The following is a 57379-nucleotide window of genomic DNA, read 5'->3' as shown; positions in this document are numbered from 1 at the left end:
CCGTCGGCGGCGGGGTGCGCACCGAGCAGGACGTGGACCGCCTGCTGCGGGCGGGTGCGGACAAGGTCAGCGTCAACACCGCCGCGATCGCGCGCCCGGAGCTGCTGCGCGAGCTCAGCCAGCGGTTCGGGTCGCAGTGCATCGTGCTGTCGGTGGACGCGCGGACCGTGCCAGAGGGGCAGGAGCCGACGCCGTCCGGCTGGGAGGTCACCACACACGGTGGCAGGCGTGGCACCGGGATCGACGCGATCGAGTGGGCGCTGCGCGGCGCCGAGCTCGGGGTGGGGGAGATCCTGCTGAACTCGATGGACGCGGACGGCACCAAGGCCGGGTTCGACCTGCCGATGATCCGGGCCGCAAGGGCCGCGGTGCACGTGCCGGTCATCGCCAGCGGCGGCGCGGGCGCGGTGGACCACTTCGCCCCTGCCGTGCAGGCGGGCGCGGACGCGGTGCTCGCCGCCAGCGTCTTCCACTTCGGCGACCTGGAGATCCCGCAGGTGAAGGCCGCCATGCGGGCCGAAGGTATCGTGGTCCGATGAGTCTCGATCCCGCAATCGCCGCACGGCTGAAGCGAAACGATGCCGGACTGTTCAGTGCGGTCGCCCAGGAGCGGGCCACCGGCGCGGTGCTGATGGTCGCGTGGATGGACGACGAGGCGCTCGCACGCACTCTGGAAACCCGCAAGGGCACCTACTATTCGCGATCCCGCCAGCAGTATTGGGTCAAGGGCGAGACCTCCGGGCACACCCAGTATGTGCACGAGGTGCGGCTCGACTGCGACGGCGACAGCGTGCTGCTGATCGTCGACCAGGAGGGCGCGGCCTGCCACACCGGCACCCACACCTGCTTCGACGCGGACGTGCTGCTCGCCGACTCCTGACCCCGCCGAGTGTGCAGCTTCCGTCGCCCGACCTGGGGGTTTGCGTCGGCAGGTGCACACTCGGCGGTGGCGGCGGCGACCCCCCGCGGTCCGGGCCAGCGCCAGTAGAATGGGGCGAAACGGACACACGTCGGCGGTGACGCTGGTGAGAACAGGCCGGTAGGCCGCGACGCGCTCGGACCTGGAGCGTGGGAAGTGGGCAATCGGCCGGTCGAAGGTCTACCGCAGCTGTCCCGGCGCGGTCGGATCCTGCTGCTGTCGGCGGTTGCCCTGCTCGCGGCCCTGATCGTGCTCCCCGTGCTGGTGGGCATGTACACCAGCTGGCTGTGGTTCGGTGAGGTCGGATACCGGACCGTCTGGGTGACGATGCTGGTGACCAGGCTGCTGCTGTTCGCCGCGGTGGCCGTGCTCGTCGGCGGGGCCGTGTTCCTCGCGGTGCTGCTGGCGTACCGCGCCCGACCGGTGTTCCTGCCGGGGCGGGCCGAGGACGATCCGATCCGGATCTATCGCGATTTCGTGCGGCGCAGGCCACGCCTGTTCGGTCTGGGCATCCCCATCGTCCTCGGGCTGCTGTGCGGTCTGATCGGGCAGTCGAGCTGGGAGACGGTACAGCTGTTCCTGCACGGCGGCGCGTTCGGGGTCACGGATCCGCAGTTCGGTCTCGACGTCGGCTTCTACGTCTTCGACCTGCCCTTCTATCGGTCGGTCCTGAACTGGCTGTTCGTGGCGACCGTGTTCGCCTTCCTGGCGAGCCTGGCGACGCACTACCTGTTCGGCGGGGTGCGGATCTCCTGGAGCGAGGGCGGGGTCAGCCGGGCCGCCCGTGTCCAGCTCGCCGTGCTCGCGGGGACGTTCATCCTGCTCAAGGCGGTCGCGTACTGGTTCGACCGGTACGCGCTGCTCTCGAGCGGCCGCAAGGAGCCCACGTTCACCGGCGGTGGCTTCACCGACATCAACGCGGTGCTCCCGGCGCGACTGATCCTGCTCGCGATCGCCCTCATCTGCGCCGCCGCATTCTTCGCCGCGATCGTGCTGCGCGACCTCCGGGTGCCGGCATTGGCCGCGATCCTCCTGCTGTTGTCCTCGATCCTGGTCGGCGCGGTCTGGCCGCTGGCCGTTGAGCAGTTCTCGGTCCGTCCCAACGCCGCCGACCGGGAGAGCCCGTACATCGAGCGCAACATCGAGGCCACCCGCCAGGCGTACGGGGTCGGCGCGGACAAGGTCGAATTCCTGCCGTATCCGGGCATCGGCACCAAGTCGCCCCGGGACGTGCCCGCCGACGTGACGACGATCGCGAACGCCCGGCTGCTCGATCCGAACCTGCTCTCGCACACCTTCATCCAGCAGCAACAGCTCAAGAACTTCTACGCGTTCCCCTCGACGCTCGACCTCGATCGGTACGTGATCGAAGGCACGCTGCGCGACTACGTCGTCGCGGCCCGCGAGCTGACCCCGAGCAGCCTGAGCGGCAATCAGACCCAGTGGGTCAACCAGCACACGGTGTACACCCACGGCGACGGGTTCGTCGCGGCGCCTGCGAACCGGGTGAACGCCGCGGTGCGGGAGGCGGTGGGCGACACCTCGAGCAGCAACAGCGGGTATCCCGTGTACACGGTCAGCGACATCGCCAGCCAGGGCTCGGGCCACCAGGTCATCCGAGTGGACCAGCCGCGCATCTACTTCGGTGAACTGATCGCGAGGACCGACCCCGACTATGCGATCGTCGGTGGTCCGGAGGGTTCCGCGCCACGCGAGTACGACACCGACACGTCCACTTACACCTACGACGGGACCGGCGGTGTCTCGATCGGGAACTGGTTCAACCGGATGGCGTTCGCTGTCAAGTACTCCGAGCGCAACATCATCTTCTCCAAGGCGATCGGATCCGAATCGAGGATCATCTTCAATCGGTCCCCGGCCGAGCGCGTGCATCTGGTGGCCCCCTGGCTGACCACCGACCACGACCCCTATCCCGCCGTGGTGGGCGGGAAGATCGTGTGGATCGTGGACGCGTACACCACCGTGAACAACTACCCGTACGCGCAGCGCAGTTCGCTCGAGGACCTGGTGGTCGGCCCCGAGCCGACGCCTGTGCGGTCGGGCGGGGAGGTGTCCTACATCCGCAACTCGGTGAAGGCCACCGTCGACGCCTACGACGGCACGGTCACCCTGTACCAGGTCGACCAGCAGGACCCGGTGCTCGAGGCGTGGATGCGCGCGTTCCCCGGCACGGTGCAACCCGAGGGTTCCGTTCCCGCCGAGCTGCGGGCCCACTTCCGGTACCCGCAGGACCTGTTCAAGATCCAGCGCGAGATGCTCGCGAAGTATCACGTCGATGATCCGCGAGAGTTCTTCACCACCAACGCATTCTGGTCGGTGCCGAGCGACCCGACCGTCGAGTCCAACCCGTACCAGATGCCGTTCTACGTGCTGGTGGGGGACCAGGCGACCGCCGAGCCGTCGTTCCGGCTGGCCAGCACGATGGTCGGATTCCGGCGCGAGTTCCTCTCCGCCTACATCTCGGCTCACTCCGATCCCGAGGACTACGGCAAGCTGACCGTGCTCGAACTGCCGACCGACACCCTGACGCAGGGCCCGCAGCAGATCCAGAACTCGATGATCTCGGACACCCGGGTGGCGTCGGAGCGGACCCTGCTGGAGCGGTCCAACCGGATCCAGTACGGCAACCTGCTGACGTTGCCGATCGCCGACGGCGGGGTGCTCTACGTGGAGCCGCTGTACACCGAGCGGATCGCGTCGGAACAGAACACGTCGACCTTCCCCCAGCTCGCGCGCCTGCTGGTCAGCTACCGGGAGCCGGGGGCCACGGGCGGCGTCCGGGTGGGATACGCGCCCACCCTGGCGGAGGCGCTGGACCAGGTGTTCGGGGCGGGCACCGGCGGCGCGGCCACGGCGCCGGGATCGGGCGCGGGGCCGCCGCCAGCGCCGCCGCCTGCGGGGGAACCGGCGGGTCCGCCGCCGCCCGCGGTCGCGAATCCGGCGACCGCCGATGAACTGAACAGGGCCATCGCGGAGCTGCGTGAGGCGCTCGATCGGCTGCAACGGGCGGTGGACGCCTACCAGACCGAACCGCCCCGGTAGATACCTTCGCCGACAACCGATCCTGGGTACTAGCCGTTGTAGTAGTGCCTTGTATTCTTCGCGTGTGGGCTCACAGGGGACGACGATCGCGCGGATGCGCGGCGCCTTCGTGGGCTCGACCTCCGGCGCGGTGAGCGTCGCCGCTCACGCGCTGGGCGGGGGCACGGCTCCCGCGGAGAGTTCGGTGGTCCTGCTGATGCTGGGCTGCGCGGCCATCGGTGCGGTCATCGCATCCGTGCGGGTGGATCGACATCAGCTGCTGTTCGTGGCTGCCGCGCTGACCCTGGGCCAGGCGATCGGGCACATCGCGCTCGCGATGGGCGCCGTTCACGTGCACGGGCCGCAGCTCGGTCCGCAGATGGTGGCCGCGCACGCCGCCGCCGTCGCGGTGACCGCCGTATTGATCCGCGCCGGTGAACGCGGATGTGTCTCAGCGCTTTCGGCCCTGAGTCGGAGAGTTCCGGCGCCGTTGACCGAGGTGCCGGTCCTGGTACCTGTCGCAGTCTGCGTCCCGGCAGATTCGCCGCCGCTCGCCCGCTGGCTGCTGGTCGGCTCGGGCACCGGCACCCGTGGCCCGCCGCCGTCTGCCTAGTCGACGTCAACCGGCATCCCTGTCTGGGCGCCAGTCCGAGCAGGGTGATGTCGACGCGTACCTTCGCCGTTCCGTCGTCAGCGTGCTGCTCACCAGAGCCCGCGCGGTGGAGTGTGCCCAGGAGGCCGCGGACCCGGGCCGAAAGCCCTTCCTTGGGGGCGCATTTGACAGCGTCCGCCACCCTCCCTAGGTTACTGGAAACCATTTTCATTTAAGTTTGGTGCCGCGCGCCCATGAGCCGCGGCCTATGAAGGAGATCTTATGAGCAAGTTCCGTAGTGCCGGCGTCGGCGCTGCCGCCGCCGCCGTGGCGATCGGGCTGATGTCCACCGGCGCAGCGCACGCCGACACCTTCGTGCCGCTGCCGGACGGGCAGAAGGCCGGGCCGGGTGCGGTCGTCTCCCGCACCGGCGAGAGCGTCCTGATCTCCCCGTCGCTGGCCGCCAACGGCGCAGGCCGCACCGCCTGGGTCTCGGGCACCGTCACCGCGGACGTCACCGGCATCACCAAGGAAGGCGAGGTGGGGCCGTTCAACGGTGCCACCAACGACAAGGGCACCAACAACTCGTCCACGCACGGGGTCTCGCGGATCAGCACCGGCTACATCGTCGGCTGCCAGGTCGACATCACCGGCCTCGGCGGCTCCATCGGCGCAGGCATCGACCTCTCGGGACCGTCGGTCTCCGGTTCGCTGACCGTCCCGGTCTCCGCCGGCCAGGTCAAGTTCGTCGGTGTCGCGGGCAAGGACATCAAGAAGAACGGCAAGTACTCGGTCCAGTACCAGGACACCCAGCTCGAGATCCAGAACTGCGGGGGCTTCGCCCAGGCCCGCGCCTACACGGTGGTCGAGATCGTCGGCGACAACTACTCCAAGACCACCCTGTACGGCCAGCCCTTCAGCATCGGCTGACCCAGTCCACGCCCGAACTCGATACCTGAACCCTCAGAGGAAAACTCATGAACTCCAGCAAGAACAGCCTGCGTCGCGGGCTGCAGATCTCCGCCGTCGGCGCGGCCACGGCCGTTGCGGTCGGCTTCCTGTCCGCGGGTGCGGCCAACGCCGACACCTTCGTGCCGCTGCCCGGCGGGACCATCTCCAAGACTCTCGTCGACGGCACTGTCGTCACCGTCACCATGACCGGTGAGTCCGCGAACATCTCGCCGTCGATGGGTGCGACCCCGCTGCACCGCAATGTGTGGGTGTCGGGCTCGGCGAAGGTCGAGCTGTCCGGCGCCAACGCCGACGGCGGCAAGATCGAGCCCGGCTACGTGGTGGCCTGCCAGCTGACCCTCGGCGGCAAGGGCGGCGCCGACACCGGCATGTCCTCCAACTGGGAGGGCGAGAGCGTCAAGCAGACCGCCAAGAGCGCGGGCAACCTGTCCATCGCTCCCGGCCAGGCCAAGAACGTCAAGCTCCTCGACCTCGAGAAGGCCGACGATTTCGGTGGCGAGTCGCACTCGGGCGCCAACAGCTTCAAGGGCAAGAGCGGCAGCGTCACCTGGGCAGACTCCACCATCGGTGTGGAGGGCTGCGCCGGGTACGCGCAGGCGCGCTCGTACGTGAAGGTCACCGCCAGCACCAAGAACGTCAGCAGCACCGTCACGCTGTGGGGCCAGCCGTTCAGCATCGGCTGACCCGATGAGTCGAGGCGGCCCGCCAGTCCCTGGTGGGTCGCCTCACCGGTATCGATCCAAGGAGGACGTCGTGACCGACGATCTGTCCCACTACCGTGCCGACTTCCGCGAGATCGAGAATCGAGTCACCCGAGAGTTCGTGGCCGGGTGGCGCCGCCCGGCGATCACCGCGGTGGTCCTCGTTCTGACGGTTGGCCTCGCGCTTCCCCACGCGGGGTCGCTGCCGGCGTGGGCCGTACTCGCGGGAGGGCCCAACCCGGAACATGTCGCGACGCCCGCGCCACTGCGGCTGTTCATCGTGTTCGTCGTGATCTTCGGGGTCGCCGTCTCGATGCTGGGCACCTGGTCACGACGATGGGCCATCGCGCAGATAGCGGTGATGGGAACGGGTGTGGGGACGGTGATCGGACTGCTCGGCTACTGGTCGCAACAGAGCCTGCCGCCCGGAATCCGCCCAACCGGAATCGAATACGGGCTGATCCTCACGTGGGCGGGGATGGCCGCCCTCACCGCGCTGTGGGTCCCGGTAGTCCTCAGTCGCGCGAATATCATGCAGGCCGACGTCTCTGCGCCGCGGTGAACGCTTCGGTCGACGGTGATTCGCTGGTTCTGAGGTAGATCTGTGACACGCGACTGTGCGCGAGGTTTCGAGGAACCTCGCGCACAGTCGCGTTGTGGCCGGGTCGTGGTTCATGGGCCAGGGGCAGGCCAGGAGCCGCGGCGCCGTCGAGCTCGGCGCCACCCGGGTTCGGTCGTGTGAGGGGCGCGGCCGAGGGGTCCGGGTGCGTTCTTCGGTGGGGTCAGCCGATGCTGAACGGCTGTCCCCAGAGGGTGACGTTGCTGGTCACGTTTGCGGTGTTGACGGTGACCTTGACGTAGGAGCGGGCCTGGGCGTAGCCGGCGCAGCCGCTGACGCCGAGGGTGGAGTCGGCCCAGGTGACGCTGCCCTTGCCCTTGTAGGGGTTTGCGGCGCGGTGCTGTTCGGCGCCGAAGGCGTCGGCGAGTTCGAGGTCGAGGATCTTGTAGTCCACGGCCTGGCCGGGTCCGATGGACAGGTTGCCGGCGGCCTTTGCCGAGTCGGGCGCGGTCTTGATCGCCTCGCCCTCCCAGTCGCGCTTCATGCTGCCGTCGGTGCCGGTCTTGCCGCCGAGGGTGAGTTGGCAGGCGACTATGTAGCCGGGCTGGATGGTGCCGGCGCCGCCGCCGGAGACCTCGACCTTGGCGCTGCCGGAGACCCAGACGTTGCGGTGCAGCGGGGTCGCACCCATGGACGGGGAGATGTTGGCGGACTCGCCGGTGCGGGTGATGGTGACGACGGTGCCGTCGACGAGGGTCTCGGTGATCGTGCCGTCGGGTAGCGGGACGAGGGTGTCGGCGTTTGCCGCGCCCGCGGAGAAGAAGCCGAGGGCGATGGCGGCGGCGCTGCCTGCGCTCGCGATCTTGAGTCCGCGACGCAGGCCGTTCTTGCTGGTGTTCATGAATTCCCCTTTGAGGGTTCAGGTTTCAAGTTCGGGTGTGGACTGTGCTAGCCGATGCTGAAGGGCTGGCCGTACAGGGTGGTCTTGGAGTAGTCGTTGCCGACGATCTCGACCACTGTGTAGGAGCGGGCCTGGGCGAAGCCGCCGCAGTTCTGGATCTCGAGCTGGGTGTCCTGGTACTGGACGGAGTATTTGCCGTTCTTCTTGATGTCCTTGCCTGCGACGCTGACGAACTTGACCTGGCCGGCGGAGACCGGGACGGTCAGCGAACCCGACACCGACGGTCCCGAGAGGTCCATCGAGGCGCCGATCGAGCCGCCGAGGCCGGTGATGTCGACCTGGCAGCCGACGATGTAGCCGGTGCTGATCCGCGAGATGCCGTGTGTGGAGGAGTTGTTGGTGCCGGGGGTGTTCGCGGCGGCGTTGAACGGTCCTGCCTCGCCCTCCTTGGTGATGCCGGTGACGTCGGCGGTGACGGTGCCGGAGACCCAGGCGGTGCGGCCTGCGCCGTTGGCGGCGAGCGACGGGGAGATCAGGGCGCTCTCGCCGGTGCGGGAGACGACCGCTCCCGGTCCGGCCTTCTGCCCGTCGGGCAGCGGCACGAACGTGTCGGCCTGCGCCGCACCGGTCGACATCAGGCCGATCGCCAGTGTTGCGGCGGCGCTTGCGCCTGCACGGAGACACGTTGCGCGGGCGCGGTGGGCGCCACGGCGCCCACGGGAATAGTTCGAATTCATGGGTTCCTTCTCACTGTGGGTGGAGTTCTGGGCTTCGACAATGCAAAAGCGATCGCCGAAGAGACTTGGCCGCAGATGCGGCCAAGCATGGAAGAGTTGTGCGTTGCGATTGCTCCGTCGTCAGGTCGAACTGACGAGGGTTACCCCGAGGTGACTAGTCGTTCACTCCGTGGCGCTGAATGACGTGGCGATGAGCGTGGCCATCCGGGTGAGGGCGGTGACCTCGTCGGGATCGACCAGCCGCCTTTGTGCTTCTGCGCGGCAGGCGACGCCGAAGAATGCATCGAAAATGATCTCGGCCGCGGTCTGAGCGTTCTTCGGGTCGTCGTCACCGCGGAGGTCGGCTATTGCGTGAACCAGCGGCTGCAGGAGCTGCTCGCGCATCGCTGCGAGTTCGGTGGGAAACATCGTCTCCCACCGGTAGGTGTGGAGCAGGATTGCTCGATACCCCTGCAATACATCCTGGGTATAGGGGAGGACGACGGCTCGAACCCATGCATCGACACGTTCGAGCGGTGTGCTCGCCGACGACATACGTTCGATGACGTAGCTGGTTTTCGTGGTGGTGCCGTCTTGCAGGACGGCGATGATCAGCTCTTCCTTCGAGTTGAAGAGCCGGTAGAACGCGCGGGTTGCCAGGCCCGCCCGCTCGAGGATCGCGGCGACAGGGGGATCCACCTGACCGGTTTCGGCGATGAGGCTGCTGCAAGCGCGGATGAGGCGTTGCGCTTCCGTGAGGTATCCGTCGCGCTGCCGGTCGAACAGCCGATCGACGGCGGCGGTAGCGATGGGGTTCACAGCCTCTTGGTCTGCGGAAGTCACCTTGTGTGTCCTCATGGTTGTGGCGAGATTGCCGTTCTCGAAGTCGAGGATAGCCATAGCGTTCGGTCCCAGGAGCGGTGTCGAATTGCCGGTTGGCTCGTTCGCTCGACGCTGCTCAGTGCGTTACGGCACCTCCTGTGGCGGGGGCCCGGCCGTGTCGCATCTTCATAGCGACAGCGAGGCCAGCGAGGCCGACCACCGCTGCGAGGATGAAGGAATGCTGGAATGCCGTGTCCGTGTAGGTGATTCGTCCCGTTTTGGGGTTCTGGCTCGCGATGTTCTGTGCCATGACCACGCTGAGGACCGTCACCGCGATCGCATTGCCGAGCTGGGCGACCACCCCGAGCATGGCCGCGCCCACCGCACTCTGCTCGGCAGGCACGGCGTCCATCACCAGGTTCGGTCCGGACGCGTAGTACAGCCCCATTCCGATGCCGAAGACCGCGGAGATCACCATGATCTGCCAACGCTGTTCGGGCAGCGCCGCGGCGGCGACGAGGCCGGTGATCATGGCGCAGACGGCACCGATGAGAGTGAGCCGGGCGCCTCTCCTGCGCGCGACGGCGCCGCCGAGGGGTCCACAGACCATGGTGAGCAAGCCTGTGGGAAAGGTCCACAACGCGAGCGCTGTCGCCGTCAACCCCACGCCGTAGGTGATCCCGACCTGGGCCGGGGTCTGCAGCATCTGCGGCATGAGCAGCCCGTACCCGGCGATCATGAACCCGATGAACAGGTAGGCCACCAGTGTGGAACGCAGCGCACCGCTGGCCAGCAGCCGGAGGTCGACGGCGGGTGCGGTGACGCGTAGCTCCCAGACGACGAAGGCGATGAGCAGCCCGGCCCCGCCGATCAGTGTCCCGAGCGTCCCGCTGCTGACCCAACCCCATTTGGGTCCCTGACTGACACCGACCAGGATCAGCCCGACCCCCGATCCGAGCAGTGCGACGCCGAGTAGGTCCAGTCGCTGATGGAGTCGGAGCGAGGACTCGGGCACGAGCACCGCCACCACCGGGATCAGCAGCACGGCGTAGCCGAGCATGAACCAGAACAGCGATTGCCAGCCGTGGTTGTCGATGAACCAGCCGGCGACGAACGGCGATGCGAGCGCGCTGACGCCGATTCCGGCGGCCACGGTGCCGAGTGCGACCGGGACCCAGCGCCGCGGGAAGGTGTCGCGGACCAGCGCGTAGGACACCGCGACCATCCCGCCCGCAGTGCCCTGGAGGGCGCGGCCGGCCAGCAGCATAGGGAACGAATCCGCCGTCGCGCAGATCAGGGAGCCGACGGAGAAGAGCACGGCAAGGCTCAGCATCACCCGCTTCTTGCCGTAGGTGTCGGCGAGTTTGCCGACCAGCGGCAAGCTGACCACGGCGACCAAACTCACCATCGTCAGGACCCAGCCGAGGTGCAGGGTGCGGAAATCCTGCGTCATGTGTGGAATCGCCGGATACACCAAGGTGATCTCCATCGGCGCGAGCTCAGATATCAGCACGATGAGCGCGAGCGCCGCGGCGTATCGCCAGCGCTGCCGCCGACTGATCGGCGGATCGTCACCGGGTTGTGGGGGAGGTCTGTTGGTCGTGGTCTCAGTCATGTTGATCTCGATCCAGTAAAGCGGACCCGATAACCCGATCTGTCAGGGGCGTGTAGGTTCGCGCAGGTCTTCGGTGTGGGGGGATCCCGGAGGTGGTCGGTACTAGTGGCTGTTGCGGAGATGTGCGGACCGGCGGCGGAGCCGAATCTGCTCCGTGCGCTCGGCAGGGGTCACGGTCGGCGTCTCCGAGGGCAGGTACTTCCGGACGTCCTCGAGGGGCACGAGCCGCATGGTCGGATTCGGAACACTGTCGGTCAGCAGCAGGCGGCCGTTGATGGTGCCGTGGGTGTGCCCGCCGGTGTCCAGCCAGTTCGGCACGCCCGGATCCTGGTGGGAGATGACCGCACGGAAGACGCCGTCCGCATCGAGGCGGGCCTGGGCATGATTGAGAGAGGACTGGCGAGAGAACCAGTTGACGGTCTCCCAGTACCAGTTCCCGGTACCGAAGCTCCAGTAGTGGCACTGCGGAGGAGTGAACTCCAGAATCACCGCTTCGTCGGGCGCGCACCGGAAATTGCCCATGCCGTATGCCTGATTCTGGAAGCCACCCCACGCGCTGTCGCTGAGCGGAGTGAATTCCAGGGTGTTGGCGGGGGTTGTGAGGGACAGCTTGCACATGTTGTCCCAATAGGATCCGGCCTTGTCCAGCCAGCGAACAAGCCGCTCGGCGCGCGCCGCGACGTCGGCCTCCGACAGCGGGGCGGGCGGCGGGTAGACGGCATCCACGCTCTCGATCACGAGGTTGGCTGGGCGCTCCGTCGCCCAGTCACTGAACACCTGTCGAACGCACAGTGAGCCCGCCTCGGTGTCGATGGTCAACCAGTTTCCGGTGTAGCCGGCCGGACGCTCGGGACCGAGGAGTAGCTCGAACGCCTCGTCAGTTCCGGCCGTCAGGGTGCGGCTGTCGATATTGGAGTTGATCCGGTAGTCGGGTGCCTCGCAGAAGTGCGGCGAGTGGACCTGGATGTCGAAGTAGTGGGCAGTGCCCCGGTCGCCGTGGATCCGGTAGGTGCGGTCGCCGCTGACCGCGGCGAGGGTGTAGATCACATCGGGGTTGTCGATGCCCCAGCTGCAGGTGGTGTCTGCCCAGCGGCCGAACTCCGGATAGGCCGGATCGGCCAGTTCCATGCTCAGGAGGGCGCCTGCCGCCAGGTACCGGGTGGCGAAACGAAGACCCTCCGCCCGCAGCAGGGGCGTATCGGTATCCGGGTCATCGAAGACGATGGTGCGCCCGAACTGACGCCACGCCTCGCCCACCTGATCGAACAGGGCGCCCGAGCGAACCGATTCCACGCGTTCCGTCATGCTTCCTCCTCCAAGTTTTCTGTGATGCCTCTCACTCGGAAGCTCCGAGTGCAAATGACATACTCAAAGTTGAAAACGTCATTGTCAACCCCCTTGTCCGCCTCCGTGGACCGGCAGGGAGAGATTCCTGCTACCTGGCGAAGGTCCAGGTAGAGGGCCTTGCCGGGGGAGTGGAGAGAAGGAGGTCTCGGTGTCGCCGGATGAAGCGGGTGCCGAGGAACGCGAACCCGACTACCGATTCACGCTTGCCAACGAACGGACGTTCCTGGCGTGGATACGCACGTCGCTGGGGCTGCTCGCGGGCGGCGTGGCCGTCGATCAGCTCGCCGTCGCGTTCCACAACCCGGGCGCGCGCGTCGCCCTCGCCCTGAGCTGTATCGGCCTCTCCATCGCCCTCGCGGGCGGTGCGTTCTCGCACTGGCGGAAGGTTCAGAAGGCGATGCGGCGCGACGCGCCCCTGCCGGATTTCGGCCTCATCCGGGTCCTGGCCGCGGGGACATTCGCCGTCGCGGCGTTGGCGGGCGCGGCGGTTGTGTTCTCGTGAGTGCGCAGGCGCCGAGAGACGTTGGCCTGCAGGCGGAACGAACGGCGCTCGCCTGGCGCCGAACCGCGTTGTCCGCCACCGCCGTCACGGCGGTGGTCGTCGTGCACGGGGCGGCCGGCCGTGAGTGGGGTCTCACGGCGTTGCCGTATGTGGTCTCGGCCTGCGCTGCCTTCGTCGTCGTGGTTGTCAGCCTGGTGAAGGCGCGGCGCAGGCGCGACGATGTCAGCGTGAGCCCCCGCGCGGTCGCTGTGGTTTCGGCGGCGGTGTTGTGTTGCGCGCTGTGGGTGGGGGTCGTGGTTGCCTGCGTGTCGCGTTGAGACTCGCTCGGGAACCCAAGAGGTCCAGGGTCTTTGCGGGACGCGACGTCGAGCCGCGATTCCCGAATGGTGTCGTCCTGCAGACGATTGGTCTTTCGGTGGGCTGGCTGTAGTGGTGGCCGTGGATACGTGCCTCAGCCGTGCTCCGGATCGGCTGAGAGGAGATCGCCAGGTGTGCAGTTGAGGGTTTGGCAGATCGCGGTGGCGATCGGCGCCGGACTGGTCGCGGCGTCTTCACCCTCGTTAAAGCCACCGCCAGCACGCCCCGCTGAACCACCGAACCCGCACCCTGACCACCGGAACCTGCGTTCGATCCACCTGATTCGGCGGCAGATGCGTCGAATGCGCCGCTGGTTCGTCTGAGGAAGCGGACTCCTATCCACCACCGGGTGGGAGCACACCTTCCGAGAGGAACTTCCGATGACCACCCACCTGTCCGCCCGCCCCGCCGGAGACCACCGTGGGGGTGTGCGATGAGCGCCCCGGCCGTCGTGGTCGAGGATCTGCATGTCGCCTACGGCAAAACATGGGCCCTCGACGGCGTCGACCTGGAAGCTGCCATCGGGACGACACTCGGCGTGCTCGGCCACAACGGTGCCGGCAAGACGACCCTGATCCGTACGTTGACCACCCTGGTGCGGCCCACCATCGGCCGCGTACAGATCGAGGGCCTCGATGTGGTCGGTGACGCCACCGCGGTGCGCCGCCGGATCGGGGTCACCGGCCAATACGCCGGACTCGACGAATTCCTCAGCGCCCGGGAGAACCTGGAGCTGATCGGCCGCCTGGCCGGGCTGCGGCGCACCGCCCGCGCCCAGGCCGACGCGCTGATCGACCGGCTCGGGTTGCACGATTACGCGACCCGGCGGATCGGGGAACTCTCCGGAGGTTCGCGCCGTCGGATCGATCTTGCCGCCAGCCTCGTCGGGTCCCCGTCAGTGCTGTTCCTGGACGAGCCGACCACGGGCCTGGACCCCCTCGCACGCGCCGGACTATGGGACGTCGTGGACGAGCTGACAGACGCGGGCACCACGGTCGTGCTCACCACCCAGTACCTCGAGGAAGCCGACCGGCTCGCCGACCACATCGTGGTTCTGAGTCGGGGCAGGGTCGCCGCCCGCGGCACCCCCGCAGAGCTGAAACGGATTGTCGGCGGCAAGGTCCTCAGCGTCACCATCCCCGCCGGCCAGATCGCCGATCTGCCGTTCATCCCGGATACCGACCGGGTCGACGGCGACCGGGCTCGGGTGTCGGTCACCGTCGACGATGCCACCGCCGCGACCGCACTGGTCGCCGACCTGCACCGCGGCGGCATCGAACTCACCGACCTCGACGTGACATCCCCCAGCCTCGACGACGTCTTCACCCACCTCGCCCACACCCCCGGAGCGCACCGATGACCACCACCACGCCTTCGATCGAGCGTCCCCGGATCGGGGACCAGCTCGCCGCCCTCACCGTCCGGAACCTGCGCACCAGCGCCCGAGTCCCGCAGTTGCTGATGTTCTCGCTGACCATGCCGATGGCAATGCTGGTGCTGTTCAGCCAGGTATTCCGCAGCGTCGCCGCCGGACCGGGTTTCCCAGCCGGGACCAGCTACATCGTCTTCCTCACCCCGGCGATGCTCGCCGTCTCCACCGTGATGGCCGGCACCAACGCCGGAGTCTCCGCCGCGATCGATCACACCAACGGCCTCCACGACCGCTTCGCGGCCCTGCCCATGCGGGCGGCCCTGCCGGGGGTTGCTCGCACCATCAACGAGGCCGTATTCACCCTCGCCCGGGCTGCGCTGCTCGGAATCGCTGCCGTGGCATTGGGTTTCGAGTTCTACGGAACTTCGATGGATGCTGTCGCCGCGGTCGTGGTGCTCGTGACGCTGGCCGCGGCGATGAGCGCCCTGTTCGGCTTGATCGGGGACCGGCTGCGTCGTCCGGACGTGGTCCAGTTCGCCGGGATGATGGTGATGATGCCGCTGATGTTCATCTCGAGTGCGTTCGCGCCGCTCGAGACCATGCCCGGCTGGATGCAGGCCATGGCGACGGTGAATCCGGTCGCGCACGCCACCGACGCCCTGCGCGGACACGTGCTCGGCACCGCCACCGCCGGAGACACCGTCGCCGCCCTGGTCGCCGCGATCGGGTTGTGGGTCGCGGTCACCGCGGTCCCCGTCCTCATTCGACTGATTCGGTCCGCACGCGCCCGCTGAACCACGACACGCCCGCCCCGTCCTTCCACCTCCGCAGGGAAAGGACGGGGCGGGTTCTTCGTGTGCGCTGTCGGTCCGGACCCCGGCACTCTTGTGGCCCCTACCCGGTGGAGAGAGGTAGGGGCCAGGGGAGCGCTGTGGTCAGCGGATGCGCCCGATACGGGCGTCGGCGGCGCTCATGCGGCGGCGTCGAGCAGATGCAGTTCCTCCGCCACGATCAGATCGACCTCTTCGCTGGTCAGATCCGACAACAGATGTGTGGTCAGCATCGCTCACACCTCCTCATCACGCTTCTACTGGTACGTCGAACCGGAGAATCCGGAATCAACATCGACACCCATACAGACGAGGCACCCCCAATTTGGACGCAGGGTGCGTCCCATCGCGGTCACCGCCGTCGGTACCTCCGCGAGGACCCTGAATTCAGGGGTCGCGACCGCGCCGCCAGGCGGGGATGCTGGAGACGGAGAGGAACCAGGATCATGAGCGAGGACACGGCCACCACCACGACACCCCAACCGGAGTCAGCTGATCTCGACCAACTCTGGCGTCGCTTCTCCAGCGACTTGCGGGCCTTCATCGCCCGCCGGGTCTCGCGGCCCGAGGACGCCGACGACATTCTGTCGATCGTGTTCCTGCGGATGGCCAAGAGCCTCGACAACCTCCGCGAGCAGGACCGCGTCCTTGGCTGGATGTATGCGATCACCCGAAACGCGATCACCGACTACTACCGGTCCGCGCCCCGTCGCCGCGAGCTGACCGTCGACAGCGTTCCCGACAATCCTCCCGACGGCGAGCCGGACGCCGACGAGGCGGCCGAGAAAGAACTCGCCTCCTGTCTGGTGCCGATGCTGTCGGGGCTGCCCCCCGAGCAGGCCGCGGCGGTGAAGATGGTCGACCTCGACGCCCGAACCCACGCCGCGGCCGCCGACGAGGCGGGAATCTCGGTGTCCGGGATGAAATCCCGAGTCCAACGTGGCCGCGCCGCCCTCCAGGCCCAATTGCACGCCTGCTGTCAGATCAGCCAGGACCGGACCGGGCACGTGCACGATTACCAGCCCCGCAGCGGATCGTGCGCCTGCGGAGCCACCTCTCCCGCGGACCAGTAGACCGTCACGCCCACTCGATTGCGTGACCGGACGACCGCGAGGTCACCCGGCAAGACGACGGCGCGCTGCGAGCTCGTTTGCTCGCACCGCGCCGCGTTCTGCCCTGAGGGTTACTGGCAGCCGCATCCACCTCCGGCGGTCGCCGCCGGACCACAGCACGTCGACTTCTCGCTGTGGTCGCAGCAGGTGGCCTGTCGTTCGGTGTTGCAACACGTGGGCGCCGCAGCCTGGGATGTTGCGTCTGTTCGATCCGTCGCCGAGGACTCGAACTCGTTGGGGTTGGTCATGGTGGCTCCTTGATCCATGGGGATGGGCATCAGATCAGACGGAGGAGATTGCGAATGGACGCACCAGCGGAGACTCGGGCTGTTCTTCTCGGGTGGGTAGCCACCCTTGAATCATGGGTAGGTAGCGCTGAATAGGCCTGTGGCACAGTTCTTCCTATGCCACTCATTCAGATCAGCCAGACGCCCGGACTCACCACCGAACAGAAGAAGGCGACCATCGAGGCCGTCACCAAGGCGTACGCGGAGGCCACGGGGAAGAACCCGGCGCAGGTGTGGGTCACTCTCACCGACGTGCCGCGGGAGAACTGGGGCGTCGGCGGGGTCCCGCTGGGTTGATCGAGCGGCCCGCCGCAGGGTTGATCGAGCGGCCCGCCGCAGGGTTGATCGAGCGGCCCGCCGCTGGGCTGACCCCGCCCTCAGGCCTGGCCGTTGCCCGCGGCCAGGCCGCGGTCGAGCTGCGCGACCATTGCCATGCCGAGGGTGAGGAGCTCGCGGACCTGCCGCTCGTCCAGCCCGTCGAAGAGCAGCGCCTGCACCGTCTCGGCGTGGCCGGGCGCCGCCTCGACGACCTTCTGATAGCCGGTGTCGGTGAGCACGGCCAGCGATCCGCGGGCGCCGATGATGCTCTCGCGGCGTACCCAGCCGCCCTTCTCCAGCTTGGTCACCACGTGCGAGAGCCGGGAGAGCGAGGCGTTCGCCGCATTCGCCAGCGCGCTCAGCTGCAGCCGTCGGTTCGGTTCCTCGGAGAGCGCCGAGAGCACGAAGTACTCGAAGTGCGTCAGCCCGGAGTCGCGCTGCAGCTGGGTGTCCAGCGCCGCGGGCATGCGCGTCATCACGTTGACCAGCTCACGCCAGGCCTGCTGCTGCTCCGCGCTCAACCACCGCGTCATCGCGACCTCCATCGGAATATTCGTCGTGCTGCTACGTTGACTCCCAAAGATACTTGAAGCTTCAATATTAGGAGTCGTTATGAGCGATCACGCTATGCCAGCGCTCTACCTCAGCCACGGCGCCCCTCCGCTGGTCGACGACGATCTGTGGGTCTCCCAGCTCGGGGCCTGGTCGAGGGAGCTGCCGCGCCCGACCGCGATCCTGGTGGTCTCCGCGCACTGGGAGTCGGCTCCGCTCACCATCGGGTCCACCACCACAGGCACGCCACTGACCTACGACTTCGGTGGGTTCCCCCGCAAGTACTACGAGGCGACCTACCGTTCGCCCGGCGCCCCCGACCTCGCCCGGCAGGTCGCCGCGCTGATGCCGGACAACGAGCCGGTCGCGCACCAGGAGAGCCGCGGTCTCGACCACGGCGCGTACGTGCCGCTCAGCGTCATGTACCCCGACGCCGATGTCCCGGTGCTGCAGATCTCGCTGCCCACCCTTGACCCCGAGCGGCTGATGCACCTGGGCGAACGACTGCGTCCGCTGCGCGAACAGGGCGTGCTCATCGTCGGTTCCGGGTTCACCACCCACGGACTTCCGTTCCTGTGCGATCCGTCGCCCGCCGCGCAGGCGCCCGGTTGGTCAGCCGAGTTCGACGCCTGGGCGGGGGAGCGCTTCGCGGCCGCCGACGTGGACGCGCTGATCGACTTCCGCGCGAAGGCGCCCGGGATGCCCTACGCGCACCCGACCATCGAGCACTTCGCCCCGCTGTTCGTCACGCTCGGTGCGTCCAGCGACCCCGAGCAGGTGCCCTCGCAGGTGATCGACGGGTTCTGGATGGGCCTGGCCAAGCGCTCCATCCAGGTCGCGTAGGCGGGCTCAGTTCTCCCGCGCGGTGTTGCGGCTGCGCAGGAACTCGAGGGCCTGGTCGCCGTGGGTGTTCGCGCGCAGCTCGCTCGCGATCACCTTGAGCACCGTCCGGTCTGTGTCGATCACGAAGGTGGTGCGCTTGACCGGCGACAGCTTCGCGAGCAGCCCGCGGCGCACGCCGAACTGCTCGGCCACCACGCCGCCGACGTCGGCGAGCAGTGGGTAGTCGAAGGACTGCGCCGCCGCGAACGAGGCCTGCTTGTCGACGGTGTCGGTGCTGATCCCGGCCCGCGCCGCGCCGACCGCGGCGAACTCTCCCGCCAGATCGCGGAAGTGGCAGGCCTCAGCCGTGCACACGGGGGTGGAAGCGGCGGGGTAGAAGAAGAGCACGAGGGGGCCGCCCGCGACCAGTTCGCTCAGGGTCCGGACGGTGCCGTCCTGATCGGGGAGCGAGAAGTCGGGGGCCTGCTGTCCGGTCTGCATTCGGCTGAGGCTACAACGTGCGCCGCCCTGCTTCTCGGGACTAGCCTGCGTGCGGCGGACGACAGCGACATGGGGGAGCGGATGCGGAGGCTGGTGCGTGGCTTCTGGGGTCCTCGGCCGGAGTCGGTCGATGCGCTTGCCGCACGCTGGATGACAACCCTGGAGGAGCTCTCCCAGATGCTCCCTGCGGCAGGTCCACCGTGTGGGCGGGGCGAGCCGTGGAACTGGCGGCACATTCACGGGTCCGGCCCCGAAACCGACCTCCCGGCGAATCGGGATTCGCTGCTGGCGGCCCTGCGCGCAGCACAATCGGCCGACGACTGGTCAGACGTCATCGGCACCGGACTGCGGCTTGCCATCGCGGGCGAGCCGCGTTGGGCGGTGGAGGTCAGCGCACTGGCGGGAGGCACCCCGGAGTTCCTGCTGCAGTCGATCGTGATCGCGGTCGATGCTCCCGCCGAGGCTGAGGTGCCCGAGGCCGACCTGCTCGCGGCCGTCGCGCGGGCGTGGGAGCCGGACTTCGGCGATGTGACCGACGACGACGTGCTCGACGCGTTGGAGGGCGCGGGTTTCACGATCGGCGATCCGGTCGTCGGACGTCTCGGCTACCTCTCCGCCGGCCGCGCGGCCCTGGTGCCGGACGACGTGGAGGCGGCGCACGAGAGCTCGACCGGGGGCGTGCTGCTTGGCATCGCGGCACCAGGGGACGTCGACGACGTGGTCCGGGCCTACCGGCGACTACGCGAGGCGCATGCACTCGAGCCGCTGCACCGACCGATGGACCGGTCCGCATTGTAGGCAGGGCCACCACCAGTCCCTGGTCGCTCCGCCTGCGATGATGGACGGCATGTCCGGCGAGTCAACCACCGTCCAGCCCGCAGTCGCCGTCGCCGATGCGGACGATCACACCACCACCAGGGCACAGTTCCGTGCCCTCGCGGCCGACCATCGCGTGGTCCCGGTGACGCGAAAGGTGCTGGCGGACTCCGAAACCCCGCTGTCCGCGTACCGTAAACTCGCGGGCGACCGGCCCGGCACGTTCCTGCTGGAGTCCGCGGAGAACGGCCGTTCCTGGTCGCGCTGGTCGTTCATCGGCGCAGGCAGCCCCGCCGCGCTGACCGTGGTCGACGGGCAGGCCGGCTGGCTCGGCAACGTCCCGGCCGGCGCGCCGTCGGGCGGCGACCCGATCGCCGCGCTCGGACAGACCCTGGAACTGCTGCGCACCGAACGGCTGCCCGGCCTGCCCCCGCTCACCGGCGGCATGGTCGGCTTCCTCGGCTACGACATCATCCGCAGGCTGGAGCGGCTGCCCAGTCACGCGGCGGACGACCTGCAGATCCCCGAGATGGTGATGCTGCTGGCCACCGACCTGGCCGCCGTCGACCACCACGAGGGCGCCATCACGCTCATCGCCAACGCCGTCAACTGGAACGGCACCGACGAGCGGGTCGACGAGGCCTACGACGACGCCGTCGCCCGGCTCGACGCGATGACGCACGCGCTCACCGCGCCCGCGCCGTCCACGGTGTCCACCTACACCAAGACCACCCCCGACTACCGCCGCCAGCGCACCACCGAGGACTTCGGCGCCGACGTGAAGCGGCTGATCTCGGAGATCGAGGCCGGCGAGGCGTTCCAGGTGGTGCTCTCGCAGCGCTTCGAGATGGACACCGACGCCGACCCGTTCGACGTGTACCGGATGCTGCGCGCGTCCAACCCGAGCCCGTACATGTACCTGGTGCACGTCCCCGGCGAGGACGGCGAGACCGCCTTCTCCATCGTCGGCTCCAGCCCCGAGGCCCTGGTCACCGTGAGCGAGGGCGTGGCGACCACCCACCCGATCGCGGGCACCCGCTGGCGGGGCGCCACCGAGGAGGACGACATCCTGCTCGAGAAGGACCTGCTCGCGGACGAGAAGGAGAATTCCGAGCACCTGATGCTCGTGGACCTGGGCCGCAACGACCTGGGCCGGGTGTGCGAGCCGGGCACCGTCAAGGTGCACGACTACCGGCACATCGAGCGCTACAGCCACGTGATGCACCTGGTCTCGACGGTCACCGGCCGGCTGGCCGAGGGCATGCACGCGCTGGACGCCGTCACGGCCTGCTTCCCGGCCGGCACCCTCTCCGGGGCGCCGAAGGTGCGCGCGATGGAGCTGATCGACGAACTCGAGCCGACCCGACGCGGCATCTACGGGGGAATCGTCGGTTACCTGGACTTCGCGGGGGACGCCGACACCGCGATCGCGATCCGCACCGCGCTGATCAAGGACGGCACGGCCTACGTGCAGGCCGGGGCGGGCGTCGTGGCCGACTCCGACCCGGTCTATGAGGACACCGAGGCGAAGAACAAGGCGATGGCGGTGCTCAGCGCGATCGCGGCGGCGGGCACGCTGCGGGCGGTGGGCACCGATGACTGAGCAGGAACCGGACCTGGACCCGGCCGCCGCGCCCGCAAGGGGGCGGGCGTCCGCGGCAGCCGTGCCGGTGCTGCTGCTCGCGGTCGCGGCGCTGTGCCTGTGGGCGTCCTCGCGGATGACGTGGGTCCGGGTGGAGTCGTTCGACGGCCTCGGCGGCGCACGCACCAGCGAACTGATCGGCGGCACCTGGGCGGCTGCGACGACCCCGCTGGCCCTGACCCTGCTCGCAGCCATCGCCGCCTCCTTCGCCGTGCGCGGCTGGGCGCTGCGGGTGGTCGGGCTGCTGGTCGCGCTTGTCGCGGTCGCGGCGATCGTGCCCGCCGCGTCCCTGCTGATCGGCGGTGTCGACGACGAGAAGGCCGGACGGCTCGCCGAGCTGCCCGACCGAGCGGAGGTCACCGCGACCGAGGCCTTCACGCTGCCTGCGGTCCTCGTCCTGCTGGGCGGGGTCACGGCCCTCGTAGCCGCGGTCGCACTGATCCGCAAGGCGGGTGTAAGCGCCGGGCTGTCGTCGAAGTACGCGGCCCCCGCCGCCCGCAGGGAAGAGGCGGGCAGCCGCGCGGCGACCTCGAAGGAACCGCTCAGCGAGCGAATGCTCTGGGACGCACTGGACGCGGGGGAGGACCCGACCGCGGGCGAGGTGGCCGGGCCAAACGACCAGGACGGACCGGAGCCTGCCGGAGGCACAGACACCCGCCGTTAGTCAATAAGGTGGCGCCCTCTAGGCTTGCCCAATCCGATGAGGTTGCTCACACGGCAACGGCCCAGAAAGGACTCGGGACACGATGACGGTTCTCGATTCGATTCTCGACGGGGTGCGTGCAGACGTCGCGGCCCGTGAATCCGTTCTGGACTTCGCAGCCGTGAAGGCGGCCGCGGCCGCCGCGCCGGCGGCACTTGACGCCGCCGCCGCGCTGCGGGCTTCCGGCATCGGGGTCATCGCCGAGGTCAAGCGGGCCAGCCCGTCCAAGGGTGCGCTCTCGGAGATCGCGGACCCCGCCGAACTCGCGCTGGCATACCAGCAGGGCGGCGCGCGGGTGATCAGCGTGCTGACCGAGGAGCGCCGCTTCCACGGCTCGCTCGCGGACCTCGACGCCGTGCGTGCGGCCGTGACGATCCCGGTGCTGCGCAAGGACTTCATCGTCGGCCCGTACCAGATCCACGAGGCCAGGGCCCACGGCGCCGATGTGATCCTGCTGATCGTCGCTGCCCTCGAACAGGACGCGCTCGCCTCGCTGCTCGACCGCACCGAGTCCCTCGGCATGACAGCCCTTGTGGAGGTCCACACCGAGGAGGAGGCCGACCGGGCCCTCGAGGCGGGTGCGAGCGTCATCGGCATCAACGCGCGCAACCTCAAGACCCTCGAGGTGGACCGCGACACGTTCGCCCGTATCGCCCCCGGACTGCCGACCGAGGTCGTCAAGATCGCCGAGTCCGGCGTCCGCGGGACCGCGGACCTGCTGGCGTATGCGGGCGCGGGCGCGGATGCCGTCCTCGTCGGCGAGGGCTTGGTCACCAGCGGCGATCCGCGCACGGCCGTCAAGGATCTGGTGGCCGCAGGGGCGCACCCGTCCTGCCCCAAGCCCGCTCGCTGACCAACCCAGGGCGGTCGGACCCGACGTGAGTTCGGTCGCACCGACTAAGGCAGACTGGACGGGTGAGCACAGACGATCCCGTACTTTCCGCCAAGGGCCGCGGCCTTCCCCGCATGAGTGCCGGTGTGACCGAGCGCAGCGCCCACGAGCCCGATCAGGGTGGCCATTTCGGCGTCTTCGGTGGACGGTACGTCCCCGAGGCGCTGATGGCGGTGATCGAGGAGGTCACCGCCGAGTACGACAAGGCCCGCGGGGACGACTCGTTCCTGAACGAGCTGGATCGGCTGCAGCGTGACTACACCGGCCGTCCGTCGCCGGTGTACGAGGCCACTCGGCTCAGCGAGCATGCGGGTGGCGCCCGGCTGCTGCTCAAGCGGGAAGACCTGAACCACACAGGTTCTCACAAGATCAACAACGTTCTCGGGCAGGCGCTGCTGGCCAAGCGGATGGGTAAGACGCGCGTCATCGCCGAGACCGGCGCCGGCCAGCACGGCGTCGCCACCGCCACCGCCTGCGCGCTGCTCGGCCTCGACTGCGTGGTGTACATGGGTGAGGTCGACACCAAGCGTCAGGCGCTCAACGTCGCCCGGATGCGGCTTCTCGGCGCCGAGGTGATCCCGGCGATGACCGGCTCGCGCACCCTCAAGGACGCGATCAACGAGGCGCTGCGTGACTGGGTCACCAACGCGCACAACACCTATTACTGCTTCGGCACGGCCGCCGGACCGCACCCCTTCCCGGTCATGGTCCGCGACTTCCAGCGCATCATCGGCCTCGAGGCGCGGGCGCAGGTGCTGGCGCACACCGGTCGACTGCCCGATGCGGTCGCGGCCTGCGTCGGCGGCGGATCCAACGCCATCGGCGTCTTCCACGCGTTCATCGACGACCCGTCTGTCCGGCTCGTCGGCCTCGAGGCCGCGGGCGACGGCGTGGAGACCGGCAGGCATGCCGCGACCATCACCGGTGGCTCCCCGGGTGCACTGCACGGCGCCTACTCGTACCTGCTGCAGGACGAGGACGGTCAGACCATCGACTCGCACTCGATCTCCGCCGGGCTCGACTACCCGGGCGTTGGACCGGAGCACTCGTTCCTCAACGACATCGGCCGGGCCGAGTACCGCCCGATCACCGACACCGAGGCGATGGACGCCTTCGCGTTGCTCAGCCGCACCGAAGGCATCATCCCCGCCATCGAGTCGGCCCACGCGGTGGCAGGCGCGCTCAAGCTCGGCAAGGAGCTCGGCGAGGGCGCGATCGTGCTGGTCAACATCTCCGGCCGCGGCGACAAGGACGTCGACACCGCCGCGAAGTGGTTCGGCCTGATGCCGGACACCGACACCGACCGCTCCAACGAGGAAGGCCAGGCGAAGTGACCGCACCGCAGCCGCACGCCGCAGCACCGTCCCGCCTGGGTGAACTCTTCGCGCAGTGCCGAGCGGAGAAGAGGGCCGCGCTGGTCGGGTACCTGCCCGCCGGCTACCCCGACCTGCCCGGCTCGATCGAGGCGTTCGAGACGCTGGTCTCCTCCGGCTGCGACCTGATCGAGGTCGGCATCCCGTACAGCGACCCGGTGATGGACGGGCCCACGATCCAGGCGGCGGCGGACGCGGCCCTGGTCGCCGGGTTCCGGGTCCGGGACGTGTTCACCGTCGTCGAGGCGATCAGCAAGGCCGGCGGCAAGGCGGTCGTGATGACCTACTGGAACCTGGTCCTCAAGTACGGCGTCGACGAGTTCGCCCGTGACCTCGCCGCCGCGGGCGGGCTGGGGATCATCACCCCCGACCTCATCCCGGACGAGGCCGCCGCCTGGCTGGCCGCCTCCGACAAGTACGGACTGGACCGGACCTTCCTGGTCGCGCCCTCCTCGACCAACGAGCGCCTCGCCAAGACCGTCGACCTGTGCCGCGGCTTCGTGTACGCGACCTCGACGATGGGCGTCACCGGCGCCCGCGACGCGGTGTCCAACATGGCGCCTGAGCTGGTGGCGCGGGTGCGTGAGCACTCCGACATCCCGGTCGGCGTCGGGCTCGGCGTGCGCTCCGGCGCACAGGCCGCCGAGATCGCCGCCTACGCGGACGCGGTCATCGTCGGCTCGGCGCTGGTGACGGCCGTGGCCGAGGGCCAGGAGGCGTTGCGCGCGATCACCACCGAACTCGCCGCGGGAGTCCGCTCGGCTACCGTGGCGTCGTGACCCCGACTGCCGACATCCTGGCCTATATCCCGAGCCCGCCGCAGGGCGTGTGGTCGATCGGCCCGATTCCGCTGCGCGCCTACGCGCTGTTCATCATCCTCGGCATCGTCGTCGCGGCGGTGTGGGGCGACCGGCGCTGGGTCGCTCGTGGTGGCGAGAAGGGCACAGTCCTCGACATCGCGATCTGGGCCGTCCCGTTCGGGTTGATCGGTGGCCGGCTGTACCACGTGGCCACCGACTGGAGCACCTACTTCGGTGAGGGCGGCAACCCGGTCGATGCGCTGAAGATCTGGCAGGGCGGTCTCGGCATCTGGGGTGCCGTGCTGTTCGGCGGTATCGGCGCCTGGATCGGCTGTCGACAGCGTGGGGTCCCGCTGCCCGCCCTCGGTGACGCCGTCGCGCCGGGAATCCTGCTCGCGCAGGCGATCGGACGGATCGGCAACTACTTCAACCAGGAGCTGTACGGGCGGGAGACAACCCTGCCCTGGGGCCTGGAGATCTTCGAGCGGGTGAACGCGGACGGCCGGCTTGATCAGCTGGCCGGCACCTCCACCGGGGTGGTGGAGAAGGTCGTGCACCCCACCTTCCTGTACGAGCTCGTCTGGAACCTGCTGATCGTCGTGCTGCTGGTCTGGGTCGACCGCCGCTATCGGATCGGCCACGGCCGCCTGTTCGCGCTCTACGTCGCCGGATATTGCATGGGCCGCCTCTTCGTCGAGCTCCTGCGCGATGACTACGCGACCCACATCGCCGGGATCCGGATCAACGTGTTCACGTCGATCATCGTGTTCATCGGAGCGGTGATCTACTTCCTCGCGGCGAAGAAGGGCCGGGAGGCCCCGGAGGAGCTGCAGCCGAAGCATCCTCGAGAGCCCGTGGCGACCGCGGTCGCGGCGACCGGTTCATCGGCGACCGGGGGGTCGGAAGGAGAACCCGACGCGGGCCCCGCGGAATCCGGCGGTACCGAGGCGGGCAAGACCGACGGCTAGCTCATTTACGACCGCGGGGCTGCGGCGGGGCAGGCCGTTCAGCGGCTGATCGGTCCTGGTTACGCCCCTATACTCGGGCGTTTCTGCTGCTAAACTGAGCACGCCCGAGTGTGACGCTCGGAGTTTTCTTTTCGGGCCAGAGTCGTCCCGGAACCCCGAACTGGTGTGATCTCCACCCGACCCGGTGGGACCCGCCAGCCGAGGCTCCGTGCGATGGCCCCGCGCGCCACACCCGGCAGCCTTCCCGGCCGATGTGGAGGTGCCCGTTGCTGTTCTCTCGCTCGCCCGCGCCGCAGGGGCTGTACGACCCGGCCCAGGAGGCCGATTCCTGCGGTGTCGCGATGGTGGCCGACATCCTCGGCAGGCGCTCGCACTCGATCGTCGCGGACGGGCTCCTCGCCCTGGCGAATCTCGAACACCGCGGCGCCGCTGGCGCCGAACCGAACAGCGGTGACGGCGCGGGCATCCTGTTGCAGCTGCCGACCGCCCTGCTGGCCGAGGTGGCCGGGTTCGAGCTGCCCGAGCCGAACCCCGACGGCGCGAACACCTACGCCGCCGGGATCTGTTTCCTCCCGCAGGATCCGGATCGACGCGCCGCGGCCATCGAGCGGATCCGTGCGATCGCCGAGGACGAGGGACTCGAGGTGCTCGGCTGGCGCGAGGTGCCGGTCGACCCCGACGGCGCGGACATCGGGCGCGCCGCGCGCGACTGCATGCCGCACATGAGCCAGCTGTTCGTCGCGGCACCGGCGGGTCCGGACGGCAGGCCCGCTGGCCTGGAACTGGATCGCCTGGTCTATGGGCTGCGCAAGCGCGCCGAGCAGGTGAGCCCCCAGGTCGAGGCCGATGGCACGGGGGTGTACTTCCCGTCGTTGTCGAGCCGGACGATCGTCTACAAGGGGATGCTGACCACCGCGCAGCTGCCGGCGTTCTTCCCCGACCTGCGCGATGATCGCTGCCACAGCGCGATCGCGATCGTGCACAGCAGGTTCTCCACCAACACCTTCCCGTCCTGGCCCCTCGCGCATCCGTTCCGATTCGTCGCGCACAACGGCGAGATCAACACCGTGCGTGGGAACCGGAACCGGATGCACGCCAGGGAGGCGCTGCTCGCCAGCGCGCTGATTCCCGGCGACCTCAAACGGCTCTTCCCGATCTGCACGCCCGAGGCCTCGGACTCCGCGTCCTTCGACGAGGTGCTCGAGCTGCTGCATCTCGGCGGCCGCAGCGTCGCGCACGCGGTGATGATGATGGTCCCGGAGGCGTGGGAGAACGATGCCCAGATGAACGCCGAGCGGCGCGACTTCTACCGCTTTCACGCCTCGCTGATGGAGCCGTGGGACGGCCCCGCCTGCGTGACCTTCACCGACGGCGCCGAGGTCGGGGCGGTGCTCGACCGCAACGGCCTGCGTCCAGGCCGGTGGTGGCAGACGGCGGACGGGCGGGTGATCCTCGCCAGCGAGAGCGGCGTACTCGACGTGCCGCCGTCCGAGGTGGTGGCCAAGGGCAGGCTCGAACCCGGCCAGATGTTCCTCGTCGACACCGCGGCCGGCCGGATCGTGCCGGACGCGGAGGCCAAGCTGCGGCTGGCCTTGGAGCGTCCGTACTCGGAGTGGCTGCACAGCGGGCTGCTCGAGCTCAGAGAGCTGCCCGAACGCGCGCACATGCAGCATCCACACGAGTCGGTGGTGCTGCGGCAGGTGGTCTTCGGATACACGGAGGAGGACCTCCGGATCCTGCTCGCCCCCATGGCCTCCGCGCCCGGCGAGCCGCTGGGCTCGATGGGCACCGACACCCCGGTGGCGGTCATGTCCCAGCGCTCGCGGTTGCTCTACGACTACTTCATCGAACTGTTCGCACAGGTGACCAACCCGCCGCTGGACGCGATCCGGGAGGAGGTCGTCACGTCCCTCTCGCGGGTGATGGGACCGGAACAGAACCTGCTCGAACCGACCGCCGCGTCGTGCAGGCAGATCGTGCTGCCCTGGCCGGTGCTCGACAACGACGAGCTCGGCAAGATCATCCACATCAACGACGACGGCGACAACCAGGGTCTGGCCGCCACCGTGCTGCGCGCGCTCTACGACGTCGAGCGCGGCGGCACGGGCATGGCCGAGGCGATCGAGGAGTTGCGGTCGGCGGCGAGCGAGGCGATCGCGGCGGGGTACCGGACGCTGATCATCTCCGACCGCGATTCGGACCACGCCCGCGCGCCGATCCCGTCGCTGCTCGCGGTCTCCGCCGTGCACCACCACCTGGTGCGGACGAAGGAGCGGACCAAGGTGGCGCTGGTCGTCGAGACCGGCGACGCGCGCGAGGTACACCACCTGGCGTTGCTGATCGGTTTCGGCGCCGCCGCGGTCAACCCGTACCTGGCCATGGAGTCCATCGAGGACCTGGTCAGTGAGGGCGAGCTCGTCGGCGTGGAGCCGCAGATCGCGGTCCGCAACTACCTGACCGGGCTGGGCAAGGGCGTGCTGAAGGTGATGTCCAAGATGGGCATCTCGACCGTCGGGTCCTACACGGCGGCACAGGTTTTCGAGGCCATTGGACTCGACCGGGAACTGGTCGACGAGTACTTCACCGGCACCGTCAGCAAACTGGGCGGGGTCGGTCTCGACGTGCTCGCCGAGGAGGTCCGGATCCGGCAGCGGATCGCGTACCCGGACAACCCGACCGACCGCGCGCACCGCCGCCTGGAGGTGGGCGGCGAATACCAGTTCCGTAGGGAGGGCGAGCTGCACCTGTTCACCCCCGAGACGGTGTTCCTGCTCCAGCACGCGACCCGGTCGGGCCAGCACGAGGTGTTCGCCCGGTACAGCGAGGAGGTCAACCGGCTGGCCGCGGCGGGAGGCGCGCTGCGCGGGCTGTTCCGGTTCCGTGAGGGACTGCGCGAGCCCGTCCCGATCGACGAGGTGGAGTCGGTGGAGTCCATCGTCACGCGCTTCAACACCGGCGCGATGAGCTACGGCTCGATCTCGGCCGAGGCGCACGAGACGATGGCGATCGCGATGAACAACCTTGGCGGGCGGTCGAATTCGGGGGAGGGCGGCGAGGACACCGACCGGCTCTACGATCCGCGCAGGCGCAGCGCGGTCAAGCAGGTCGCCAGCGGCCGGTTCGGCGTCACCAGCGACTACCTGGTGAACGGTACCGACATCCAGATCAAGATGGCGCAGGGCGCGAAGCCGGGGGAGGGCGGTCAGTTGCCCGCCTACAAGGTGTATCCGTGGGTGGCCAAGACCAGGCACTCGACGCCGGGCGTCGGTCTGATCTCCCCGCCGCCGCACCACGACATCTACTCCATCGAGGATCTGGCCCAGCTCATCCACGACCTGAAGAACGCGAACGAGCAGGCCCGCGTGCACGTGAAGCTGGTCAGCTCGGTCGGCGTCGGTACGGTCGCGGCCGGGGTGTCGAAGGCGCACGCCGACGTGGTGCTCATCTCCGGCCACGACGGCGGCACCGGGGCTTCCCCGCTGACCTCCCTCAAACATGCGGGCGCGCCATGGGAGATCGGTCTCGCCGACGCGCAGCAGACGTTGGTGCTCAACGGCCTTCGGGACCGGATCACCGTCCAGTGCGACGGTGGCATGCGCACCGCCCGCGACGTCATGGTGGCGGCCCTGCTCGGCGCGGAGGAGTTCGGGTTCTCCACGGCGCCGCTGATCGTGGCCGGCTGCATCATGATGCGGGTCTGCCACCTCGACACCTGTCCGGTCGGGGTGGCCACCCAGAACCCGGAATTGCGCAAGCGGTACAACGGCAAGCCGGAGTTCGTCGAGGAGTTCTTCCGGTTCATCGCCCAGGACGTGCGGGAGTACCTGGCGCAGCTCGGGTTCCGCAGCGTCGACGAGGCGGTGGGCCGGGCCGACGTGCTCGAGACCGCGGAGGGCATCGCTCACTGGAAGAGCCGCGGGCTCGACCTGTCGGCGATCTTCGAGATCCCGACCGACCGCGAGGGCACGCCGATGACCCAGCGCCGCAGGCAGCGCGATCAGGACCACGGTCTGGAGCTGGCGCTGGACCGCACCCTGATCCAGCTCGCCGAGGGCGCGCTGGAGGATGCGCACCCCGTGCGGCTGGAGCTGCCGGTGCGCAACGTCAACCGCACGGTCGGCACCCTGCTGGGGTCGGAGGTGACCCGCCGTTACGGCGCGGAGGGGTTGCCGGATGACACCATCCGGGTGGAGCTGACCGGCTCGGCGGGCCAGTCGCTTGGAGCCTTCTTGCCGCCCGGGGTGACGATCGACATGATCGGCGACGCGAACGACTATGTCGGCAAGGGACTCTCGGGTGGCCGGATCGTGGTCCGGCCGTCCCCGGACGCGACGTTCGCGGCGCAGACCCAGGTGATCGCCGGCAACACGATCCTCTACGGCGCCACGTCCGGCGAGGTCTACCTGCGCGGACTGGTGGGCGAACGGTTCTCGGTGCGAAACTCCGGCGCCACCGCGGTCGTCGAGGGCGTCGGGGACCACGCCTGCGAGTACATGACCGGCGGGCGCGTCGTGGTGCTCGGGCGCACGGGGCGCAACCTCGCGGCGGGCATGTCGGGCGGCATCGCGTACGTGCTGGACCTGGATCCGGAGATGGTGAACCCGGCCATGGTCACGCTGCAGCCGCTCGATGCCGACGACCTCGCGTGGCTGTCCGAGGCGGTCGCGCAGCACCGGCACTGGACCGGGTCGCCGTTGGCGGCCTCGGTGCTGGCGGACTGGCCGCGGCGAAGCGCGTTGTTCACCAAGGTGCTGCCGGTCGACTACCAGCGGGTGCTCGACGCGACCCGACTCGCTCGCGCCGAGGGCCGGGACGTGGACACTGCGATCATGGAGGCGGCTCGTGGCTGATCCCCAGGGCTTCATGAAGGTGGTCAAGAAGGACGCGCCCAAGCGCCCGGTCACCGAGCGCATCGGCGACTGGGACGAGGTCTATGCGGAGCAGCCCGCCGCGGAGCGGGCCAGGGAGGTGGCCGAGCAGGCGACCCGGTGCATGGACTGCGGGGTTCCGTTCTGCCACTCCGGTTCCGCGGGCTGCCCGCTGGGCAACCTGATACCCGACTGGAACGACCTGGTGCGCCGTGACCGGTGGGGCGCGGCCAGTGAACGGCTGCACGCCACCAACAACTTCCCGGAGTTCACGGGCCGGGTCTGTCCGGCGCCCTGCGAGGCGGCGTGCGTGCTGTCGATAGCCGAGAACGACACCGGCGGCTCGGTGACGATCAAGCGGATCGAACAGGCCATCGCGGACGCGGCGTGGGATGGCGGCATCGTCGTGCCCCAGCACCCGGTGATCAGCACGGGCAAGAAGGTCGCGGTGGTCGGCTCGGGACCCGGTGGACTGGCCGCGGCGCAACAGCTCACCCGGGCAGGGCACGACGTCACGGTGTTCGAGCGAGACGACCGTCTCGGCGGATTGCTGCGGTACGGCATCCCCGCGTTCAAGATGGACAAGTCGATCCTGGAGCGGCGCCTGTCCCAGATGCGATCGGAGGGAACCCATTTCGTCACCGACTGCGAGGTGGGCGTCGACCTGACCGTCGAGCAGCTGCGCGCCCGGTTCGACGCCGTGGTGCTGGCCGTCGGTGCGCTGCGGGCGCGGGACAACACGACCGTGGAGGGTCGCGAGCTCAAGGGCATCCACCTGGCGATGGACCACCTGGTGCCGTCGAACCGGGAATGCGAGGGTGACGGGGCGAGCCCCATCACCGCGAAGGGCAAGCACGTGGTGATCATCGGGGGCGGCGACACCGGGGCCGACTGCCTCGGGACCGCGCACCGTCAGGGCGCGGCGTCGGTGACCCAGCTCGACTACAACCCGGAGCTGCCAACCGAACGCGACGACGAACGTTCCCCGTGGCCGTCCTGGCCGATGGTGCTGCGCACCTCGCCCGCGCACGCCGAGGGCGGTGTCCGGCGCTACGAGGTGGCGGTGCAGCGCTTCCTCGGCGACGAGCAGGGCAACGTGCGGTCGATGGTGCTGGCGGAGGTGAAGGTCAGCCGGGACGCGGAGGGGCGCAGGCACGTCCGGCCCGTCGGCGAGGAGGTCGAACTGCCCTGTGACATGGCGCTGTTCGCGATCGGATTCGAGGGCGTCGAGTACAGCCGAATGCTCGACGATCTGGGCCTGTCGCTGACCCGGCGCGGCGTGTTGTCGTGTGGGCCGGACTGGCAGACCACGGCGCCTGGCGTCTTCGTGTGCGGCGACGCGCACCGCGGGGCCTCGCTGGTGGTGTGGGCGATCGCCGAGGGCCGGTCGGCGGCGCGCGGCGTCGACGTGTACCTCTCGGGTCACTCGGACCTGCCGTCGCCCGTACACCCGACGGCGCTGCCGCTCGCCGTAGTGTGAATCGCAGGCAAACGCAAAGGGTCTAATTGTTTGTATGTATGCACAATTCACCGCCTGCGATGGAGATGAGTGAGGGCACCGACTAGGCTCGACGCGTGACCCGACGGACGAAAATTGTGTGCACGCTCGGCCCCGCAACCGCGACCGGGGATCGCATTCGTGAGCTCGTCGAGAGCGGCATGGACGTGGCCCGGTTGAACTTCAGTCACGGCGAACACGCCGACCACGAGGAGAATTATATTCGGGTCCGCGAGGCCTCGGACGTGACCGGCAAGGCCGTCGGCATCCTCGCCGACCTGCAGGGCCCGAAGATCCGGCTCGGCCGCTTCGCCACCGGCAGCACGGTGTGGGAGAACGGCGAGGAGGTGCGGATCACCGTCGAGGACTGCGACGGCACCCACGACCGCGTCTCCACCACGTACCGGGAGCTGGCCAAGGACGCCAAGCCCGGCGATCGGCTGTTGGTCGACGACGGCAAGGTCGGACTGACGGTCACCGCCGTCGACGGCAACGACGTCGTCTGCGAGGTGACCGAGGGCGGTCCGGTCAGCAACAACAAGGGCGTCTCGCTGCCCGGCATGGATGTCTCGGTGCCTGCCATGTCCGAGAAGGACATCGAGGACCTCGAGTTCGCACTGCGCCTCGGCGTGGACTTCATCGCACTGTCCTTCGTGCGGTCGCCCGCGGACATCGAGCTCGTGCACGCGGTCATGGACCGCCTCGACCGCCGGGTCCCGGTGATCGCGAAGCTGGAGAAGCCCGAGGCCATCGAGAACCTCGAGGCCGTGGTGCTGGCCTTCGACGCGGTGATGGTGGCCCGCGGCGACCTCGGCGTCGAGCTGCCCCTCGAGCAGGTGCCGCTGGTGCAGAAGCGCGCCATCCAGATCGCGCGGGAGAACGCCAAGCCGGTGATCGTCGCGACGCAGATGCTCGAGTCGATGATCGAGAACTCCCGGCCGACCCGCGCCGAGGCCTCCGACGTCGCGAACGCCGTGCTCGACGGCGCCGACGCGGTGATGCTGTCGGGCGAGACCTCGGTCGGCAAGTTCCCGATGGAGACCGTGCAGACGATGGCCCGGATCGTGGAAGCGGTCGAGGCCGAGTCCACCCGGGTGCCCCCGCTGACCCACGTCCCGCGGACCAAGCGCGGCGTGATCTCCTACGCGGCACGCGACATCGGCGAGCGCCTGGACGCAAAGGCGCTGGTCGCGTTCACCCAGTCCGGCGACACGGTCCGCAGGCTGGCCCGGCTGCACACGCACCTGCCGCTGCTCGCGTTCACCCCGTTGCCGGAGGTGCGCAGCCAGCTGACCCTGACCTGGGGCACCGAGACCTTCCTGGTGTCGCCGGTCTCGACGACGGACCAGATGATCGGGCAGGTCGACACCGCGCTCCTGTCCCTCGGCCGGTACAACAAGGGCGACCTCGTCGTGATCGTGGCCGGTTCGCCCCCGGGCACCGTAGGCTCGACCAACCTGATTCACGTGCACCGCATCGGAGAAGAGGACCACTAGGTGACTGACCTGGGGGCACAGCCCCGTCCCGTTCGGGCGGGGGATCTCGACATCCTTCTCAGCGTGCTCGACCTCGAGCAGCTCGACGAGGACGTGTTCCTCGGGCAGCACCCGCCCCAGGCCCAGCTCGGCAGCCGGACGTTCGGCGGCCAGCTGGTGTCCCAGGCGATCATCGCGGCCGGGCGCACGGTGTCCGGTGACCGGCCGGTGCACGCCATCAACGCCCACTTCATCCGGGGCGGCGATGTGAAGCGGCCGATCGAGTACCGGGTGCAGCGCCACCGCGATGGCCGGGCCTTCGCGAACCGCCAGGTCGTCGCCTACCAGGACGACCAGGAGCTGTTCGTGATGCTCGTGGCCTTCCAGGACTGGGGCAAGGGTCTCGAGCATGCGGTCGAGGTCCCGGACGTGCCGTACCCGGACACCCTGCCGCCGCTCGGCGATCACTTCGTCGGGTACGAGGACCGGCTGCAGATGTTCGTCAACGCCCTCAAGCCGATCGACATGCGCTACGCGAACGACCCGAGCTGGATCCTCAAGGGCACTGGGGAGAAGCTCAACCACAACCGGGTCTGGATGAAGGCGGACGGCGAGCTGCCCGACGACCCGCTGCTCCACGTCGCGACGATGGGCTACTCCTCGGACACCACGGTGCTCGACTCGATCATCACCACCCACGGGTTGTCGTGGGGCCTGGACCGGATCGTCGCGGCCACCGTGAACCACTCGATCTGGTTCCACCGGCCGTTCCGGTTCGACGAGTGGGTGCTGTACGCGACCGAGTCGCCGGTGGCGGCCGGCTCCCGCGGGTTGGCGACCGGCCGGTTCTTCTCGCTCGAGGGGCAGCTGCTCGCGACCGTGGTGCAGGAGGGCCTGATCCGGCACTTCCCGAGCCGGAAGTAGCCGACCGGCCCATCGCTACTGCGCGCGAAAGTCGTTGACGGCGTGCAGGAACGGCACGGCGGTGCCGTTGGTCGCGCTGCACGGGTGTCATCGGGGTTAGACTTCGCCATCTCTACGGCGTGGGCGTGCTGGTCGCTCGCGCGCGTGACCGCGTGAATGGGGTGGCGTATGTCGGAAGACGGCGGACTCGACTGGGACAACGAGGTCGTCACCAGCCTGATGTGGACATTCCGGGCATTCGCCATCGCGGCGGTGTGCTTCGTCCTGATCGCCTACGTGCTCTTCCGGACCACCCGGTGGGGCAGGCAGTTCTGGCGCATCAGCGGCGACTACTTCAAGGGCCGCGAGAGTGCGCCGGTGTACGCACTGCTGGCTGTGGTGCTGTTCATGACGGTCTTCGCGGTCCGCATGACCGTGCTGTTCTCGTACCAGGGCAACGAGATGTACACCGCGCTACAGATGGCCGCGCAGTCCTACGCCCAGGGCGATGTCGGTGCGTTGGACGCGGCGAAGGCGGCGTTCTGGCGGAGCCTGTGGATCTTCGGGGTGCTGGCCACGATCCACGTCGCCCGATCACTGCTGATCTTCTACATCGGCCAGGCCTTCGACATCCGCTGGCGGGTGTGGCTGACCGAGCACGTGACCACCGACTGGCTGCACGGGCGTGCGTTCTATCGCGACCGGTTCGTCGACGAGACCATCGACAACCCCGATCAGCGCATCCAGGCCGACATCACCGATTTCGTCACTATCTCGCGCTCGCTGTCCATGGGTGCGGTCGGCGCGATCGTCTCCCTGGTGTCGTTCACGACCATCCTCTGGGACCTGTCCGGGCCGCTGACGGTGTTCGGCACCGAGATCCCGCGCGCCATGGTCTTTCTCGTGTTCGGGTACGTGCTGCTCTCGACCATCGTGGCGTTCTGGATCGGCCGGCCGCTGATCCAGCTGAACTTCTGGAACGAGCGGCTCACCGCGAACTTCCGCTACGCGCTGGTCCGGGTCCGCGACAGCGCCGAGAACGTCGCCTTCTACCGGGGCGAGGGCGTCGAGCGGCACGGGCTGCTCTTCCGCTTTGCCGCCGTCATCCGCAACTACTGGCGAATCGTCTTTCGTACCTTGAAGTTCAACGGCTGGAACCTGGTGGTCAACCAGATCGCCGAGGTGTTCGCGTTCATCATCCAGGCGCCGCGGTTCTTCAACGGGACGATCACCCTCGGCGACATGACGCAGTCCGCGACAGCATTCGGCCAGGTGCACGACTCGCTCTCGTTCTTCCGGGAGTCCTATGACGTCTTCGCCGGGTACCGGGCCAGCCTGATCCGTCTCAACGGTCTGATGGACGCCAACTCGGACTCGCGGGAACTGCCCGCGATCGCGGTCTCGGAGCTCGAGGGCGCGCTGCGGGTCGAGGGCGTGCAGGTGCGCAGGCCGGACGGGTTCTCGCTGATCGAGGACCTGGACCTGTCGATGGCGCCGGGCGACACCCTCGTGGTCAAGGGGCGCTCGGGCAGTGGTAAGACCACCCTGCTGCGCAGCCTCGCCGAGATGTGGCCCTTCACCGAGGGGCAGGTCCGGCGGCCCGCCGGGACCAAGACGCTGTTCCTGTCCCAGATGCCGTACCTGCCGCTCGGGGACCTGCGGACCGCCGCCGCCTATCCGGGCACGCCGGACGAACTCGACGACGAGTCGATTCGGGAGGCCCTGCGCAAGGTGCAGCTCGCGAACCTGGTCGATCGGCTCGACGAGGAGGCGGACTGGGCGAAGATCCTCTCGCCGGGCGAGCAGCAGCGGATCGCGTTCGCCCGCATCCTGCTGATCCGGCCGGAGCTGGTGTTCCTGGACGAGGCCACCTCCGCCGTCGACGAGGGACTCGAGTACTCGCTGTACAGCCTGATCCGGACCGAGGTGCCCGACACCATTCTGGTCAGCGTCAGCCACCGCAGCACGGTCGACCAGCACCACGCCCAGCAGCTACAGCTCGCGGGCGACGGGCCATGGGACCTGTCCCCGGTGCCGGTGACGGTGTAGGACGGGCGGTCAGACGGGGCGCCAGCCGTTCGGCATGTGCTCGTCGGCGAACGCCAGCTTGATCCGGATCAGTTCGGATCGGTTGGGTTTGCCGGACTTCATCAGCAGGCCCTCCTGCTGGGCCTGGGCGTCGTACTCCTCGATCCGCACGGCGTCCATCTTGACCCCGACCAGGGGCCGGACCGGGCCTGGCCTAGGCATGACCGACCGCCCTCCGGCGTCCCCGATTCGACCACGTTCCCCGCATGATGCCGCCCCTCCCCAAGGATCTTCGTGGCCGTGCCACATTCGCCGGTCAATGTATCCAAAACGGACATACCTATCGGTTGGTTTGATGGTAATTCTTTGGCTGGTCTCTCCAGCGCACCGGGGTGTTCGGGGTCGCGGAACGGTGTCGGGCCGGGCCACATGCAGGTAACGATTGCGCGGAGCAGGCGACTCGGGGGCGGGCGAGGGGAATAGCGTGGTGCCAATGTGACTCATGTCACGACGGAGGTCGATGGCGATGCGCGGATCTACGAGGGGTGTCCAAGACGGAGCACGGACCGCGGTGCTGCTGCTGATCGCGGCACTGGTGCTACCGCTCGGACTGGCGCTCGGCGCCGCCGCGCCCGCCTCGGCCAATCCGTACGACCGGTTCCACGAGGACTGGGTGCCTGCGCCCGGCGGGGTCGGGCACATCAAGGTCCGGATGTGGCTGGCGAACAACGGCAGCAACAAGGCCGTCTACCTGCTCGACGGGATCCGGGCGACCAACGACATGAGCGGCTGGGAACACGAGACCAACGCCGCCTGGCTGTCGGATCACGGCGTCAACGTGATCGAACCGGTCGGCGGCGAGTCCAGCTTCTACGCGGACTGGTATGCCCCGAACAACTTCACCAACCAGCCGTACAAGTACATGTGGGAGTCGTTTCTCACCCAGAACCTGCCCGACCACCTCGCGGCCAGATACGGCATCAGCCGCACCAGTAACGCCGTCGTCGGGTTGTCGATGGGCGGCAACGCGGCACTGATCCTGGCGGCCCACCACCGCAACCAGTTCACCTTCGCCGGCGCGATGTCGGGCTACCTCAACCTGTCGGCGCCCGGGATGCGGGAGGCCATCCGCATCGCGATGCTCGACGCGGGTCTGTACAACTCGGACTGCATGTGGGGCCCGCCCTGGGACGCGGCCTGGTTGCGGCACGACCCGTTCGTCCAGGCCGAGGGCCTGCGCGGGCTACCGATGTGGATCGCGGCAGGCAGCGGTCTGCCGGGCGTGCACAACCGCCCGGTGTACCCGATCGACTACGTCAACACCGCGACGGGAATGGGCCTCGAGGCGCTCTCGCTGGCCCAGACCAGGGCCTTCCAGGTGCGGCTGATGACCATGGGCATCGATTCCGCCCACTTCGACTTCCCGGCGACGGGAACCCACGCATGGCCGTACTGGCAGGACCAGCTGTGGGCGATGCTGCCGATGCTCAAGGCCTCGATCGGCGCCTGACCCGGCGAACCGGAGTCAGGCCGCCTCGGCGGCGGCCGCGATGTCCCGCAGATCCTGCGCCATCATCTTCGCGGTGGCCTTCGCGCCGAGACCGCCGAAGACCTTCATCAGCAGCTTCGCCAGGACGCTGGATTTGCCGGGGTCCGCGGTGAAGGTCATCGAGAGGTCGGTGCCGTCGCCGCTCGGGGCGAGGGTGAAGGACGTCGTGTAGTCGGCGCCGCGGGAGTTCGCCTTCACCACGGTCCGGCGCTCCGGGTCCACCTCGGCGACCCACATCTCCTCGGTTGCTTCCTTGCCCAGCATCTTGCGGGTCTCCCGCCAGCGGGTGCCCACGACGTAGCCCTCGCCCGCGACCCGCTCCGTGCTGATCACCCCGGTGAGCGTCGTCGCGGCCGCGTCGAGGTCGGTGAGCACCGCCCAGACCTTCGCAGGCGTCGCCGCCACGTGCTGGGTGAGCTGAATCTCGGTGTTCGACAAGGTCGGTGCCCTTCGTTCGGGAGGTATCCAACTCGGCTGGAACGGAACCCGGCGGCGCTCGATGCCCGTACGCTGCCCGGTGTTCACCCTCCGTTCATCGTAAAGGCAGCACCACGTGAATCCTTCTCGACGGGCAGGCATCGCCGCCCTTGCCGCCACCGCTGCGGTCCTGCTGGTCAGTGCCGCGCCCGCCCAGGCGGATACGGTGGGCGCATCCGGATCGCCGTACTCGGCGACCACCGCGGTCGGCGTGCACAACGCCTACGAGCAGCAGACGTACGAGCACCTCGCGGACGCGCTGGATTCGGGAGCGGGCCTGATCGAACTCGACGTCTGGACCAACAGTTTCGACGTGGTTGCCAAGGGTGGCGGCATGAGTGATTGGCGGGTCTCGCACGAGAATCCGCTGGCGAACGCCAACAACTGCGCGAACGCGACCGCGCCGGAGCAGTTGCGGGGCCTGTCCCGGGATCAGGATCTCGCCGGGTGCCTCGCCGATCTCCGGGTCTGGCACGACGCGAACCCCGGCCATCGGCCGGTGATGATCAAGATCGAGATGAAGGACGGCTTCAACGCCCCCGGCGGGCTCGGCCCGCGCGAGTTCGACGCCCTTCTCGACGATCGGCTCGGCTCCGCGCTGTTCCGGCCGTCCGATCTGACCGGCGGCGCGCCCGTCACCCTCGACGAGGCCGTGCGCGCTGACGGCTGGCCCGGGCGGGGCGAGCTGGCGGGCAAGTTCATCGTCGAGCTGATCCCGGGGACCGTGGAGGAGAAGAACCCGGCCGATCCGCTGTGGACGGACGTCGAATACGCCACCCACCTCCGGGATCTGGCCGCGGCGGGCACGCTGGACGAGGCCGTCGCCTTCCCCGCCGTGCATCGCGCCGAGGCGGGCGACCCCCGCCAGGCCCGGTATCCGGACGCCACGATCCGGCCGTGGTTCGTGATCTTCGACGGGGACGCCGCCGCGTTCGTGAACGGCGGCATCGACACGGGCTGGTATCGCGATCGCGGCTACCTCCTGGTGATGACCGACGCGCACCAGGTCGCCCCCGCGATCGACGGCACCAGTCCGTCGGAGGAAGCGGCGCGGGCCCGCGTCGACGAACTCGCGGCAGGCAACGCGAGCGTGGTGACCGCGGACTGGCACCCGCTGCCCGGGGTGCTCTCGAGGGTCGTGCCGAGGGGCTGAGACGGCCCGGGCGGGCAGGCGCGTCCGGTAACCTCTGGCGCTCAGGGGAATCGGCGGCGCTGAGGAGGGGGCGGGCATGCCGGACGGCCTGGAACTACGGGTGCTCGGGCCCGTCGCCGCGCTCCGCGACGGACGCCCGATAGACCTCGGTGGTGCCCGTCAGCGCGCGCTGCTCGCGGCGCTCGTCCTCGCCTACCCGCACTCCGTGTCCGCCGACCGTCTCCTGGCCCAGGTGTGGCACGACCTGGACCAGCCCAAGCTCAGTTCGTTGCACGTCGCGATCTCCAAACTGCGCGATCTGCTCAGCCCGGACAGGGCCAGGCGCGAGGACGGGGTGCTGGTGCGCGACGGCAGCCGGTACCTGCTGTCCGCCGAGCGCGGAAGCGTCGACGTCGCGCGGTTCGAGGAGTTGGTCCGGCTCGGCGCCGAGGCCGCGGACACCTCCGCGGACGGGGCGGCGGCCGCCTACCTGGAGGCACTGTCGCTGTGGCGGGGCTCGCCGTACGCCGACATCGCCGGTTCCGAGTTCACCACGCCCGAGATCGCCCGGCTGACCGCGATGCACCTCGAGACCCGCAGGTCGCTGCTCGAGGTGGGCCTGCGCCGGGAGCGATTCGCGGAGGTGGCCGCGGAGGCGGAGGCCCTGGCCGCCGAACATCCCCTGGACGAGCGGATCTGGGAGATCCTGGTTCTCGCGCTGTACCGCGGCGGTCGACAGTCCGACGCGCTGGCCGCGCTGCGCCGGATCAGGGCGATCCTGGACGACGAACTCGGCATCGACCCCGGCATGGGTCTGCGACAGCTCGAGGCTGCCGTGTTGGCGCAGGACGCCGCGCTGCACGGTCAGGCGGCGCCGCCGCCCCCGGCCGAACCCGACCAGCCGGGGGCGCCCAACCTGCCTTCTCCACGGAGCCTGCTGGTGGGCCGGGCGACCGACATCGAATCGGTTGCCACGGCGCTGCGCGAACACCCCCTGGTCACCCTCGTCGGACCGGGTGGGGTTGGCAAGACCAGACTCGCGATCGAGGTCGCGCGGCGCAGACGTGACGCGGACGGCCCGTGGATGGTGGATCTCGGCGCCCTCACCGACGGCGCGCTGATCGTGCCCGCGGTGGCATCGGCGCTCGGGCTGCCAGGGGTCGGCAGCGCGGAGCACCTCGCCGGAGTGCTGGCCGGGCGAAAAACGATGTTGATGATCCTCGACAACTGCGAGCACGTCGTCGCGGAGGCCGCGGCGCTGGCCGTCACGCTTGCCGACCTGTGCCCGGAGGTGCAGCTGCTCGCCACCAGCCGCGAACCCCTCGAGGTGGACGGCGAGGCGCTGCACGAGGTCCCGCCGCTCGCACCGGACGAGGCACGGGATCTGTTCGCGGCGCGCGCGGGCGGCGTGGTGCCCGGGTGGGCCCTCGGCGAGGCCAATGCCGCGACGGTGCGCACGATCTGCGCCGAACTCGACGGCATCCCGCTCGGCATCGAACTCGCGACCGCACAGCTGCGGGTGCTCTCGGAGCAGCAGATCGCCGACGGGTTGGAGGATCGCTTCACCCTCCTGCGCGGTGGGTCTCGAAGCGCCCCACCCCGGCAGCGCAGGCTCGCGGACACCATCGACTGGAGCTACCGGCTGCTGGACGACCAGCAGGCGGTCGTGCTGCGGCAGGTGGCGGTGTTCGCGGGCAGCTTTGACATCGACGGAGCCGCGGCCGTCACCGGGGCTCCGTCGGCGGTCGCCGCGGTGCAGCCGCTGACCGCCCTGGTGCGCCGATCGCTGCTCACCGTCCTGCCGGGCACCTCGCCCCGGCGCTACCGAATGCTGCGGACCATCAAGCATTTCGCGTGGCAGCAGTCCGACCCGGCGGAGCGTCGGCGGACCGAGGCGAGGCACCGGACGCATGTGCTGGCCCGGGTCGCCGCCCGCCAGTCCGCGCTGTACGGCCCGAACTCGGCGGAGGTGATGCGGGAGCTCTCCGCCGACCAGGCCGAGCACCGCGCGGCGCTGGTGTCCGCGCTCGCCGCGGGTGAGCCGCATTACGCCCTCGAGCTGGCCGGTGGGCTGTACTGGTTCTGGTATCGGATGGGCCGTATCGGGGAGGGACTCGGCTTCCTGCACGCGGCCCTCGACGCGGTCGCGGCGGACCACCTCGCCCCCGAACGGCGACAGTTCGCGCGCGCGATGGCAGGCGTCGCGTCGTTGACCTATCTCACCGGGAACAGGGCTGCCGCGTCCGACGCCGCGCGGGAGTCCGCCGCCGCGTGGGCGGCGACAGGCGACCGTGCCGAGGCAGCCCGATTGAGCGCATGGTGCGGCTACTTCCTGTCGATGGACGGCAACCACGACGCGGGTCTCGAGCTCGTCCGCGAGAGCGCCGCGACCGCGCGCAGACTCGGGTCCGGCTTCGCCGAGGCGGACGCCCGGATGGTCTACGGGATGTTGCTGCGCAATCACGGCCGCCCGCTCGAGGCGCGCGCGGAGCTGGTGACGGCGATCGCCATCGCCGAGCGCATCGGCAACAGGTGGTCGGTCGGCTCCTCGACGTGGGCTCTGATGAAGTCGGCGATGGACGCGGGCGACGTGGCGGCCGCGATGTCGGCGGCAGGGGACATGCAGTCGGTCATCGAGGAGGACGGTGACGTGACGTCCTGGCTGGTGCTGATGCACACCGCCGCCGCCGTCCTGGCCGGCGCCGGGCGCCCCGTGGAGGCCGCCGTGCTCGCGGGGGCGGTGCAGTCACTGGGCGGCCGGATCGGGTTCCTGCCGGAGGGGATGGACCCGATCGACGGTCCCCGGGAGGCGGCCGCGGTGCGCGATGCGCTCAGCGCACAGGACTACGCCCTGCACGCCGCACGGGGAGCGGACCTCGACCGGGCGCAGATCAACGCGCTGCTGTCCGGCCTGGTCGGGGGAGAGCGTGCCAAGCCGGCCGTAAGAGCGCGGTAAGAGCGGTCGGCTGTCCTGTGGTGGACAGTTCCGATCGAGCGAAGGGATCCCCGTGTCCACCAGCATCGAAGAATCCTCACCCGTCCTGCCCTCACTGGCCGAGCGCCTTGGCGCCGCAACGGCCGGACCGGTGCACGCGCCGGGCGACGGCGGCTTCGACCTGTCCGTCGCGTCGTTCAACACCGCCACCGCGCACCGTCCGGCTGCGGTGCTGGTCGCGTCGAGCGCCGCGGACGTCGCGGCGGCCGTCGGGACCGCGGCCGCCGCCGGGTTGTCGATCGCGGTCCAGGCCACCGGGCACGGCGCCGCGGCCACCGGCCCCGGGTCGATCCTGATCAACACCCGGCTCCTCGACTCGATCGTCATCGACCCGCACGCCAGGACGGCGACCGTCGGGGCGGGTGTGCGGTGGCAGCAGGTGCTCGACGCCGCTTCACCACACGGGCTCGCCGCGCTGTGTGGGTCCGCGACGGAGGTCGGGGTCGTCGGCTACACCCTCGGCGGCGGGATCGGCCCGGTGGCCCGGACCCACGGTTTCGCGGCCGACCATGTCATCGAGATCGAGGTGGTGACCGCCGACGGCCAGTTGCGCCGGGTCAGCGAGACGAGTGAACCGGACCTGTTCTGGGCGTTGCGCGGCGGCGGGGCGGCGTTCGGGATCGTCACGCAGATCACGTTCCGGCTCTTCCCGATTCAGACCGTGTACGCAGGCGGCATGTTCTTCGACTTCCTCGACGCGCCGCGGGTCCTGCACGGCTGGCGGGACTGGGTGCACCGGATTCCCGAGTCGGTGAGCTCCTCGGTCGCGGTGGTGAACTTCCCGCCGCTGCCCGTCCTGCCCGAGGCCCTGCGCGGCCGCACCGTGCTGCACCTGCGTTATGCGCACGTCAGCGAGACGGAGGACGGGGAGGAGCTGCTGGCACCGCTGCGCGCGCTGGCCGAGCCGATCATCGATACCGTCACCGAGATCATGTACGCGGATGTGGGGTCGATCCACGCCGATCCCACCGACCCGATGCCGGGCGCCGAGCGGTCCATGCTGTTGCGCCGGCTGCCGGCCGAGGCGATCGACGAGTTCCTCGCCACGGTCGGGCCCGCTGGGGGCCTGCCACTGGTGCTGGCGGAGATCCGGGCTATGGGTGGGGCGCTGGCGCGCGGCGCCGAGGTCCCGAACGCGGTGGCGGGCAGGGACGCGGCGTTCAGCCTCTTCGCGGTCGGCGTGCTCGCGCCACCCATCGCGGACGTCGTCCCGGGTGCGTTGGACTCGGTGCTGTCCGCGATGGAGCCGTGGGGGACCGGCGGGGCCTTGATGAACTTCGCGGGCGGAGCCGACGGCGCCCCCGCCGACCGGGTACGGGCGGCCTGGGGTCCGCAGGAGCGCCGACGGTTGTCCGAGATCCGTGACCGGTTCGACCCGAACGGATTGTTCGCCGCCGCCGCGCGCTGGTGACGGCACGCCGGGATGGTTCGGCGCGCACGAGGGGTTCGCGCCGAACCGTCCCGGCAGGCGACGTCACTGCGGAAGTCGGGCCTCCAGGGTGCGGGTCAGGATCTCGAGGGCCAGGTTCCAGCCCCGTGCCATGTCCTGCGTGAGCGCGACCCCGTGCGCAGCCAGCGCGGGTCCGGCGAGGTCGTTGACCTCGTCGGGACCGACGCGGGTCTGTGCCAGCTCGACGATGTCGAGCAACAGGCGGACGCGGTCGCCGTCGCTCATCGGGAGGCAGGCACGGTCGGCAAGGCCGGCGTTCGTCATGGTGCAACCGTATCGGTGTGGATTCCCGACTCATCGCCGCGGAGGGTTACCGCACCCGGCGCTGGTGCGGGGTGGATGAGGGGCGGGTAGCGGGTGCCGTCAGGCGAGGCAGATCGGGAAGGCGACGTTGGGCCCGATGAGCGGGATGAGTCCCCAGGGTGCGCAGGCGAGGACGGTGCCGAGGGCGCCTTGCCACGTCGTCTGTCCGGGCAGGAGTACCACCGGAGTGATCAGGTCGGGGGCCACGGGTGTCGTCTCGGTGACGGCAGGGGGAGTGGTGGGAGGCTCTGGAGCCGTGGCCCCGGCCTGCCCGGCCCCGAGTGTGAGTGCGAGCGCCGGGGCGATCAGGGCCGCAGCGGTCGCCGTACGCAGTGTGATGGTGTTCATGACGTCCTCCTAGAGCAGCAGGCTCGGCCTCGCAAGGGAGCACGGTTGCGGTCGCGGTCCGCCTATCGGAATCCGAGTCCTTCACTAATCGTGCGCCTCCTGTTGGCCTATTGCGAGGGTTCAGTTCGCGCGTGCACGGGTGTGCGCAGGTTGTCCGCGCGCCGCCATGGACTCCCGCACGAGATCGTGATCCGTCGGCTGCGGTGCGAAACGGGTGGTTCGAGCGAAAATATCTGGTGCACAGTCGATTTCGAATCGAGTTCGGAGTCGGCGTCCCGTCGAACGGGTGCGCGCATGAGTCCGGTCGAAGGGAGGGGCAGGAGTGTGTCCGGGACGAGTCCCATGACATGGGATACGGATAGACGTCAGGAACTCGAAACGGGGGTTCGGCCTGAATCTTCGTGGTGCCCTCGGTGAGACTCGAACTCACACTGCACGGGTTTTGAATCCGTTTCCTCTGCCAATTGGGATACGAGGGCTGGCGGTTGTCCACTGTAGAAGATCGTGTCGACGCGTCAAGCACCGGTACCCTTCAATGGTGCGGCGCCTGACTCGGGCGAGGCTGACGACCGAGGGGGATTGGTGATGACGAACGCTCCGGCCGCGCAGGGTGACGGCGCCGTTGCCCGCCGAGTGGTGGTCGCCGAGGACGAGACCCTCATTCGGATGGACCTGGTGGAGATGCTCCGCGAGGAGGGCTACGACGTGGTCGGCGAGGCGGGCGACGGCCAGCGGGCGGTCGAGCTGGCGGAGACGCTCAAGCCGGATCTGGTGATCATGGACGTGAAGATGCCTCTGCGCGACGGGATCGATGCGGCCTCGGAGATCGCGTCCAAGCGCATTGCGCCGGTGGTGATCCTGACCGCCTTCAGTCAGCGCGAGCTCGTCGAGCGGGCCCGCGATGCCGGCGCCATGGCCTATCTGGTCAAGCCGTTCTCGAAGGCGGATCTGGTGCCTGCCGTGGAGTTGGCCGCGAGCCGGTTCGCCGAGATCTCCGCGCTCGAGCGGGAGGTTGCGACGTTGGCCGATCGGCTGGAGTCGCGCAAGCTCATCGAGCGGGCCAAGGGTGCGCTGATGCGGTCGCAGTCGCTGAGCGAGCCCGAGGCGTTCAACTGGATCCAGCGGGCGGCAATGGACGGGCGGACCTCCATGAAGGCCGTCGCCAAGATCGTGATCGAGACGCTCGACTCGAAATAGCCCGCGACACGCAATGTAACCATTGCGCTAACGAAGTGTTTCGAGGCGAAGATGCGGTCTTTCTGCATTGGGTGACGAAATGATGCAGACCTCGCAAATATCGCTGTCACCTGCGCTTTCTCCAATACGCGGCCATTCTTGGTCGGTCGTATAGTTTGCCTGTCGCAATTGGGTCGGCGCGGCGAACTACTTCAATGTGATGCACGGGCATTGCCGCACGGTTATGTTTTGTCCGGGCTGGCGGACGGCCCCTCCGGAATTGTCCGGGGCGCACAGATTTCGGAGGTGGGACGTGCACCGTCGTACAGCGAGAGGCGCGTTGATCGTTGGAGTCGCAGCAGCGCTAGCCGTCGCGGGCTGTAGCAGCAAGACGACCGACGGCGGATCGTCGGAAACCAGCGGAACGGGGGAGTCGAGCGCGCTCAGCATTCAGCCGGGGGTGCTGCTCGATTCGGCGGGCAACGAGGTCGCGAGCACCGACGTCACCGACGCGGCCGATCCCGCGGGCAGCGGCAACGCCACCTGCTCGGGGGTCTCGCTCGCGATGGCGGGCGCGCTCACCGGCGCCAACGCCGCGCTCGGGCAGAACATCCTGTACGGGGCCAAGCTCGCCCTCGACAAGCACAACCAGGCCAACCCGAACTGCCAGGTCGAGATGGAGACCTTCGACACCGAGGGTGACCCGCAGAAGGCGACCCAGGTGGCGCCGAACATCGTGAGCAACGCGTCGATCGTCGGCCTGCTGGGACCGGCCTTCTCCGGCGAGACCAAGGCAACCGGCCCGATCTTCAACCAGAGCGGGCTGCCCTTCCTCACCGCGTCGGCCACCAACCCCACACTGACCGAGAACGGCTGGACCACCTTCTTCCGGGGCCTCGGCAACGACAACAGCCAGGGTTCGGTCGTCGCCAAGTACCTCACCGGGACGCTCGACGCGAAGAAGGTGTGCGTCGTGCAGGACGATTCCGACTACGGCGTCGGCCTGGCCCGCGTTGTGACCGAGACCCTCGGCGCCGCAGCGGATCCCGCCTGTTCGGCCAGCGTCAAGACCGGTCAGAAGGACTTCTCGGCCACTGTGTCCCAGATCAAGGCAGAGTCGCCCGACGCGATCTGGTACTCGGGCTACTACGCCGAGGCGGCGCCGTTCGTGACCCAGCTCCGCGAGGGCGGGGTGACCGCGACCTTCAGCTCCGGTGACGGCACCAACGATCCCGAGTTCGTCAAGCAGGCAGGCGAATCCGCGAACGGCGCGGTTCTCACCTGCCCCTGCGTCCCGGCGCCCGCCGCGCTGGCAGAGCAGTACGAGGAGCTCAACGGCCAGGCGCCCGGCGTCTACTCGGTCGAGGGCTACGACCTGACCACGATCATGCTCAGGGCCATCGACTCCGGGGTGAAGGACCGCGCCGGAATGCTGGAGTTCGTCAAGAACTACGACGGGCAGGGCGTCGGCAAGAAGTACCAGTGGAACGACAAGGGCGAGCTGTCCAACGCCCTGATCCAGATTTACAAGGTCAACTGACAGAACGGATCTCGCAGCCGGGTGCCTGCTCCAGTGCAGGCCCCGGCTGCGTCGTCGGGGCGCGGTAGCGCCTCCCGACCTTGAAAGTGGCATCGATGATCGCGACTTCCCTCGCCGCCTCGGCAACCCTCTACGCGGGCAATATCGACTTCAATATCGAGGGGCTCACGACGAGCTTCTGGCAACTGACCATCGACGGACTGAGCTACGGCGCCATCTACGCACTGGTGGCGATCGGTTACACGCTGGTCTACGGCGTGCTGCGGCTGATCAACTTCGCGCACTCCGAGGTCTTCATGCTCGGCATGTTCGGGCAGTACGTGGCGCTGGAGCTGCTCGGCTTCACGCCGAGCGGCAATGCGTACAACGAGGGCGTCGTCATGACGGTCGTGTTCCTCGGTCTGGCCATGCTGTTCGGCATGGCCGTCTCGGGCGGCGCCGCGGTTGGGCTCGAACGCGTCGCCTATCGGCCGCTGCGCAAGCGCGGGGCGAAACCGCTCACCTTCCTCATCACCGCGATCGGAATGTCGTTTGTGCTGCAGGAATTCGTGCACTACGTGCTCCCCGAGATCTGGCCGGGGCTCGGCGGCACCAATGCGCAGCAGCCCATCAAGCTGGTCCAGCCGGTCGAGGTGTTCAGCATCTTCGGCGCCTCGGTCAGCAACGTGACCATCGTGATCATCGTGGCGGCGTTGCTGCTCACCCTGATCACCGACATGATCATCAACCGGACCAAGTTCGGCCGGGGGATCCGGGCGGTGGCCCAGGACCCCGACACCGCGACGCTGATGGGCATCTCGCGGGAGCGCGTGATCATGCTGACCTTCCTGCTCGGCGGCATCCTCGCGGGCGCGGCGGCGCTGCTGTACACCCTGAAGATCCCGTCCGGGATCATCTTCAACGGCGGCTTCATCCTCGGGATCAAGGCGTTTTCCGCGGCGGTGCTCGGTGGCATCGGCAATCTCCGCGGGGCCCTGCTCGGTGGCCTGCTGCTCGGGGTCATGGAGAACTACGGCCAGGTGCTGTTCGGCACCGAGTGGCGCGACGTGGTCGCGTTCGTGCTGCTGGTCGTCGTGCTGATGTTCAGGCCCACCGGGATCCTCGGTGAGAGCCTGGGAAGGGCGCGGGTATGAGTACCGAGAATCCGGCTGCGGCGCAGCCCGATCCGACCGAGCTGCTCAAGGGTCCCCAACCCGACAAACACGGTGTCGGCGACGCGATCCGGAGCTGGTGGAACGGCCTGGCCCGGCCGATGCAGTGGCTTTTCGGGGTCCCGGTGATCGCCCTGATCGCGATCCTGCCGGTCTGGCGGCCGCCGATCCTGGACACCCCGGGCACCGACTTCGGCGGGGTGATGGCCCAGTTCGCGATGTACGCGCTCATCGCCATCGGCCTCAACGTGGTCGTCGGCCAGGCCGGCCTCCTCGACCTCGGCTATGTCGGCTTCTATGCTGTCGGCGCGTACACCGTCGCGTTGCTCACGAGCCCGAACAGCCCGTGGAACAAGATGACCGAGAGCGGGTTCTTCTCGGAGGACTGGGCGTGGCTGTCCTGCCTGCCGATCGCGGTGGCCATCACCGCGTTCACCGGGCTGATACTCGGCACCCCGACGCTGCGGCTACGGGGCGACTACCTGGCCATCGTCACCCTCGGCTTCGGCGAGATCGTCCGGCTGCTGGCCGACAACCTCACCGACGTCACCAACGGCGGTCAGGGGCTCTCCCAGATCGCGTACCCGCACCTCGGCGAGACCGAGGACAAGCCGTACGGGGTGTTCTCGGCGGGCAACACCGGCGGCAACCTGAACTCCGGTGTGTGGTGGTTCTGGGTCGGGATGGTGATGGTGATCATCGCGCTGCTGCTGGTCGGCAACCTCGAGCGCAGCCGCGTCGGCCGCGCCTGGGTCGCGATCCGGGAGGACGAGGACGCCGCCGAGATCATGGGCGTGCCGACCTTCAAGTTCAAGCTCTGGGCGTTCACCATCGGCGCCTCGATCGGCGGCCTGTCCGGCGCGCTCTACGCCGGGCAGGTGCAGTTCATCAACCCGACCGGGTTCAACGTCATCAACTCGATGCTCTTCCTGTGCGCGGTGGTCATCGGTGGTCAGGGCAACAAGCTCGGCGTCATCGTCGGCGCGTTCATCATCGTGTACCTGCCCAACCGGGCGATGTCGATCGAGATCGGCGGGCAGTCGCTCGGCGACTACAAGTACCTGTTCTTCGGCCTGGCGCTGGTGGTGCTGATGATCTTCCGCCCGCAGGGACTTTTCCCGGCGCGGCAGAAACTGCTGGCCTACGGCAGGCAGATCTACCAGGCTGTACGTAGACCCAGCGACGCGCCGGGCGCCGGTCCGGCGCCGAGCGGAGCAAGGACGGAGGTCGGCGGATGACGGCGGGACCTGGCGCGGGCGGCGCGATGTTCGACAACGAGGACATGGCCGCGAACCTCGCGCCCGAGGTGGATGTGCCGACCGCGGGCGTGGTGGACGTCGCGGCCATCGACCCGGCACTCGTCGACCCCGAGGCGGTCGCCGAGGCGGTGGCCCCGCAGCGGGAGATCGAGACCGCCGAGGGTCAGGCGCTGCTGAAGACGGAGGGCCTGACCGTGCGTTTCGGCGGGCTCGTCGCGCTCGACGACGTGTCCTTCGAGATCCGGCGCGGCGAGATCCTCGGCCTGATCGGGCCCAACGGCGCGGGCAAGACCACCTGTTTCAACGCCATCACCGGTGTGTACAAGCCGTCGGCCGGGCGGGTGATGTTCGACGGTGAGCCGCTGGCCAAGACGAAGCGCAACGAGATCACGCGGCTCGGCATCGCCAGGACCTTCCAGAACATCCGGCTCTTCGGCGAGATGACCGCGCTCGAGAACGTGGTGGTCGGCACCGATGCCCGGCACCGGACCTCGGTCCCCGGCGCGATCTTCCGGACCCGTCGTCACCGCCGCGAGGAACGTGACGCCGTTGCCCGCGGGATGGCGCTGCTGGAGTTCGTCGGCATCGCGCCCCGCGCGGTCGAGAAGGCGAAGAACCTCTCATACGGCGACCAGCGGCGACTGGAGATCGCCAGGGCGCTGGCCACCGAGCCCAAGCTGTTGTGCCTCGACGAGCCGGCTGCCGGGTTCAACCCGAGCGAGAAGTCCGCCTTGATGGACCTGATCCGCAAGATCAGGGACGACGGCTTCACGGTGCTGCTGATCGAGCACGACATGCGCCTGGTGATGGGCGTGACCGATCGCATCGTGGTCCTCGAGTTCGGCAAGAAGATCGCCGACGACCTGCCCGCCGCGATCCGCGAGAACCCGGCCGTGATCGCTGCCTACCTGGGGGTGCCCGACGATGCCATCGCATAGGAAGACCGAGGAGGCCGGCCAGGCCGGTTCTGTCGCGACCGCCGAGGGGCCGCTGTTGGAGGTGACCGACGTCGCGGTGAGCTACGGGCGCATCCAGGCGCTGCACGGGGTCTCACTGCACGTCGATCGCGGTGAGCTGGTGACCCTGCTCGGCGCGAACGGGGCGGGCAAGTCCACCACCATGCGGGCGTTGTCCGGGCTGCTGCCGCTCACCCACGGTCGCATCGTGTTCGACGGCCGGGACATCACCCACGTGAAGGCGCACGAGCGGGTGAAGATGGGCATGGTGCAGGCGCCCGAGGGGCGCGGCGTGTTTCCCGGGATGACCGTGCAGGAGAACCTCGACATGGGTTGCTATGCACGCAAATTCGAAACGAAGGCCGCGTACTCCGAGCGCCTGGAGTGGGTGTTCGAGCTGTTTCCCCGGCTCGAGGAGCGCCGCACCCAGGTCGGCGGGACCATGTCCGGCGGTGAGCAGCAGATGCTGGCCATCGGCCGGTCGCTCATGTCGCGGCCGCGTCTGCTGATGTTGGACGAGCCGTCGATGGGGTTGGCGCCCATGGTGATCCAGCAGATATTCCGGATCATCGCGGAGATCAACGCGCAGGGCACCACGATCCTGCTGGTCGAGCAGAACGCGCAGCAGGCGCTCACCCGGACAGATCGGGCCTACATCCTGGAGACCGGCGAGGTGACCAAAACCGGGACCGGCAAGGAGTTGCTCGCCGATCCGGCGATCAAGCGCGCCTACCTCGGGGTGGGGTAGCGGTGGTCGGGGTGGTTCTCGGGTGTCGGTCCACGTCCCTAGACTCAGTGCGGTGAGCCCAGCAACCGATCAACGGTCCTCCGCCCGCCCCGACGGCGCCGCAACCGCCGACAAGCCGACGTTGTTGCTGCTCGACGGCCATTCCCTGGCCTATCGGGCGTTCTTCGCGCTGCCCGCCGAGAACTTCAAGACGCACAGCGGACAGACCACCAACGCGGTGTACGGGTTCACCTCGATGCTGATCAACCTGCTGCGCGACGAGCAGCCGACGCACGTGGCCGCCGCGTTCGACGTCTCCCGGCAGACCTTCCGCGCGGAGGCCTTCCCGGAGTACAAGGCGAACCGCAGCAAGACCCCGGACGAGTTCAAGGGGCAGGTGGAGATCACCAAGGACGTGCTCGGCGCGCTGGGTATCCCGGTGATGGCCGAGGCCGGTTTCGAGGCCGACGACATCATCGCCACCCTCACCACGCAGGCCACCGAGCTGGGTTACCGGGTGCTGGTGTGCACCGGCGACCGGGACGCGCTGCAGCTGGTCACCCCGGACGTCACCGTTCTCTACCCGAAGAAGGGCGTCTCCGAGCTCACCCGGTTCACGCCCGAGGAGGTCGAGGCCAAGTACGGCCTGACCCCGAGCCAGTACCCGGACTACGCCGCCCTGCGCGGCGACCCGAGCGACAACCTGCCCGGCATCCCCGGCGTCGGCGAGAAGACCGCGGCGAAGTGGATCCGGGAGTACGGCTCGTTCGACGAGCTGGTGCTGCACGTCGACAAGGTCAAGGGCAAGGTGGGCGACTCGCTACGCGAGAACCTGAACAGCGTGATCCTCAACCGTCGCCTCACCGAGATGGTCCGCGACGTGCCGCTGCCGTACACGCCGGACCAGCTGGTGCTGGCGCCGTGGGACCGGGACCGGATCCACATGCTGTTCGACGACCTCGAGTTCCGGGTGCTGCGGGACCGGTTGTTCGACACCCTCTCCTCCGCCGAACCCGAGGCCGAGGAGGGCTTCGAGGTGCGCGGCGGCGCGCTGGCGCCGGGCGAGGTTGCGGACTGGCTGGCCGAGCATGCCCGCACCGGACAGCGGCACGGGCTGTCGGTCGTCGGCTCGAAGCAGCCGTACGGCGGCGACGCCAGCGCGATCGCGATCGCGGCCTCGGACGGCGAGGGTGCGTACATCGTCACCGCCACCGCGAGCCCCGAGGACGAGAAGGCGCTCGGCGCTTGGCTTTCCGACGCGAGCGAGCCGAAGGCGCTGCACGAGGCCAAGGTGGCAATGCACGCCCTCCGCGGTCGCGGTTGGGTGCTGGGCGGGCTGACCAGCGACACCGCGCTCGCGGCGTACCTGGTCCGGCCGGGGCAGCGCAGCTTCAACCTCGACGACCTGTCGCTGCGGTACCTCAAGCGCGAGCTGCGGGTCGAGGACTCGGGCGAGGGCCAGCTCTCGCTGCTCGACGAGGAAGACCAGGCCGATGCGGCCGTCGCCGAGGGCGAGATCCTGCGGGCAAGGGCGGTGGTGGATCTGGCCGCCGCGCTGGATACCGAGCTCGCCGACATCGAGTCGGCCGGGCTGCTCACGGAGATGGAGCTGCCGCTGCTCGGCGTGCTCGCGGACATCGAGTACACCGGCATCGCCGTCGACACCGCGCACCTGCACGACCTGCAGAGTCGCTTTGCCGACGCCATCAACCTGGCCGCCAACGCGGCGTACGAGGTGATCGGCAAGCAGATCAACCTCGGCTCGCCGAAGCAGCTGCAGGTGGTGTTGTTCGAGGACCTCGACATGCCGAAGACGAAGAAGACCAAGACCGGGTACACCACCGACGCGGCCGCGCTCGAGGCGCTGTTCGAGAAGACCGAGCACCCCTTCCTCGAGCACCTGCTCGCGCACCGCGACGCGACCCGGCTCAAGGTGACCGTCGACGGGCTGCTCAAGTCCGTCGCGGAGGACGCCCGGATCCACACCACCTTCAACCAGACGGTGGCCGCCACCGGCAGGCTCTCGTCCACCGAGCCCAACCTGCAGAACATCCCGGTGCGCACAGACGCGGGCCGCGAGATCCGGGACGGCTTCGTCGTCGGGGAGGGCTACGACTACCTGCTGACCGCCGACTACAGCCAGATCGAGATGCGGATCATGGCGCACCTGTCCGGGGACGAGGGCCTGATCGAGGCGTTCAACACCGGCGAGGACCTGCACAGTTTCGTGGGTTCGCGTGCGTTCGGGGTGCCGATCGAGGAGGTCACCCCAGAGCTGCGCCGCCGGGTGAAGGCGATGTCCTACGGGCTGGCATACGGCCTGAGCGCTTTCGGCCTCGCGTCGCAGCTGAAGATCTCCACGGAGGAGGCGAAGGGGCAGATGGACGCCTACTTCTCTCGCTTCGGCGGGGTCCGCGACTACCTCCGCGAGGTCGTCGAGCAGGCCCGTAAGGACGGCTACACCTCCACGCTGTTCGGCAGGCGCCGGTACCTGCCGGACCTGAACAGCGACAACCGCCAGCGTCGTGAGGTGGCCGAGCGGGCCGCGCTCAACGCCCCGATCCAGGGCACCGCCGCCGACATCATCAAGGTCGCGATGATCGACGTGCAGCGCTCCCTCGCCGAGTCGGGGCTGCGCTCGCGGATGCTGCTGCAGGTCCACGACGAACTGGTGCTCGAGGTGGTCGAGTCCGAGCGCGAGCAGGTCGAGGCGCTGATCCGGGAGAAGATGGCGGGCGCCATCGAACTCTCTGTGCCGCTGGAGGTCTCGGTTGGCACCGGTCGCAGCTGGGACGCGGCTGCCCACTAGCCGGGCGCCGCAGCGGGCGCATCAGCCCGTGGTCGGATTCGGCCGTAAGGAACGGGCGACCGTGGGGTGATGCCTCATGGTCGCCCCGTCCCTAGCGTGAGGCGGGTGATCAGAATCTCCCGAATCGTTCCCGCCGTGGTCCTCGCGCTCGCGCTACCGCTCACTGCGGCCGCTGTCAGCCCGGCGTCCCCGCTCGCGGCCGCCGACGCGGGTTCCTCGGCCATCGGAGCCGTCCTCCAATTGCCCGCTCCCACAGGGGCGTTCGCGGTCGGGCGGAACACGCTGCACCTGGTCGACGAGTCCCGTCCCGACCCCTGGGTCGCATCGGACCCGCGTGAGCTGATGGTCAGCATGTACTACCCGGCCCGCCCCGGATCCGGCGCGCGGGCGCGGTACGCCACGACCGAGGAGATCAGGCTGCTGCTCGAGGGGCAGGAGTTGGCGGGCCTGGTGCCAGCCGAGGTGCTCAGCGCCACCGGCACTCACAGCGTCGTCGACGCTGTGCCGGTGGAGGGCTCGTACCCGCTGGTGGTGCTGTCGCCTGGCTTCACCGCCTCCCGTTACACGCTCACCGCCCTGGCCGAGGCGCTGGCCGCCCGCGGCTTCGTCGTGGCCGCCGTCGACCACGCGAACGAGTCGTTCGGCATCGAGTTCCCGGGCGGGCAGATGTCCACCTGCCTCGCCTGCGAGCGGACCAAGGATGAGGGGACCCTCGGTGTCGTCACCGAGACAAGGGCCGCGGACGTGTCGTTTCTCCTTGACCGGCTCACCGCACCCGACTCGGCCTGGCCGCATTCGCGTCTGATCGACAGCGAGCGCATCGGCATGGCAGGCCACTCGATCGGCGGAGCGAGCGCAGCGGAGGCGATGGCGGCGGACGATCGCGTTCGCGCGGGCGTCAACATGGACGGCTCCTTCCATACCTCGATGCAGCCGGATGGGGTCAGGGACCGGCCGTTCCTGATGATGGGCACCGACGACGAGGTCCACCGCCCCGGCGGTCAGGACGTGTCGTGGGACGCGGCGTGGAGCCGGCTCGTCGGGTGGAAGCGATGGCTGACCGTGGCCGGTGCCGGCCACGCCTCCTTCACCGACATCCCCGCCCTCGCCGAGCGGTTGGGGATGCCGGTCGGGGCCGCCTCGCCGATCGGGGCCGCACTGCCGGGGGGTCGATCGGTCGATCTCACCCGTGCCTACATCGGTGCCTTCTTCGACCTGCACCTGCGGGGCATCCCGCAGCCGATCCTCGACGGCCCGAGCCCGGCCTACCCCGAGGTCAGGTTCAACAACCCGTGACCGGGTCGCCACCCGTGGTCGACCGGTCACACGGTGGTGAATCGGGCGACGTAGCGCCGCTGCCAGGGCGTCTCCACCGCATGGGAATCGAAATGCAGGCGCACGAAGGCGACCGCCTCGTCGGTGGGGACCCCGTCGAGCACGGCGATGCAGGCCAGCGCGGTGCCGGTGCGGCCTCTGCCGCCGCCGCACGCGACCTCCACCCGCTGTGTTCGGGCGCGTTCCCACGCCTCGCGCAGCGCGTCCCTGGCGTCGGCCCGATCGCTCGGCAGCCGGAAATCAGGCCACCGGACCCAGCGCGACTCCCAGTCGTTGGCGGGTGGGGGACTGCCGAGCAGGTAGAGGCCGAACTCGGGACGAACGCCGTCCGGTAGTGGCTTTCGTAGCGCGCGTCCCCGCACGAGGCGTGTCGACGGAAGTCGCAGCACCCCCGATTCCGCTGTGTCCCATGGCCGGTCCATGGTCGGCAAGTTACTCGGGTCACGTGGGGGTGCGCGGCGATGCTGTGGAAGCATTGCGGCATGAGCGTCCTGGTCTGCTTCCACGCCCACCCCGACGACGAGGTGTTCATCACCGGCGGAGTCATGCGTCAGGCTGCCGACGCAGGCCATCGCGTCGTCGTCGTCACCGCGACCGACGGCGCCCTCGGTGAGGTCCCGGAGGGACTGCTCGCGGAGGGGGAGTCGCTCGCCGATCGCAGGCGACGGGAGCTGGAGGAGTCCACCAGCGTGCTCGGCGCGCATCGGGTGGAGCTGCTGCACTACGCGGACTCGGGGATGGCGGGCACCCCCGAGAACGCGAACCCGGCGGCGTTCTGCAATGCCGACGTCGAGGAGGCCGCGGCGCGGCTGGCCGCGATCCTCGTCGAGGAGTCCGCGGACGTGGTCACCGTGTACGACCCCAACGGCGGCTACGGGCACCCGGACCATGTGCAGGTGCATTATGTGGGCGTGCGCGCGGCGGAGATCGCCGGGGTGCCGCACGTCTACGAGGCGGCCGTCAGCCGTGATCACATCCGCAGGCTGATGGCGGCCAATCCGGAGTGGTCGGAGGACGCCCAGCCGCCGGACCTCGACACCTTCGGCCTGCCGGAGGAGGACATCACCACCGTGGTGGACGTGACCGCGGCGATGGGCGCCAAGCGGGCCGCGATGCACGCGCACGCGACGCAGGTCGGCGACTTCGGACCGTTCCTGCAGATGCCGGAGGAGCAGCTGCGGGCCGCGTTCGGTCAGGAGTGGTTCCGGCGCCGGGGTGCCCCCGCCGGGCTGGCGGAGACGGCGCTGCCGCTCTGACGCGGCCCGCGGGCGCTCACTCCTGAGCGGCCGCGACCTGCTCGCGGACCTTGTCCATGTCCAGCGCCTGGACCTGGGTCACCAGATCCTCGAGCGCCGCGGGCGGGAGTG

Annotated in this window: 52 protein-coding genes and 1 tRNA gene (2 of these 53 cut by a window edge); 39 read left to right on the top strand and 14 right to left on the bottom strand. The window is 69.1% G+C overall.

Annotated features, from left to right (window positions below; genetic code table 11):
* The 7 genes from hisF to FCG67_RS21510 form a co-directional block, all read left to right on the top strand.
* On the top strand, window positions 1-539 hold the 3' portion of the coding sequence (gene hisF, locus FCG67_RS21540) for an imidazole glycerol phosphate synthase subunit HisF (protein WP_136911678.1). It extends 235 nt beyond the left edge of the window; the window shows 539 of its 774 coding nt (coding positions 236-774); its start codon lies beyond the left edge, outside the window; the stop codon is at window positions 537-539.
* Window positions 536-880, top strand: a complete 345-nt coding sequence (gene hisI, locus FCG67_RS21535) for a phosphoribosyl-AMP cyclohydrolase (RefSeq protein ID WP_027503038.1) — start codon at window positions 536-538, stop codon at window positions 878-880. Before hisF ends, hisI begins: the two co-directional genes overlap by 4 nt.
* Window positions 881-1075: 195 nt before the next feature.
* On the top strand, window positions 1076-3982 hold the full coding sequence (locus FCG67_RS21530; RefSeq protein WP_136911677.1) for a UPF0182 family protein: 2907 nt from the start codon (window positions 1076-1078) through the stop codon (window positions 3980-3982).
* A 64-nt stretch (window positions 3983-4046) separates the two neighbouring features.
* Window positions 4047-4574, top strand: coding sequence for a hypothetical protein (locus tag FCG67_RS21525; RefSeq protein WP_342775502.1), 528 nt, complete (start codon window positions 4047-4049; stop codon window positions 4572-4574).
* Between the two features lie 261 nt (window positions 4575-4835).
* A complete protein-coding gene (locus FCG67_RS21520; protein WP_136911676.1) occupies window positions 4836-5483 on the top strand; it encodes an MspA family porin in 648 nt (215 codons plus the stop codon).
* Between the two features lie 47 nt (window positions 5484-5530).
* Window positions 5531-6208 (top strand): MspA family porin, encoded by a 678-nt coding sequence (locus FCG67_RS21515; protein WP_136911675.1) that lies wholly within the window; start codon window positions 5531-5533, stop codon window positions 6206-6208.
* A gap of 70 nt (window positions 6209-6278) precedes the next feature.
* Window positions 6279-6788, top strand: coding sequence for an Rv2732c family membrane protein (locus FCG67_RS21510; protein ID WP_136911674.1), 510 nt, complete (start codon window positions 6279-6281; stop codon window positions 6786-6788).
* A gap of 220 nt (window positions 6789-7008) precedes the next feature.
* On the opposite strand, the gene FCG67_RS21505 is transcribed toward FCG67_RS21510, so the two are convergent.
* From FCG67_RS21505 to FCG67_RS21485, 5 genes are all read right to left on the bottom strand, one after another.
* Window positions 7009-7686, bottom strand: coding sequence for an MspA family porin (locus FCG67_RS21505; RefSeq protein ID WP_136911673.1), 678 nt, complete (start codon window positions 7684-7686; stop codon window positions 7009-7011).
* A gap of 47 nt (window positions 7687-7733) precedes the next feature.
* Window positions 7734-8423 (bottom strand): MspA family porin, encoded by a 690-nt coding sequence (locus FCG67_RS21500; protein WP_136911672.1) that lies wholly within the window; start codon window positions 8421-8423, stop codon window positions 7734-7736.
* Window positions 8424-8585: 162 nt separating this feature from the next.
* Entirely contained in the window at window positions 8586-9302 is a 717-nt protein-coding gene (locus FCG67_RS21495) for a TetR/AcrR family transcriptional regulator (RefSeq protein WP_136911671.1), read from the bottom strand.
* 58 nt (window positions 9303-9360) lie between these two features.
* Complete coding sequence (locus FCG67_RS21490; protein ID WP_136911670.1) at window positions 9361-10839, bottom strand: MFS transporter; 1479 nt, start codon at window positions 10837-10839, stop codon at window positions 9361-9363.
* A 102-nt stretch (window positions 10840-10941) separates the two neighbouring features.
* The gene (locus FCG67_RS21485; protein ID WP_136911669.1) at window positions 10942-12144 is read right to left on the bottom strand and encodes a DUF1214 domain-containing protein; all 1203 of its coding nucleotides are present in this window, start codon (window positions 12142-12144) and stop codon (window positions 10942-10944) included.
* A 190-nt stretch (window positions 12145-12334) separates the two neighbouring features.
* Between FCG67_RS21485 and FCG67_RS21480 the strand changes: the two genes are divergently transcribed.
* The 6 genes from FCG67_RS21480 to FCG67_RS21455 all read left to right on the top strand — a co-directional run bounded on the left by FCG67_RS21480 (window position 12335) and on the right by FCG67_RS21455 (window position 16943).
* A complete protein-coding gene (locus tag FCG67_RS21480) occupies window positions 12335-12688 on the top strand; it encodes a YidH family protein (RefSeq protein ID WP_136911668.1) in 354 nt (117 codons plus the stop codon).
* Window positions 12685-13005: a DUF202 domain-containing protein gene (locus FCG67_RS21475; protein WP_136911667.1), complete on the top strand. Its 321-nt coding sequence runs from the start codon at window positions 12685-12687 to the stop codon at window positions 13003-13005. The genes FCG67_RS21480 and FCG67_RS21475 overlap by 4 nt, the downstream gene beginning before the upstream one ends.
* Window positions 13006-13478: 473 nt before the next feature.
* Entirely contained in the window at window positions 13479-14405 is a 927-nt protein-coding gene (locus tag FCG67_RS21470; protein WP_136911666.1) for an ATP-binding cassette domain-containing protein, read from the top strand.
* Complete coding sequence (locus tag FCG67_RS21465) at window positions 14402-15211, top strand: ABC transporter permease (protein WP_136911665.1); 810 nt, start codon at window positions 14402-14404, stop codon at window positions 15209-15211. Before FCG67_RS21470 ends, FCG67_RS21465 begins: the two co-directional genes overlap by 4 nt.
* Window positions 15212-15693: 482 nt before the next feature.
* Window positions 15694-16320 carry a sigma-70 family RNA polymerase sigma factor gene (locus tag FCG67_RS21460; RefSeq protein ID WP_136911664.1) on the top strand — a complete coding sequence of 209 codons (627 nt, stop codon included), beginning with the start codon at window positions 15694-15696 and terminating at the stop codon, window positions 16318-16320.
* A 443-nt stretch (window positions 16321-16763) separates the two neighbouring features.
* Window positions 16764-16943: a tautomerase family protein gene (locus tag FCG67_RS21455; RefSeq protein ID WP_027502040.1), complete on the top strand. Its 180-nt coding sequence runs from the start codon at window positions 16764-16766 to the stop codon at window positions 16941-16943.
* Window positions 16944-17023: 80 nt separating this feature from the next.
* Here the strand turns inward: FCG67_RS21455 and FCG67_RS21450 are convergent, their stop codons facing one another.
* Window positions 17024-17497: a MarR family winged helix-turn-helix transcriptional regulator gene (locus tag FCG67_RS21450; protein ID WP_136911663.1), complete on the bottom strand. Its 474-nt coding sequence runs from the start codon at window positions 17495-17497 to the stop codon at window positions 17024-17026.
* Window positions 17498-17576: 79 nt separating this feature from the next.
* Here FCG67_RS21450 and FCG67_RS21445 point away from each other — a divergent pair, with 79 nt between their 5' ends.
* On the top strand, window positions 17577-18359 hold the full coding sequence (locus FCG67_RS21445) for a dioxygenase family protein (RefSeq protein WP_136911662.1): 783 nt from the start codon (window positions 17577-17579) through the stop codon (window positions 18357-18359).
* 6 nt (window positions 18360-18365) lie between these two features.
* On the opposite strand, the gene FCG67_RS21440 is transcribed toward FCG67_RS21445, so the two are convergent.
* Window positions 18366-18839 carry a peroxiredoxin gene (locus tag FCG67_RS21440; protein WP_136911661.1) on the bottom strand — a complete coding sequence of 158 codons (474 nt, stop codon included), beginning with the start codon at window positions 18837-18839 and terminating at the stop codon, window positions 18366-18368.
* An 81-nt stretch (window positions 18840-18920) separates the two neighbouring features.
* Between FCG67_RS21440 and FCG67_RS21435 the strand changes: the two genes are divergently transcribed.
* The 12 genes from FCG67_RS21435 to FCG67_RS21380 all read left to right on the top strand — a co-directional run bounded on the left by FCG67_RS21435 (window position 18921) and on the right by FCG67_RS21380 (window position 36826).
* Window positions 18921-19637 carry a hypothetical protein gene (locus tag FCG67_RS21435; protein WP_136911660.1) on the top strand — a complete coding sequence of 239 codons (717 nt, stop codon included), beginning with the start codon at window positions 18921-18923 and terminating at the stop codon, window positions 19635-19637.
* A 49-nt stretch (window positions 19638-19686) separates the two neighbouring features.
* On the top strand, window positions 19687-21258 hold the full coding sequence (locus FCG67_RS21430) for an anthranilate synthase component I (protein ID WP_211243291.1): 1572 nt from the start codon (window positions 19687-19689) through the stop codon (window positions 21256-21258).
* A complete protein-coding gene (locus FCG67_RS21425; RefSeq protein WP_136911659.1) occupies window positions 21251-21961 on the top strand; it encodes a TIGR02234 family membrane protein in 711 nt (236 codons plus the stop codon). Before FCG67_RS21430 ends, FCG67_RS21425 begins: the two co-directional genes overlap by 8 nt.
* An 82-nt stretch (window positions 21962-22043) precedes the next feature.
* Window positions 22044-22853, top strand: a complete 810-nt coding sequence (gene trpC / locus FCG67_RS21420; RefSeq protein WP_136911658.1) for an indole-3-glycerol phosphate synthase TrpC — start codon at window positions 22044-22046, stop codon at window positions 22851-22853.
* 113 nt (window positions 22854-22966) lie between these two features.
* Window positions 22967-24226: a tryptophan synthase subunit beta gene (trpB, locus tag FCG67_RS21415; protein ID WP_136911715.1), complete on the top strand. Its 1260-nt coding sequence runs from the start codon at window positions 22967-22969 to the stop codon at window positions 24224-24226.
* Window positions 24223-25044 carry a tryptophan synthase subunit alpha gene (gene trpA / locus FCG67_RS21410; RefSeq protein ID WP_136911657.1) on the top strand — a complete coding sequence of 274 codons (822 nt, stop codon included), beginning with the start codon at window positions 24223-24225 and terminating at the stop codon, window positions 25042-25044. Before trpB ends, trpA begins: the two co-directional genes overlap by 4 nt.
* On the top strand, window positions 25041-26033 hold the full coding sequence (gene lgt / locus FCG67_RS21405; protein WP_136911656.1) for a prolipoprotein diacylglyceryl transferase: 993 nt from the start codon (window positions 25041-25043) through the stop codon (window positions 26031-26033). The genes trpA and lgt overlap by 4 nt, the downstream gene beginning before the upstream one ends.
* 266 nt (window positions 26034-26299) lie before the next feature.
* A complete protein-coding gene (gene gltB / locus FCG67_RS21400; RefSeq protein ID WP_136911655.1) occupies window positions 26300-30883 on the top strand; it encodes a glutamate synthase large subunit in 4584 nt (1527 codons plus the stop codon).
* Window positions 30876-32381: a glutamate synthase subunit beta gene (locus FCG67_RS21395; RefSeq protein WP_136911654.1), complete on the top strand. Its 1506-nt coding sequence runs from the start codon at window positions 30876-30878 to the stop codon at window positions 32379-32381. The genes gltB and FCG67_RS21395 overlap by 8 nt, the downstream gene beginning before the upstream one ends.
* A gap of 95 nt (window positions 32382-32476) precedes the next feature.
* Window positions 32477-33895, top strand: a complete 1419-nt coding sequence (gene pyk / locus FCG67_RS21390) for a pyruvate kinase (RefSeq protein WP_136911653.1) — start codon at window positions 32477-32479, stop codon at window positions 33893-33895.
* Window positions 33896-34798 carry an acyl-CoA thioesterase gene (locus FCG67_RS21385; RefSeq protein ID WP_136911652.1) on the top strand — a complete coding sequence of 301 codons (903 nt, stop codon included), beginning with the start codon at window positions 33896-33898 and terminating at the stop codon, window positions 34796-34798.
* A 168-nt stretch (window positions 34799-34966) separates the two neighbouring features.
* Window positions 34967-36826, top strand: a complete 1860-nt coding sequence (locus FCG67_RS21380; RefSeq protein ID WP_136911651.1) for an ABC transporter ATP-binding protein/permease — start codon at window positions 34967-34969, stop codon at window positions 36824-36826.
* 9 nt (window positions 36827-36835) lie between these two features.
* Here the strand turns inward: FCG67_RS21380 and FCG67_RS21375 are convergent, their stop codons facing one another.
* Window positions 36836-37027 (bottom strand): hypothetical protein, encoded by a 192-nt coding sequence (locus FCG67_RS21375; RefSeq protein WP_136911650.1) that lies wholly within the window; start codon window positions 37025-37027, stop codon window positions 36836-36838.
* 304 nt (window positions 37028-37331) lie between these two features.
* Between FCG67_RS21375 and FCG67_RS21370 the strand changes: the two genes are divergently transcribed.
* Window positions 37332-38315 (top strand): alpha/beta hydrolase, encoded by a 984-nt coding sequence (locus FCG67_RS21370; protein WP_136911649.1) that lies wholly within the window; start codon window positions 37332-37334, stop codon window positions 38313-38315.
* 15 nt (window positions 38316-38330) lie between these two features.
* Here the strand turns inward: FCG67_RS21370 and FCG67_RS21365 are convergent, their stop codons facing one another.
* Entirely contained in the window at window positions 38331-38792 is a 462-nt protein-coding gene (locus FCG67_RS21365) for an SRPBCC family protein (protein ID WP_136911648.1), read from the bottom strand.
* Between the two features lie 115 nt (window positions 38793-38907).
* Between FCG67_RS21365 and FCG67_RS21360 the strand changes: the two genes are divergently transcribed.
* From FCG67_RS21360 to FCG67_RS21350, 3 genes are all read left to right on the top strand, one after another.
* A complete protein-coding gene (locus FCG67_RS21360; RefSeq protein WP_136911647.1) occupies window positions 38908-39984 on the top strand; it encodes a phosphatidylinositol-specific phospholipase C domain-containing protein in 1077 nt (358 codons plus the stop codon).
* A 76-nt stretch (window positions 39985-40060) separates the two neighbouring features.
* Window positions 40061-42919 carry an ATP-binding protein gene (locus tag FCG67_RS21355; protein WP_136911646.1) on the top strand — a complete coding sequence of 953 codons (2859 nt, stop codon included), beginning with the start codon at window positions 40061-40063 and terminating at the stop codon, window positions 42917-42919.
* A 52-nt stretch (window positions 42920-42971) separates the two neighbouring features.
* Window positions 42972-44369 (top strand): FAD-binding oxidoreductase, encoded by a 1398-nt coding sequence (locus FCG67_RS21350; RefSeq protein WP_246045207.1) that lies wholly within the window; start codon window positions 42972-42974, stop codon window positions 44367-44369.
* A gap of 63 nt (window positions 44370-44432) precedes the next feature.
* On the opposite strand, the gene FCG67_RS21345 is transcribed toward FCG67_RS21350, so the two are convergent.
* The 3 genes from FCG67_RS21345 to FCG67_RS21335 form a co-directional block, all read right to left on the bottom strand.
* On the bottom strand, window positions 44433-44672 hold the full coding sequence (locus tag FCG67_RS21345; RefSeq protein WP_097213216.1) for a hypothetical protein: 240 nt from the start codon (window positions 44670-44672) through the stop codon (window positions 44433-44435).
* 99 nt (window positions 44673-44771) lie between these two features.
* Entirely contained in the window at window positions 44772-45059 is a 288-nt protein-coding gene (locus FCG67_RS21340) for a hypothetical protein (RefSeq protein ID WP_136911645.1), read from the bottom strand.
* A 402-nt stretch (window positions 45060-45461) separates the two neighbouring features.
* Window positions 45462-45538: transfer RNA gene (locus FCG67_RS21335), tRNA-Leu, on the bottom strand.
* A gap of 106 nt (window positions 45539-45644) precedes the next feature.
* Between FCG67_RS21335 and FCG67_RS21330 the strand changes: the two genes are divergently transcribed.
* The 8 genes from FCG67_RS21330 (at window position 45645) to FCG67_RS21295 (ending at window position 55973) form a co-directional block, all read left to right on the top strand.
* Window positions 45645-46256 carry an ANTAR domain-containing response regulator gene (locus FCG67_RS21330; protein ID WP_136911644.1) on the top strand — a complete coding sequence of 204 codons (612 nt, stop codon included), beginning with the start codon at window positions 45645-45647 and terminating at the stop codon, window positions 46254-46256.
* A gap of 319 nt (window positions 46257-46575) precedes the next feature.
* Window positions 46576-47775, top strand: a complete 1200-nt coding sequence (locus tag FCG67_RS21325; RefSeq protein ID WP_246045206.1) for a branched-chain amino acid ABC transporter substrate-binding protein — start codon at window positions 46576-46578, stop codon at window positions 47773-47775.
* 95 nt (window positions 47776-47870) lie between these two features.
* Window positions 47871-48908, top strand: coding sequence for a branched-chain amino acid ABC transporter permease (locus tag FCG67_RS21320; protein WP_136911642.1), 1038 nt, complete (start codon window positions 47871-47873; stop codon window positions 48906-48908).
* Between the two features lie 119 nt (window positions 48909-49027).
* The gene (locus FCG67_RS21315; RefSeq protein ID WP_425467872.1) at window positions 49028-50164 is read left to right on the top strand and encodes a branched-chain amino acid ABC transporter permease; all 1137 of its coding nucleotides are present in this window, start codon (window positions 49028-49030) and stop codon (window positions 50162-50164) included.
* 26 nt (window positions 50165-50190) lie between these two features.
* On the top strand, window positions 50191-51123 hold the full coding sequence (locus FCG67_RS21310) for an ABC transporter ATP-binding protein (protein WP_425467871.1): 933 nt from the start codon (window positions 50191-50193) through the stop codon (window positions 51121-51123).
* Window positions 51110-51889 carry an ABC transporter ATP-binding protein gene (locus FCG67_RS21305; protein ID WP_136911640.1) on the top strand — a complete coding sequence of 260 codons (780 nt, stop codon included), beginning with the start codon at window positions 51110-51112 and terminating at the stop codon, window positions 51887-51889. The genes FCG67_RS21310 and FCG67_RS21305 overlap by 14 nt, the downstream gene beginning before the upstream one ends.
* A gap of 52 nt (window positions 51890-51941) precedes the next feature.
* Entirely contained in the window at window positions 51942-54677 is a 2736-nt protein-coding gene (gene polA, locus FCG67_RS21300) for a DNA polymerase I (protein ID WP_136911639.1), read from the top strand.
* Between the two features lie 105 nt (window positions 54678-54782).
* A complete protein-coding gene (locus FCG67_RS21295) occupies window positions 54783-55973 on the top strand; it encodes an alpha/beta hydrolase family protein (protein ID WP_246045204.1) in 1191 nt (396 codons plus the stop codon).
* A 26-nt stretch (window positions 55974-55999) separates the two neighbouring features.
* Here the strand turns inward: FCG67_RS21295 and FCG67_RS21290 are convergent, their stop codons facing one another.
* On the bottom strand, window positions 56000-56434 hold the full coding sequence (locus FCG67_RS21290; RefSeq protein WP_136911637.1) for a protein-tyrosine phosphatase family protein: 435 nt from the start codon (window positions 56432-56434) through the stop codon (window positions 56000-56002).
* Window positions 56435-56494: 60 nt separating this feature from the next.
* On the opposite strand from FCG67_RS21290, the gene FCG67_RS21285 reads away from it, so the two are divergent.
* Entirely contained in the window at window positions 56495-57268 is a 774-nt protein-coding gene (locus tag FCG67_RS21285) for a PIG-L family deacetylase (protein WP_136911636.1), read from the top strand.
* 16 nt (window positions 57269-57284) lie between these two features.
* Here FCG67_RS21285 and trxA read toward each other — a convergent pair whose 3' ends face one another.
* Window positions 57285-57379: the 3' end of a thioredoxin gene (gene trxA, locus FCG67_RS21280; RefSeq protein WP_077041823.1), read on the bottom strand. It continues 268 nt past the right edge of the window; 95 of the gene's 363 nt are visible here — the last part of the coding sequence; its start codon lies off the right edge, out of view; it ends in the stop codon at window positions 57285-57287.

The sequence above is a fragment of the Rhodococcus oryzae genome, assembly GCF_005049235.1.
Lineage (GTDB): Bacteria > Actinomycetota > Actinomycetes > Mycobacteriales > Mycobacteriaceae > Rhodococcus_G > Rhodococcus_G oryzae.
The sequence above is the reverse complement of the archived record's forward strand: the minus strand, read 5'-3'. Positions and strand labels throughout refer to the sequence as shown.

What these genes read in the sequence shown, in the direction of transcription:
- hisI (WP_027503038.1), top strand. Translation starts at nt 536, where the DNA reads ATGAGTCTCGATCCCGCAATCGCCGCACGGCTGAAGCGAAACGATGCC.
- FCG67_RS21520 (WP_136911676.1), top strand. Translation starts at nt 4,836, where the DNA reads ATGAGCAAGTTCCGTAGTGCCGGCGTCGGCGCTGCCGCCGCCGCCGTG.
- FCG67_RS21515 (WP_136911675.1), top strand. Translation starts at nt 5,531, where the DNA reads ATGAACTCCAGCAAGAACAGCCTGCGTCGCGGGCTGCAGATCTCCGCC.
- FCG67_RS21505 (WP_136911673.1), bottom strand. Translation starts at nt 7,686, where the DNA reads ATGAACACCAGCAAGAACGGCCTGCGTCGCGGACTCAAGATCGCGAGC.
- FCG67_RS21500 (WP_136911672.1), bottom strand. Translation starts at nt 8,423, where the DNA reads ATGAATTCGAACTATTCCCGTGGGCGCCGTGGCGCCCACCGCGCCCGC.
- FCG67_RS21495 (WP_136911671.1), bottom strand. Translation starts at nt 9,302, where the DNA reads ATGGCTATCCTCGACTTCGAGAACGGCAATCTCGCCACAACCATGAGG.
- FCG67_RS21490 (WP_136911670.1), bottom strand. Translation starts at nt 10,839, where the DNA reads ATGACTGAGACCACGACCAACAGACCTCCCCCACAACCCGGTGACGAT.
- FCG67_RS21485 (WP_136911669.1), bottom strand. Translation starts at nt 12,144, where the DNA reads ATGACGGAACGCGTGGAATCGGTTCGCTCGGGCGCCCTGTTCGATCAG.
- FCG67_RS21470 (WP_136911666.1), top strand. Translation starts at nt 13,479, where the DNA reads ATGAGCGCCCCGGCCGTCGTGGTCGAGGATCTGCATGTCGCCTACGGC.
- FCG67_RS21465 (WP_136911665.1), top strand. Translation starts at nt 14,402, where the DNA reads ATGACCACCACCACGCCTTCGATCGAGCGTCCCCGGATCGGGGACCAG.
- FCG67_RS21460 (WP_136911664.1), top strand. Translation starts at nt 15,694, where the DNA reads ATGAGCGAGGACACGGCCACCACCACGACACCCCAACCGGAGTCAGCT.
- FCG67_RS21455 (WP_027502040.1), top strand. Translation starts at nt 16,764, where the DNA reads ATGCCACTCATTCAGATCAGCCAGACGCCCGGACTCACCACCGAACAG.
- FCG67_RS21450 (WP_136911663.1), bottom strand. Translation starts at nt 17,497, where the DNA reads ATGACGCGGTGGTTGAGCGCGGAGCAGCAGCAGGCCTGGCGTGAGCTG.
- FCG67_RS21445 (WP_136911662.1), top strand. Translation starts at nt 17,577, where the DNA reads ATGAGCGATCACGCTATGCCAGCGCTCTACCTCAGCCACGGCGCCCCT.
- FCG67_RS21440 (WP_136911661.1), bottom strand. Translation starts at nt 18,839, where the DNA reads ATGCAGACCGGACAGCAGGCCCCCGACTTCTCGCTCCCCGATCAGGAC.
- FCG67_RS21435 (WP_136911660.1), top strand. Translation starts at nt 18,921, where the DNA reads ATGCGGAGGCTGGTGCGTGGCTTCTGGGGTCCTCGGCCGGAGTCGGTC.
- FCG67_RS21430 (WP_211243291.1), top strand. Translation starts at nt 19,687, where the DNA reads ATGTCCGGCGAGTCAACCACCGTCCAGCCCGCAGTCGCCGTCGCCGAT.
- FCG67_RS21425 (WP_136911659.1), top strand. Translation starts at nt 21,251, where the DNA reads ATGACTGAGCAGGAACCGGACCTGGACCCGGCCGCCGCGCCCGCAAGG.
- trpC (WP_136911658.1), top strand. Translation starts at nt 22,044, where the DNA reads ATGACGGTTCTCGATTCGATTCTCGACGGGGTGCGTGCAGACGTCGCG.
- trpB (WP_136911715.1), top strand. Translation starts at nt 22,967, where the DNA reads ATGAGTGCCGGTGTGACCGAGCGCAGCGCCCACGAGCCCGATCAGGGT.
- FCG67_RS21380 (WP_136911651.1), top strand. Translation starts at nt 34,967, where the DNA reads ATGTCGGAAGACGGCGGACTCGACTGGGACAACGAGGTCGTCACCAGC.
- FCG67_RS21375 (WP_136911650.1), bottom strand. Translation starts at nt 37,027, where the DNA reads ATGCCTAGGCCAGGCCCGGTCCGGCCCCTGGTCGGGGTCAAGATGGAC.
- FCG67_RS21370 (WP_136911649.1), top strand. Translation starts at nt 37,332, where the DNA reads ATGCGCGGATCTACGAGGGGTGTCCAAGACGGAGCACGGACCGCGGTG.
- FCG67_RS21355 (WP_136911646.1), top strand. Translation starts at nt 40,061, where the DNA reads ATGCCGGACGGCCTGGAACTACGGGTGCTCGGGCCCGTCGCCGCGCTC.
- FCG67_RS21345 (WP_097213216.1), bottom strand. Translation starts at nt 44,672, where the DNA reads ATGACGAACGCCGGCCTTGCCGACCGTGCCTGCCTCCCGATGAGCGAC.
- FCG67_RS21340 (WP_136911645.1), bottom strand. Translation starts at nt 45,059, where the DNA reads ATGAACACCATCACACTGCGTACGGCGACCGCTGCGGCCCTGATCGCC.
- FCG67_RS21330 (WP_136911644.1), top strand. Translation starts at nt 45,645, where the DNA reads ATGACGAACGCTCCGGCCGCGCAGGGTGACGGCGCCGTTGCCCGCCGA.
- FCG67_RS21320 (WP_136911642.1), top strand. Translation starts at nt 47,871, where the DNA reads ATGATCGCGACTTCCCTCGCCGCCTCGGCAACCCTCTACGCGGGCAAT.
- FCG67_RS21315 (WP_425467872.1), top strand. Translation starts at nt 49,028, where the DNA reads ATGCAGTGGCTTTTCGGGGTCCCGGTGATCGCCCTGATCGCGATCCTG.
- FCG67_RS21310 (WP_425467871.1), top strand. Translation starts at nt 50,191, where the DNA reads ATGTTCGACAACGAGGACATGGCCGCGAACCTCGCGCCCGAGGTGGAT.
- FCG67_RS21305 (WP_136911640.1), top strand. Translation starts at nt 51,110, where the DNA reads ATGCCATCGCATAGGAAGACCGAGGAGGCCGGCCAGGCCGGTTCTGTC.
- FCG67_RS21290 (WP_136911637.1), bottom strand. Translation starts at nt 56,434, where the DNA reads ATGGACCGGCCATGGGACACAGCGGAATCGGGGGTGCTGCGACTTCCG.
- FCG67_RS21285 (WP_136911636.1), top strand. Translation starts at nt 56,495, where the DNA reads ATGAGCGTCCTGGTCTGCTTCCACGCCCACCCCGACGACGAGGTGTTC.